The organism is Flavobacterium sp., from assembly GCF_028689845.1.
GTDB lineage: Bacteria > Bacteroidota > Bacteroidia > Flavobacteriales > Flavobacteriaceae > Flavobacterium.
The window spans coordinates 1-57,041 of the sequence record NZ_JAQVCH010000011.1 but is presented as its reverse complement, the minus strand read 5'-3'; the positions used below and the strand labels follow the sequence as shown (position 1 = coordinate 57,041).

Annotated in this window: 64 protein-coding genes and 1 pseudogene (1 of these 65 running past the window's edge); 5 read left to right on the top strand and 60 right to left on the bottom strand. The window is 34.4% G+C overall.

Annotated elements, in window-relative coordinates:
* The 20 genes from PHR76_RS06195 to recR all read right to left on the bottom strand — a co-directional run.
* A protein-coding gene (locus tag PHR76_RS06195) for a sugar transferase (RefSeq protein ID WP_300059638.1) crosses the window boundary here: on the bottom strand, window positions 1-11 show its beginning. 592 nt of this gene lie to the left of the window's left edge; only the first 11 of its 603 coding nucleotides appear in the window; the start codon lies at window positions 9-11; the stop codon falls past the left edge of the window.
* A 1,068-nt stretch (window positions 12-1,079) separates the two neighbouring features.
* Window positions 1,080-2,237, bottom strand: a complete 1,158-nt coding sequence (locus PHR76_RS06190; RefSeq protein WP_300059635.1) for a glycosyltransferase family 4 protein — start codon at window positions 2,235-2,237, stop codon at window positions 1,080-1,082.
* A gap of 1 nt (window position 2,238) precedes the next feature.
* Window positions 2,239-3,372 (bottom strand): hypothetical protein, encoded by a 1,134-nt coding sequence (locus PHR76_RS06185; RefSeq protein ID WP_300059633.1) that lies wholly within the window; start codon window positions 3,370-3,372, stop codon window positions 2,239-2,241.
* 4 nt (window positions 3,373-3,376) lie between these two features.
* A complete protein-coding gene (locus PHR76_RS06180; protein WP_300059631.1) occupies window positions 3,377-4,330 on the bottom strand; it encodes a polysaccharide deacetylase family protein in 954 nt (317 codons plus the stop codon).
* On the bottom strand, window positions 4,323-5,507 hold the full coding sequence (locus PHR76_RS06175; RefSeq protein WP_300059628.1) for a hypothetical protein: 1,185 nt from the start codon (window positions 5,505-5,507) through the stop codon (window positions 4,323-4,325). The genes PHR76_RS06180 and PHR76_RS06175 overlap by 8 nt, the downstream gene beginning before the upstream one ends.
* A gap of 3 nt (window positions 5,508-5,510) precedes the next feature.
* Window positions 5,511-6,452 (bottom strand): GNAT family N-acetyltransferase, encoded by a 942-nt coding sequence (locus tag PHR76_RS06170; protein ID WP_300059626.1) that lies wholly within the window; start codon window positions 6,450-6,452, stop codon window positions 5,511-5,513.
* Complete coding sequence (locus PHR76_RS06165; protein ID WP_300059625.1) at window positions 6,449-7,564, bottom strand: glycosyltransferase; 1,116 nt, start codon at window positions 7,562-7,564, stop codon at window positions 6,449-6,451. Before PHR76_RS06165 ends, PHR76_RS06170 begins: the two co-directional genes overlap by 4 nt.
* Window positions 7,551-8,642, bottom strand: coding sequence for a glycosyltransferase (locus PHR76_RS06160; protein ID WP_300059623.1), 1,092 nt, complete (start codon window positions 8,640-8,642; stop codon window positions 7,551-7,553). The genes PHR76_RS06165 and PHR76_RS06160 overlap by 14 nt, the downstream gene beginning before the upstream one ends.
* Entirely contained in the window at window positions 8,639-9,790 is a 1,152-nt protein-coding gene (locus PHR76_RS06155) for a glycosyltransferase family 4 protein (RefSeq protein WP_300059621.1), read from the bottom strand. Before PHR76_RS06155 ends, PHR76_RS06160 begins: the two co-directional genes overlap by 4 nt.
* Before the next feature lie 8 nt (window positions 9,791-9,798).
* Entirely contained in the window at window positions 9,799-10,959 is a 1,161-nt protein-coding gene (locus PHR76_RS06150) for a polysaccharide pyruvyl transferase family protein (protein WP_300059619.1), read from the bottom strand.
* A 5-nt stretch (window positions 10,960-10,964) separates the two neighbouring features.
* Window positions 10,965-12,149: a PQQ-binding-like beta-propeller repeat protein gene (locus tag PHR76_RS06145; RefSeq protein ID WP_300059617.1), complete on the bottom strand. Its 1,185-nt coding sequence runs from the start codon at window positions 12,147-12,149 to the stop codon at window positions 10,965-10,967.
* 1 nt (window position 12,150) lies between these two features.
* A complete protein-coding gene (locus PHR76_RS06140) occupies window positions 12,151-13,455 on the bottom strand; it encodes a flippase (RefSeq protein ID WP_300059615.1) in 1,305 nt (434 codons plus the stop codon).
* A gap of 1 nt (window position 13,456) precedes the next feature.
* Window positions 13,457-14,479, bottom strand: coding sequence for an NAD-dependent epimerase (locus PHR76_RS06135; protein ID WP_300059613.1), 1,023 nt, complete (start codon window positions 14,477-14,479; stop codon window positions 13,457-13,459).
* A gap of 9 nt (window positions 14,480-14,488) precedes the next feature.
* The gene (rfbB, locus tag PHR76_RS06130) at window positions 14,489-15,535 is read right to left on the bottom strand and encodes a dTDP-glucose 4,6-dehydratase (RefSeq protein ID WP_300059611.1); all 1,047 of its coding nucleotides are present in this window, start codon (window positions 15,533-15,535) and stop codon (window positions 14,489-14,491) included.
* Between the two features lie 55 nt (window positions 15,536-15,590).
* On the bottom strand, window positions 15,591-16,868 hold the full coding sequence (locus tag PHR76_RS06125; RefSeq protein WP_300059609.1) for a nucleotide sugar dehydrogenase: 1,278 nt from the start codon (window positions 16,866-16,868) through the stop codon (window positions 15,591-15,593).
* A 12-nt stretch (window positions 16,869-16,880) separates the two neighbouring features.
* Window positions 16,881-18,272: a UDP-glucose 6-dehydrogenase gene (locus tag PHR76_RS06120; RefSeq protein WP_300059607.1), complete on the bottom strand. Its 1,392-nt coding sequence runs from the start codon at window positions 18,270-18,272 to the stop codon at window positions 16,881-16,883.
* 16 nt (window positions 18,273-18,288) lie between these two features.
* On the bottom strand, window positions 18,289-19,266 hold the full coding sequence (locus PHR76_RS06115) for an SDR family oxidoreductase (protein WP_300059605.1): 978 nt from the start codon (window positions 19,264-19,266) through the stop codon (window positions 18,289-18,291).
* The gene (locus PHR76_RS06110; RefSeq protein WP_300059603.1) at window positions 19,266-21,740 is read right to left on the bottom strand and encodes a tyrosine-protein kinase family protein; all 2,475 of its coding nucleotides are present in this window, start codon (window positions 21,738-21,740) and stop codon (window positions 19,266-19,268) included. The genes PHR76_RS06115 and PHR76_RS06110 overlap by 1 nt, the downstream gene beginning before the upstream one ends.
* 9 nt (window positions 21,741-21,749) lie before the next feature.
* A complete protein-coding gene (locus PHR76_RS06105; protein ID WP_300059601.1) occupies window positions 21,750-22,538 on the bottom strand; it encodes a polysaccharide biosynthesis/export family protein in 789 nt (262 codons plus the stop codon).
* Window positions 22,539-22,604: 66 nt separating this feature from the next.
* Window positions 22,605-23,225 carry a recombination mediator RecR gene (recR, locus tag PHR76_RS06100; RefSeq protein ID WP_300059681.1) on the bottom strand — a complete coding sequence of 207 codons (621 nt, stop codon included), beginning with the start codon at window positions 23,223-23,225 and terminating at the stop codon, window positions 22,605-22,607.
* A gap of 129 nt (window positions 23,226-23,354) precedes the next feature.
* Between recR and PHR76_RS06095 the strand changes: the two genes are divergently transcribed.
* The gene (locus tag PHR76_RS06095) at window positions 23,355-24,794 is read left to right on the top strand and encodes a sodium:solute symporter (RefSeq protein WP_300059599.1); all 1,440 of its coding nucleotides are present in this window, start codon (window positions 23,355-23,357) and stop codon (window positions 24,792-24,794) included.
* On the opposite strand, the gene PHR76_RS06090 is transcribed toward PHR76_RS06095, so the two are convergent.
* On the bottom strand, window positions 24,771-25,130 hold the full coding sequence (locus PHR76_RS06090; RefSeq protein ID WP_300059597.1) for a CoA-binding protein: 360 nt from the start codon (window positions 25,128-25,130) through the stop codon (window positions 24,771-24,773). The genes PHR76_RS06095 and PHR76_RS06090 overlap by 24 nt on opposite strands.
* Window positions 25,131-25,263: 133 nt before the next feature.
* Between PHR76_RS06090 and PHR76_RS06085 the strand changes: the two genes are divergently transcribed.
* The 3 genes from PHR76_RS06085 to PHR76_RS06075 are packed head-to-tail and all read left to right on the top strand — an operon-like array spanning window position 25,264 to window position 27,856.
* On the top strand, window positions 25,264-25,695 hold the full coding sequence (locus PHR76_RS06085; protein ID WP_300059595.1) for a hypothetical protein: 432 nt from the start codon (window positions 25,264-25,266) through the stop codon (window positions 25,693-25,695).
* Window positions 25,696-25,754: 59 nt separating this feature from the next.
* A complete protein-coding gene (locus tag PHR76_RS06080) occupies window positions 25,755-26,378 on the top strand; it encodes a MarC family NAAT transporter (RefSeq protein WP_300059593.1) in 624 nt (207 codons plus the stop codon).
* A gap of 47 nt (window positions 26,379-26,425) precedes the next feature.
* Window positions 26,426-27,856 (top strand): SDR family oxidoreductase, encoded by a 1,431-nt coding sequence (locus PHR76_RS06075; protein WP_300059591.1) that lies wholly within the window; start codon window positions 26,426-26,428, stop codon window positions 27,854-27,856.
* A gap of 73 nt (window positions 27,857-27,929) precedes the next feature.
* Here the strand turns inward: PHR76_RS06075 and PHR76_RS06070 are convergent, their stop codons facing one another.
* From PHR76_RS06070 to PHR76_RS06035, 8 genes are all read right to left on the bottom strand, one after another.
* Window positions 27,930-29,489 carry a T9SS type A sorting domain-containing protein gene (locus PHR76_RS06070; protein WP_300059589.1) on the bottom strand — a complete coding sequence of 520 codons (1,560 nt, stop codon included), beginning with the start codon at window positions 29,487-29,489 and terminating at the stop codon, window positions 27,930-27,932.
* 40 nt (window positions 29,490-29,529) lie between these two features.
* Complete coding sequence (ctlX, locus tag PHR76_RS06065; RefSeq protein ID WP_300059587.1) at window positions 29,530-30,465, bottom strand: citrulline utilization hydrolase CtlX; 936 nt, start codon at window positions 30,463-30,465, stop codon at window positions 29,530-29,532.
* A 54-nt stretch (window positions 30,466-30,519) separates the two neighbouring features.
* Complete coding sequence (locus PHR76_RS06060; RefSeq protein ID WP_300059585.1) at window positions 30,520-30,888, bottom strand: four helix bundle protein; 369 nt, start codon at window positions 30,886-30,888, stop codon at window positions 30,520-30,522.
* Between the two features lie 63 nt (window positions 30,889-30,951).
* Entirely contained in the window at window positions 30,952-31,866 is a 915-nt protein-coding gene (locus tag PHR76_RS06055; RefSeq protein WP_300059583.1) for an arginine deiminase family protein, read from the bottom strand.
* A gap of 219 nt (window positions 31,867-32,085) precedes the next feature.
* On the bottom strand, window positions 32,086-33,369 hold the full coding sequence (locus tag PHR76_RS06050) for a citrate synthase (protein ID WP_300059581.1): 1,284 nt from the start codon (window positions 33,367-33,369) through the stop codon (window positions 32,086-32,088).
* A gap of 195 nt (window positions 33,370-33,564) precedes the next feature.
* Window positions 33,565-35,736 (bottom strand): T9SS type A sorting domain-containing protein, encoded by a 2,172-nt coding sequence (locus tag PHR76_RS06045; RefSeq protein WP_300059579.1) that lies wholly within the window; start codon window positions 35,734-35,736, stop codon window positions 33,565-33,567.
* 78 nt (window positions 35,737-35,814) lie between these two features.
* Entirely contained in the window at window positions 35,815-36,576 is a 762-nt protein-coding gene (locus PHR76_RS06040; protein WP_300059577.1) for a LytTR family DNA-binding domain-containing protein, read from the bottom strand.
* A 2-nt stretch (window positions 36,577-36,578) separates the two neighbouring features.
* Window positions 36,579-38,573, bottom strand: a complete 1,995-nt coding sequence (locus tag PHR76_RS06035) for a tetratricopeptide repeat protein (protein WP_300059576.1) — start codon at window positions 38,571-38,573, stop codon at window positions 36,579-36,581.
* A gap of 220 nt (window positions 38,574-38,793) precedes the next feature.
* Between PHR76_RS06035 and PHR76_RS06030 the strand changes: the two genes are divergently transcribed.
* Window positions 38,794-39,597 carry a helix-turn-helix transcriptional regulator gene (locus PHR76_RS06030; protein WP_300059574.1) on the top strand — a complete coding sequence of 268 codons (804 nt, stop codon included), beginning with the start codon at window positions 38,794-38,796 and terminating at the stop codon, window positions 39,595-39,597.
* Between the two features lie 323 nt (window positions 39,598-39,920).
* On the opposite strand, the gene eno is transcribed toward PHR76_RS06030, so the two are convergent.
* From eno to rplC, 31 genes and pseudogenes are all read right to left on the bottom strand, one after another.
* A complete protein-coding gene (gene eno / locus PHR76_RS06025) occupies window positions 39,921-41,213 on the bottom strand; it encodes a phosphopyruvate hydratase (protein ID WP_300059572.1) in 1,293 nt (430 codons plus the stop codon).
* A 150-nt stretch (window positions 41,214-41,363) separates the two neighbouring features.
* Window positions 41,364-42,467 (bottom strand): glutamine-hydrolyzing carbamoyl-phosphate synthase small subunit, encoded by a 1,104-nt coding sequence (gene carA / locus PHR76_RS06020; protein ID WP_300059570.1) that lies wholly within the window; start codon window positions 42,465-42,467, stop codon window positions 41,364-41,366.
* Between the two features lie 64 nt (window positions 42,468-42,531).
* On the bottom strand, window positions 42,532-43,200 hold the full coding sequence (locus tag PHR76_RS06015) for a hypothetical protein (RefSeq protein ID WP_300059568.1): 669 nt from the start codon (window positions 43,198-43,200) through the stop codon (window positions 42,532-42,534).
* A 138-nt stretch (window positions 43,201-43,338) separates the two neighbouring features.
* Window positions 43,339-43,845, bottom strand: a complete 507-nt coding sequence (rplQ, locus tag PHR76_RS06010; protein ID WP_300059566.1) for a 50S ribosomal protein L17 — start codon at window positions 43,843-43,845, stop codon at window positions 43,339-43,341.
* Window positions 43,846-43,883: 38 nt separating this feature from the next.
* Window positions 43,884-44,876 (bottom strand): DNA-directed RNA polymerase subunit alpha, encoded by a 993-nt coding sequence (locus PHR76_RS06005; protein WP_300059564.1) that lies wholly within the window; start codon window positions 44,874-44,876, stop codon window positions 43,884-43,886.
* A gap of 21 nt (window positions 44,877-44,897) precedes the next feature.
* A complete protein-coding gene (rpsD, locus tag PHR76_RS06000; protein ID WP_300059562.1) occupies window positions 44,898-45,503 on the bottom strand; it encodes a 30S ribosomal protein S4 in 606 nt (201 codons plus the stop codon).
* Between the two features lie 122 nt (window positions 45,504-45,625).
* Window positions 45,626-46,009: a 30S ribosomal protein S11 gene (gene rpsK / locus PHR76_RS05995; protein ID WP_300059560.1), complete on the bottom strand. Its 384-nt coding sequence runs from the start codon at window positions 46,007-46,009 to the stop codon at window positions 45,626-45,628.
* A gap of 11 nt (window positions 46,010-46,020) precedes the next feature.
* Window positions 46,021-46,395 carry a 30S ribosomal protein S13 gene (gene rpsM / locus PHR76_RS05990; RefSeq protein WP_300059558.1) on the bottom strand — a complete coding sequence of 125 codons (375 nt, stop codon included), beginning with the start codon at window positions 46,393-46,395 and terminating at the stop codon, window positions 46,021-46,023.
* Window positions 46,396-46,397: 2 nt separating this feature from the next.
* Entirely contained in the window at window positions 46,398-46,514 is a 117-nt protein-coding gene (ykgO, locus tag PHR76_RS05985; protein ID WP_073370549.1) for a type B 50S ribosomal protein L36, read from the bottom strand.
* A gap of 11 nt (window positions 46,515-46,525) precedes the next feature.
* Window positions 46,526-46,741: a translation initiation factor IF-1 gene (gene infA, locus PHR76_RS05980; RefSeq protein WP_112086714.1), complete on the bottom strand. Its 216-nt coding sequence runs from the start codon at window positions 46,739-46,741 to the stop codon at window positions 46,526-46,528.
* A 5-nt stretch (window positions 46,742-46,746) separates the two neighbouring features.
* Window positions 46,747-48,093 (bottom strand): preprotein translocase subunit SecY, encoded by a 1,347-nt coding sequence (gene secY / locus PHR76_RS05975; protein WP_300059556.1) that lies wholly within the window; start codon window positions 48,091-48,093, stop codon window positions 46,747-46,749.
* Window positions 48,094-48,105: 12 nt separating this feature from the next.
* A complete protein-coding gene (gene rplO / locus PHR76_RS05970) occupies window positions 48,106-48,558 on the bottom strand; it encodes a 50S ribosomal protein L15 (RefSeq protein ID WP_290858806.1) in 453 nt (150 codons plus the stop codon).
* Window positions 48,559-48,570: 12 nt separating this feature from the next.
* The gene (rpmD, locus tag PHR76_RS05965; RefSeq protein ID WP_300059553.1) at window positions 48,571-48,753 is read right to left on the bottom strand and encodes a 50S ribosomal protein L30; all 183 of its coding nucleotides are present in this window, start codon (window positions 48,751-48,753) and stop codon (window positions 48,571-48,573) included.
* A 14-nt stretch (window positions 48,754-48,767) separates the two neighbouring features.
* On the bottom strand, window positions 48,768-49,292 hold the full coding sequence (rpsE, locus tag PHR76_RS05960) for a 30S ribosomal protein S5 (RefSeq protein WP_300059551.1): 525 nt from the start codon (window positions 49,290-49,292) through the stop codon (window positions 48,768-48,770).
* A 6-nt stretch (window positions 49,293-49,298) separates the two neighbouring features.
* Entirely contained in the window at window positions 49,299-49,652 is a 354-nt protein-coding gene (rplR, locus tag PHR76_RS05955; RefSeq protein WP_300059549.1) for a 50S ribosomal protein L18, read from the bottom strand.
* 11 nt (window positions 49,653-49,663) lie between these two features.
* On the bottom strand, window positions 49,664-50,206 hold the full coding sequence (gene rplF, locus PHR76_RS05950) for a 50S ribosomal protein L6 (protein WP_300059547.1): 543 nt from the start codon (window positions 50,204-50,206) through the stop codon (window positions 49,664-49,666).
* Between the two features lie 18 nt (window positions 50,207-50,224).
* Complete coding sequence (rpsH, locus tag PHR76_RS05945) at window positions 50,225-50,623, bottom strand: 30S ribosomal protein S8 (RefSeq protein WP_300059545.1); 399 nt, start codon at window positions 50,621-50,623, stop codon at window positions 50,225-50,227.
* 74 nt (window positions 50,624-50,697) lie between these two features.
* On the bottom strand, window positions 50,698-50,967 hold the full coding sequence (rpsN, locus tag PHR76_RS05940) for a 30S ribosomal protein S14 (protein WP_300059544.1): 270 nt from the start codon (window positions 50,965-50,967) through the stop codon (window positions 50,698-50,700).
* 3 nt (window positions 50,968-50,970) lie between these two features.
* Entirely contained in the window at window positions 50,971-51,522 is a 552-nt protein-coding gene (rplE, locus tag PHR76_RS05935; RefSeq protein WP_300059542.1) for a 50S ribosomal protein L5, read from the bottom strand.
* A gap of 2 nt (window positions 51,523-51,524) precedes the next feature.
* Window positions 51,525-51,839, bottom strand: a complete 315-nt coding sequence (gene rplX / locus PHR76_RS05930; RefSeq protein WP_300059540.1) for a 50S ribosomal protein L24 — start codon at window positions 51,837-51,839, stop codon at window positions 51,525-51,527.
* A gap of 11 nt (window positions 51,840-51,850) precedes the next feature.
* Complete coding sequence (gene rplN, locus PHR76_RS05925) at window positions 51,851-52,219, bottom strand: 50S ribosomal protein L14 (RefSeq protein ID WP_007803649.1); 369 nt, start codon at window positions 52,217-52,219, stop codon at window positions 51,851-51,853.
* Window positions 52,220-52,221: 2 nt separating this feature from the next.
* Window positions 52,222-52,479: a 30S ribosomal protein S17 gene (gene rpsQ, locus PHR76_RS05920; protein ID WP_300059538.1), complete on the bottom strand. Its 258-nt coding sequence runs from the start codon at window positions 52,477-52,479 to the stop codon at window positions 52,222-52,224.
* Between the two features lie 17 nt (window positions 52,480-52,496).
* Window positions 52,497-52,688, bottom strand: coding sequence for a 50S ribosomal protein L29 (gene rpmC / locus PHR76_RS05915; protein ID WP_300059536.1), 192 nt, complete (start codon window positions 52,686-52,688; stop codon window positions 52,497-52,499).
* 11 nt (window positions 52,689-52,699) lie between these two features.
* Window positions 52,700-53,125, bottom strand: coding sequence for a 50S ribosomal protein L16 (gene rplP, locus PHR76_RS05910; RefSeq protein ID WP_300059534.1), 426 nt, complete (start codon window positions 53,123-53,125; stop codon window positions 52,700-52,702).
* A 19-nt stretch (window positions 53,126-53,144) separates the two neighbouring features.
* A complete protein-coding gene (gene rpsC, locus PHR76_RS05905; protein ID WP_300059533.1) occupies window positions 53,145-53,891 on the bottom strand; it encodes a 30S ribosomal protein S3 in 747 nt (248 codons plus the stop codon).
* Window positions 53,892-53,899: 8 nt separating this feature from the next.
* Entirely contained in the window at window positions 53,900-54,310 is a 411-nt protein-coding gene (gene rplV, locus PHR76_RS05900; RefSeq protein ID WP_300059531.1) for a 50S ribosomal protein L22, read from the bottom strand.
* Window positions 54,311-54,316: 6 nt separating this feature from the next.
* Window positions 54,317-54,595, bottom strand: coding sequence for a 30S ribosomal protein S19 (rpsS, locus tag PHR76_RS05895; RefSeq protein ID WP_300059529.1), 279 nt, complete (start codon window positions 54,593-54,595; stop codon window positions 54,317-54,319).
* 10 nt (window positions 54,596-54,605) lie between these two features.
* Window positions 54,606-55,430 (bottom strand): 50S ribosomal protein L2, encoded by an 825-nt coding sequence (gene rplB / locus PHR76_RS05890; RefSeq protein ID WP_300059527.1) that lies wholly within the window; start codon window positions 55,428-55,430, stop codon window positions 54,606-54,608.
* 3 nt (window positions 55,431-55,433) lie between these two features.
* Window positions 55,434-55,724 carry a 50S ribosomal protein L23 gene (gene rplW, locus PHR76_RS05885; protein WP_300059525.1) on the bottom strand — a complete coding sequence of 97 codons (291 nt, stop codon included), beginning with the start codon at window positions 55,722-55,724 and terminating at the stop codon, window positions 55,434-55,436.
* A 6-nt stretch (window positions 55,725-55,730) separates the two neighbouring features.
* Window positions 55,731-56,360: a 50S ribosomal protein L4 gene (gene rplD, locus PHR76_RS05880; protein WP_300059523.1), complete on the bottom strand. Its 630-nt coding sequence runs from the start codon at window positions 56,358-56,360 to the stop codon at window positions 55,731-55,733.
* Window positions 56,360-56,976, bottom strand: a pseudogene (gene rplC / locus PHR76_RS05875) (50S ribosomal protein L3). The gene rplD and the pseudogene rplC overlap by 1 nt, the downstream one beginning before the upstream one ends.
* Window positions 56,977-57,041: the final 65 nt, after the last annotated feature.

The window sequence follows — 57,041 nt, the reverse complement described above, 5'->3', positions numbered from 1 at the left end:
TTTTGGTACATATTAATCGCTCGTTTGAAGCTACAAAAGTAAGGATATTTTTTTTGGAATGAAAAAACAGGACTTATTTCTCATTATTAATTGTGGTTGCAAATCGCTTATTGCTCTTTAGATTAAGCTAATTAGAACCCGTTTTGGATGTCATAAAATGATTTGTTCCAAAATAATCAACAATCAGCAATCGTTAATCATCAATTCACTGTTACTCATTTTTTGCATTAAAATGACAAATAAGCGAAGATTCCTCCTGCGTCGGAATGACAAGAACGTGAGCGTATTTCTTCTCCTATTATACTATTTTTCTTTTTTTTGTCATTCCGACGAAGGAGGAATCTCCGCAATCAATTCCGCAAACCTTTTCCTCCTCGTTTTGTCATTCTTTTTTTTGTCATTCCGACGAAGGAGGAATCTCCGCATTAATTCGCAATCAATTTCTCAAACTTTGAGATTCCTCCTGCGTCGGAATGACAGACGAGTGGTAAGGGAGTTTTAATTAAAGCAAAAGAAACCCCTATAATAAAAATCCGTGAAAATCCGTTTCATCAATTAAATCCGTGTTCCATCCTCCAAAATAATCAAAAATCAGCAATCGTTAATCATTCTGCTTGTTAGTACGTTTTGTGGAGATTGCTCCTGCGACGGAATTATAAGTGAGTGGAAAGGTTATTCGATTTATTATTACTCGTTTTATTATTTATCATTATGGAAATAAGCGAAGATTCCTCCTGCGTCGGAATGACAAGAACGTGAGCGTATTTCTTCTCCTATTATACTATTTTTCCTTTTTTTGTCATTCCGACGAAGGAGGAATCTCCGCAATCAATTCCGCAAACCTTTTCCTCCTCGTTTTGTCATTCTTTTTTTTGTCATTCCGACAAAGGAGGAATCTCCGCATTAATTCTCAATCAATTTCTCAAACTTTGAGATCCCTACTGCGTCGGAATGACAGACGAGTGGTAAGGGAGTTTTAATTAAAGCAAAAGAAACCCCTATAATAAAAATCCGTGAAAATCCGTTTCATCAATTAAATCCGTGTTCCATCCTCCAAAATAATCAAAAATCAGCAATCGTTAATCCACCCCTTCATATTCCTTCAACAACGCTTCCCAAACCACTTTCTGCTCATACCGATTAACAATCATAGGGCGAGCATTTAGTTGCAATTTTTCATAATAAGCCTTGTTTTCCTTCAAGGCAATCATCGCTTCCAATAGTTTTTTTTCATCCTTAGAGGGAATAATTACACCATTTTCATGTGGAATAATAATTTCATTACACCCATTAATATCCGAAACAATCGAAGGCAAACCCATCGCTCCGGCTTGCATCACCACATTCGGAAAACCTTCACGATAACTCGGAAAAACCAAACAATTGGCAATGGCAAAAAACAAGCGAACATCTTGTTGATAACCAACGGAAATAATTTCTTTTACATTTTCAATCGCTTCCAGTGTTGTGGAAAGCAAAGGGTCTAATGCGGTTTCTAGCGGCCCAACTAAAAGCAATTTTGCATTGGCATGATTTAGCTTTAGCTTTTTAAAAGCAGCGACTAATTCATTAATCCCTTTATCGGTGACTAAACGCCCCACAAAAATATAGACAAAATCGGTCTCTTTAATGCCCCATTGCTCTTTTAAGGCTTCTTTTTGAGCAAAAGTAAAATGGTTTGGAGAAAAATAATTTGTGTTTATACCATTAGTACTGCCATTAGCTAAAACTTTCAATTTTGTTGGTTTACAATAGCCATTCGCTAAAATAATTTCTTTTAATCCGTTTGAATTGGGATAAACTTTGGTTGCAAAGAAATAGGTTAGTTTTTCAACAAAATCTAAAATTTTTCTTTTTTTTCCTTTTTCTTCAAGTAGCGGCAAACCTGCCACAGTATGGAAACGATTAGGCACTCGAACTAAAAAAGCAGCCATCATGCCAACAATTCCAGCTTTAGGAGTGTGCGAATGAACAATTTCTGGTTTGGTTTGAATCAGAAACCAGGTTAGTTTTAAAAGAGCCAACAAATCTTTTAGTGGTGTAATTTGACGAGTCATTTCTAAATGATGCGTTTTTACACCTTCTCTTTTTCCGATTTTTTCCAAATAGTCTTTTTCAGATGAAATCGCAATCACGTTATAGTGATTTTGCATATACTTTAATTGCCCTTCTAACAATTTATCCAATGATAAAGGAACGGTGGTAATTCGAATGAGTTTTTTTTGAGTTGCTTCCAAGCTAGCTTTTATTTACGTTTTTTATTTCCCGCATGATCCACAGCAAAGCTACGGCCATAAAAGGAGCATACATTATTTTTGTTCGCATAAAAATACCCAAATTGGCATAGCGAAAAATAAAAATGAATCCGCAAAGTAACGTAAAAATTACGGCAGTATAAAACCACATTGGGAGTTGCAGTGCTTTTAATTTTGAAAAATTGCAAATAAGCAGCCCAATGGCCACAGCGTGAAAGAGTAAATAAATCAAATTATCGACACCAACTAATAGGGTTTTAAAATCATAGGCTTCCCATAAAAAAGGACGGAAGAAAAAAGAAACAACACGATAAAAAACGGTATAGGTTTCCATCGGAACATAGGAACCCGAATCATCAAAAGAGACTAATGACCCGCGATTAAAACGCAGTATGCGATCCCAATTAAAATAACGAATTTTACTAAGTTGTAACACCATATAAAATAACAAGAGGCCAATTGGAATCAACAAAAAAGCTTTTTTAGCTTTAGAAAAAAGTGATTCCTTTCCGGTTATTAAATAGGCCGTTGTTCCGGCTACTAACAACAATAAACCAACGTGTGGACGAATAGCAAACAAGACTAAAACAGCAATCCAAAAGGAAAAATTTCGAAATTGTTGTTTGGTGATTCCTAAAAAAAGAACGACTAAGCTCCAAAAAACAAGGGGTTCTTTTCCTAAAACAGCGGTCCAATAATGCAAATTAGGCCAAAAAAAAAGCAAAAGTAATATATTGAATGAACCCACTTGAAATCTAGTGCCAAAAAGCAAGCTAATCCATTCTACAAACTTCAAAATTGCAAAATAGCCCAGGATTCCATAGAGAAGAAATCCCCACCAAAAAGGCACTCCCAATTTAATAAAAGGATAATTGAAGAAAACTAATAAATCAGAACCATAATAAAAAAAGGAAAACCAAGATTTATCTGCAATAGTGTGGTTTTCTGCCCAATAAAAATGAGCATCTGAAATCCCTCTTTTAACCCGGTCATTCCAAGCTACCAAGACAAAAAGCAAATGCCAACACAACAACACCCCTTTAAAAACCAAACTTTGCGGATTTTGTAAAGAAATCCAAAAGGTGGAAAAGAAATTTTTGATAGCAGAATTTGTCAAGGGATTAAAGTTGTAAAGGCAAATTGGCCATACTGACCGATTGCATTCCGTATTGTTCGTTTAAAACTTGATATAAGAGGGCTATTTCCGTTAAGGCTTGCATCGATGCTTCGGGATAATCACCAAAATTATGCGGGTGCCACCACAAATGATAAACTTTATCTTGTTGAGCTGCGATAGTCATTTCGTTTTTTATCCGTTGTAAACGGAGTGTATTGGCTATCGAAAAACGATGATGTGGTCGCAAGAATCGGCTAGCAGGCTGAGCTGTTACCGTGGTTGTTTTTACGTGTTCTGTTCCATAAACCATGGAACTTAAAGGTAAATAGGCATCGCCTGTACGGAATAATTTGGTAACCAAAGACGCTTGATTAGGATTGTTCCAAAACCAAACAGCCGGATTGGAACGCACTTGTGTCAAACCCGATTGTAAACAGCTTTCTAAATAGGCTTGATTCCATTGGTTTCTAGGAAAAACAAGCGATTGCATACTTGTCTTTGCTTTTTTTGCCATTTTAATGACTAAATCTAAATCTTGTTCAAATTGCTCTTTCGTTTGTCCTTCTTCCAAACAATAGTAATGGGAATAGGTGTGCGAAGCTAGTTCTTGACCTGGTGTTTGTTGGATTGCTCTAATTAACTCAGGTGCAAAAAAGAATCGGTCTAAACCGCTTTTTTGATGATTTATACCGTAGGCATACGCATCTAAATTTAAATTAGAATAAGTGGGTTTTTGCTCAGGCACATGGGTCATCCATTCCTCCCAGTTTTCATTAAAAAGCATTCCTACTGTTGCCCAAGTCACTTCCATCTTATATTTCTCAAAACAGGCAAGCATTTTGGGTAATACGTTTCGTGTATTGTCAAAATAAGTCACTTTATCTGAAAGTGTAATATGGTCAAACACACCCCAAACCAATTCAAAATCAAGTGAAATAACTAATTTTCCTTTATTCATTTGCGGTTTGATTTAAAATTATAAGTTGTTGTTGTTTATCATATTGCTCTTGAGCTAAAAAGTAATAAATGACAAAAAAAGCAAAATACATCACCATCGATTTTTGTCGCATGATAATTCCTAAGTTAGACATTACAAAGGTCATGGCAAAGGAAGTCAGTAAAAACGCAATGGCAGACATCTTGACCATATACACCGATTTTCTGAAAAAGCGTAAAAATCGTTTGTTGCAAATTTTAGCGAATAAAATTAAATAGAGTAAATTTTCAAAGGAACTAAAAATTCCTAAAAATCCAGGTGAATCCACAAAAAGTGGCCGAAACCAAAACGTAAATAATTTGACAGGTAATGGATAATTTGTCATCCCCACACCAGAACCTGCACTTTCGGACAAACCAATAGAACGAGCATCTGCAAAAACCTCAAAATCAGTGATTACGTTTTCTGAATTCTCCAAATTAGCTACTGCTAAAATAGAATTACTTGCGGCGGCTAAAAAACCAATAGAAGCAACAATCATTAAAAATTTTAATCCAGAACTCATTTTAGCTTTTCCAAACCACAACCCAGCCATCACAGCAACCAACATAAAAAGCATCACGTGTGGCCGAACCATGTACACAAAAAAACCACCAATGATTAACAACGGCATGCGTTTAAAAGGCAATTTTACCGCATAGGTAAAAATCATTAACCCCATAAAAATAACGGATCCTTTTCCTAAAGAAACCGTCCAGAAATGCATATTGGGCAAAAACAATAAGACCGTAAGTAAATCATATTTGCCAAAAATTTTCACGTCGACAGGAATGTTTTCACGCATAAAAAGGTACGCATAAACAAATCCTACATAGCCAAACCAAGAAAAAATAAGCATTAACGATTCATACGAGAGTCCCGCTTGCACAAATGGAGAAGCTAAAAAATTAATAAAATTAGTCCCACTTTCAAACAATTCAGGCCAATCATTTCCAATTTTACTTGCTACATAATAATACTGTTTTGAATCGGAAGGACTAAATAATGTGTAGGTATAATAGACCAAAAAGAATAACAAATGATAAAAATATAAGTAGTTCAACATTTTCGTGTTCATAAACGGGTGTTTACGAGCTAAACTACCAAGCAGTACTTGTGTTAAGATGAATAAAACGATAAAAACAAGTAAAATATCCATGGCTTAAAACAATTCTAAATCGCCCATGGCATAATGCCAAGTTTGGGCTTGTTTTGATTTAGTTAAAATTTCTTTTTCTGCAGTTAAATCTCTACAAGTTAAAATTGGACCAATAGCTCCAAAATACTTCAAGGAGAACAAATTCTTCTCGGTTGTAGAAATAAGCAGGCATTTATTCTTCAAAGCTAAATGCGTGACTACGGCTTTTATTTCTTTTCGAGTTGCTTTAGTGTTACCACCAATCACTTCTGCAATTCGTAATTCTGTAAAATAACGATGTTTTTTTTGATAAACAGCCACATACCAATTATTTCCTGTCAAAATTTGATAGGGTTGCATTGGATTATTTTCATATCGCCAAGCCAAATAGGCAGGTGATTTTGGAGTAAACAGTTGACCCGTACCTTCTAATTCTTTATTATGTTTTTCACAAATTTTATCTAGTTCAGAAACAGACAAAGGTTGTAAATACTTCTTCCCATTATTCAAAAAACTGCCTAAGGTATAAACCAACGAAGGAACTAAAGCAATCGAAATTTTACCCAAAGACTCCCAGCCCATTTTCAAATAACCGGGTCTGCTTTTTTCGTTGGGTGTATTAAAAATAAAACAATCTTGTTTGGCACCCACATCAGCTAATGCTTGTAAAGTCAATTTTTTAAAAATCCCTTTTCCTTGGTGATTAGGATGTGTGGCCGTATCCACGGCACGATAAGCTTGCCAAACTTGCTTTCCAATTTGCCATTTCCATGACATAAATGCTCGAACGCCAATAAATTCTCCATTTTCTTCAGCAAGAAGAACATACGATTCGCCAAATGGATTATCCACATGTTTATAATCCCAAATAGTTGTAGATTTTTTAAGCAATGATTCGCCCAAACTCTCTTTCAATAGTTCAACAATAGCTGGTTTGTCTTCTATATTGGCTTGACGAATGATCATTTTGCGTAGTTGGTATATAAATTCTCTAAGGTTAAAATCATCGCATCCATACTAAACGAGGCAATCGCTCTTTCGCGAGCTGCTTTTTGTAAAGTGGTACATTTTGTAGTATCATTTTTTATCTCAATTACTTTTTCTGTCAACCGTTGCCATTGTTCAACTCCTACTACTACTCCATCTTGATTATCGCGAATTACTTCTTTAATTCCTCCTGCATCCGTAGTGATAATGGCACATTCCATACTCATCGCTTCCAACAAGGCAATCGGCAATCCTTCAAAAGACGAACACATCATAAAGCTATTCATCGCCTCATAATACGGTTTTACTTCGGTTTGTAATCCTGCGAAAAACACTTTTCCTTCTAAACCTAATTCTTTATGTTTTTGTTCAATTTCAGGTTGCAGCGGTCCAGCACCTACAATTATCCCATAGATATTGGCGTCTTTTTCAATCGCTTTTTGCATAATTTCTAACCACAAATCCAATCGTTTTTGAAATCGAAAAACAGCTACTGTTCCCACCACAAAAGCATCCAACGGAATGCCAAATTGGTTTCGTATCATCGAATTTTGAGTAGTTCCAACTCGTTTAAAACTATCCGTATTAACACCATTTAAAACCGTTTGCACTGGAATCGATGGGTTAATATTTCGAGTAATAGAATTGGTTACATCGTCCGAAACGCCTATTCCAAGAGATTGACTAGTAAAAGTCAATTTATTGATAAATTTAGTCAAAAAATGATAGCGTTCTTGCATATTATGCTCCGTATATAAAACTGGGATTCCACTCATCTTATGTACTAACCGACTCACAAAACCAGCCCAGGGCAAATGAGCATGAATCAATTGAATTTGGTGTTCTTTGCAATAGCGTATAATATTTTTGTATTGCAAAAGTAATTGCAAATTATTCTTGGCAGAGAAACAACTTACTTTTCCTCCTGCGTCTTCTAGTGCTTGCACCATTTGATTTTTCCAAGGCAAAAAGTAAATATAATGAAATTCAAAAACATCTTGGTCATGTTTTTTAAGCGTTTCGGGCAACAACATTTCTGCTCCGCCACGACCTAAGGATTTGATGATATGAAGAACTTTAATTTTTGTCATGTAAAACAGATTTATAAACTTGTTCAAACCGCATAGCAAGGTAGCTATTATTAAATTTTTCTACAACGAGTTCTTTGGCATTTTTAACAATAACCGAGGTGTTCGCTGTTTGTACCGCATCTAAAATTGCCTTGACAAAGCCGGCTTCATCTCCCTTTTCAAGTAGATAACCCGTTTCATTTGGGAAAACAATTTCTGAAATACCGCCTACATTATACGCCACAACGGGTGTTTCAGCGTACATGGCTTCCAACAAAACACCGGGCAACCCTTCAATAATGCTGGGCAGAAGCAGAACATCCGCTTGATGAATATAATCCATCACTTGGGAAGTAAAGCCATAAAATGTTACCGCATTTTGCAAACCCAATTGCGTGATTTTTTCCTCCATTTCTTTGCGAAGTGGGCCATCTCCTAACAAATGAAGGTGCGAATTCGGTTTTTCCTTTAAAAATTTTTGAAAAATAGAAAATAATCCCACATGGTTTTTTTCAAAGGAGAATCCGCCCACGTGAATTAGATTAATTTCGCTTTTAGGACTGTTTTGCCAAGACACCGGTTGTAAATTCGGTAGATTAATTCCTACAGGAATCACACTGGTTTTGGATTTAGTTTCTGGGAAAAGTTGGTTAATATCTTGAGCAGAAAGTTGCGACACCGAAATAATTGCTTTGGTTTTACGATACAAAAACCGATTAATCCATTTGGTGATTGGATTAGTAATGTAGGCACTCACCATACTCGCATTTCTAGCGATAATAGGGGTTTTCCATCTGTTTGTCAATTTAGACAACACGGCAAACTTTAAGGTATCTCCGGCATTGCACTGAATCACGTCCGGTTGGTATTGCTCAATTAATTTAGCCAAATTTCTCCATCCCTCTAAATCATTCCACCGTTTGTGTTGTGGTCGATTGAGTAGAATATGTTGTCCTAGAAAGGGCAACTGTGAATCGCCTGGAAAAAGTGATATCAAAAGAACATGATGTCCTTTAGCAGTCAATTCTGTAGCCAATTGAGCGGCAAACATTTCGGCCCCACGCATTTGCGGTTTTTGAATGAGTTGGAAAATCGTCATTTAGTAAAATTTTTAATGACTTGCGAATAACATTCGTTGTATTGTTCGACAACTTTTTCGATGCTAAATTTTTGAAAAGCTTGCTCTTTTGCTTTTTTACCTAAGTTGATAAAAGCAGTAGGATTTTCAAGTACTACTTTCATTTTCTCAACCAAATCAACAGGATTGCCTTTTGCAAAGAAAAGTACTTCTGAAGCAGTAGCACATTCTTTATTTTCATCAATATCCGAACAAATAATAGTACATTCACTCATCATGGCTTCAATTAATGCCCCTGGTAATCCTTCATAATGCGTTGGAAAAACGAAAGCATCTGCTAATTTTAAAAGGTTTGGAATATCATTTCTATTTCCCAATAATGAAATCGTATTTTCTAATTTGCTTTGTTTAATTGCAGCTTCTAATTGCAGACGAAATGGTCCTTCGCCAGCTATTAAAACGCGAAGATTTGGAAAACTAGGTTTGATTTTAGCAACGGCTTCAATTAAATCCAATTGTCCTTTCCTGTCTAACAAGCGACTCACATTTAAAAACACTTTATTTTCATCCGTTAAGTCAAATTCTGCTTTTAATGAATCAATTGCTGTTTTATCAACTGATTGAAACTTTGAAAATTCTCTACCTCTAAAAATAACTTTTATTTTATTCAAATTCAAACCTAAAACTTTCGCATTCGATTGTTTGATGGTTTCTGAGTTAGAAATAAAAAAATCTACTTTTTTGGCTGTCATTGCATCATAATACTGAATTCCATACAATTTTAATTTTCCAACAAAACCTAATTTTGAATAGCGTTCCGCTACATAGGAATTATTGACTAAGCTTGAAACTAACGGAATTGCAAAGTGATTTTTAAGTTTTCTGGAGATGATATCGGAACGAAAAAGTGTGGCGTGAATTAAATCAGGTTTCTCTTCTTCAATAATTGGGTTGAGTAATTGAGCTGCTTTAGAAAAACTATATTTATCTTTTAAATTGAGCTGATATACTTTGATACCTGCGTCTTCTGCAACAGTTGCGAGCGTATTACCTTCATAAATAGTAACAAAGACCGACTCGACAGCTTGGTTATGACGAGCGACATCGAGCAGGCTTTTTTCAGCTCCTCCTGTCTCAAAAGTATCGAGTATGTAGAGAATTTTTTTCAAAACATTTTTTATGATTCAATTGCTTTCATCAAGTGATTTCTGAATTGACTTTTCATTTCGTTCACTTTTTCTTTTAATGCGGATGCTTCAAAATCTGATAATAATTTAATGATTTTATTTTCAAAATCCACTTCTTTTGCATAAAATTGATGGTGTTCTATTATATCCATTTTAGTTAATAAATCAAAAATTTTACCTTTGTGAGCAGTAGGATATTTTTTGGTAGACTCTATAACTAAAAAAGGAATATTATTCTTCACACTAAAAATAGTTGAATGAAAACGGTCAGTCACACAAAAATCAAAATATTGATAACACGTTGCCCATTCTAACGAATTCAGTACATCAGAAAAATTAATTTCACAATATTTATTGTATTGACCAATTCCTACTAATTGTATATTATTCTTTTGGGCATAATTAAATATTTGCTCAGATGCTTTGTCAAATTCAAGACTATTAGAACTTAAATTCATGGCGAAGCGTTTTCTTTTAAAATCAACACCTACTTTAACAAGCTTTTCTTTGACTCCTTTTGCTTCCCATTCTACTCCGAAAGTTGGATCTGGAACCTGATAAACATCTATATTTTCATCAATTCCTTTTATCAAATTATAGGTATATTGATCTCTAGTTGCAATCTTATGAAAACCAGAAACAATGTCTTTTATTTCTTCTCTAGTTTTAGAGTCTTCTAATAACGAAGGCTTGGAGCCATTAGCGGAAGCGGCTGATGCTATTCGTTTTGCTTTTATTTCTTTTGGTAACCAATAAATATTTGGAAAATGTCTCGCAAATTTTCTGTCCAAAATCTTCCAAACTTCATCACTTCCAACAATAACGAAATCATAATTTTGCTTGTTGATAAAATCAGTAGCTTCTTTAAGATTATCTGATGTTAAATAATCTTTTGAAAGAGGAAGTAATTCTGAAACAAATTTTTTAAAACTATAATATTTTTTAATTTTAGAAAACCCATCTTTTTTTAATTTTAAAAGTGATTTAAAGGCCTCTCTTTTTTCAATTTTTTCAATCGATTTATGGCGATAATCAATTACCTCAACAATAGCATTTGGAAACAATTCATTCAGCGTATAAACATGCCCAAGTGTTTGTAAAACAGCTCCATCATTTATGACGTGGTGATACGTTAAAATTCCAATTTTCATTTTCCTTATTTTTTAAATTTATAAAAGTCGCCTGCCCAAGTTGCCGTATATAAGTTGCCATTTGCATCAATCACAGGAACCGATAAGGCTTTCGCATAATTTATTTCCCAAACTGTTTCTGCTTTTTCAGACAAACAAATAAGTGACCCTTTTTGAACCGTTTTTTTGGTATTGATTAGGATGTGGTCATTGGCCATTAATGACGGCGAAGTCCACAAACCTCTATCTTTAGAGGCAATAGGTTGCGAAAACAATTCGGCTCCAGTTGCCTTGTCCAATAGATAAACCGTTCCATTAAGTCCTAAAAAAACTACATAATTCTTTCGACTAATCGCGATGGAAGCTCTGCAACCAAATGGAAATTGTTGCTTCCAAAGTATCTTTCCGTTTAAATCGGTTTTATAGACGACACTTTTTTTATTATAGAAACTTTCTGAATGATAAATGCATTGTTCTTCTGGGTCTATAGAAGGATTTGCCCACGCATTGCTTCCTGAAAAAGCCTTGTTATTCCAAAGTAATTTTCCGTTTTCATCAAATAAATGCAAGCCACTATTTTGACCACAAACCGCAATTTTATCCATTCCGTTATCCGTTGTTACAGCAACTCCCGCCAAATGAAAAGAGGGACTACCAAGATCTTTTTGCCAACGAACAGCTCCAGAATTCTTATCTAACAAAACCAAACCTAATCCATAAAACACAAAAGCGATAGCATCTTTCCCTACTAAATTCGGGGAAGTCCACGTATTGATTTTCATGAATTTTTTAAATTCATAATCGTATTTCAAATAATTGAAACCATTGATGAACAATCGTTTCAATTTAGATTGTTTGGCAAAAGCCAAATAACCATCGTATTTCCAAACCAATTCTCCTTCTAAATTTAAAGATAATAAGGTTGACATGTTGCAGCCAATATATAACTTGTCATCAACTAACAGCGGACTAGAATACACTTTATATTCGGTCACAAATTGCCATTTGATTTCTCCTTCTGGACTCATGCAATAAATAGAACCATTATGCGAACCAAAATACAAATTACCTTTTTTATCAATAACAGGCGTAGACTCGGCACATCGAATAGGTTCTTGTTTAAAAGTAATTTTCCATTCTTCTGTTGGCTTTTCAGCGAAAATATGCTGAGAAGGAATTCGTCCAGTTTTTTCTTTATCGAATAAAAACATATTACTTTTTTATTTTGGATGTGATTTTATTCACAATTTGTATTACTGGTTCAAAATCTGCTTTTTTATAATTGAAAATCGCTTTTATAGGTATACCTGTCTCTTTACTGTAAAAATGTAAAAAGAACAAAGAAGCCAAGGAATAGGAAATCGTTGATGAAATCGCCGCTCCATCTGAACCATAACGAGGGATGAAATAAAAGTTTAACCCAATATTAAATACTAATGGCACTATCATAGCCTTCATGGCAATAAAAGGCTTTCCTTTGCCTGCCAAATCCATATTCATTACTTTAAAAACGGTTAGTAAAACAACACCTGGCAACAAAATTTGCATGGCAGAAACACTTTCTAGAAATTGATTTCCGTATAATAATAAAATAATTGGTTTTGACAAAATCATCAAAAATAAGGCGATCAATCCGACTGCAATTAAAGAAAGTCGTAATAAGTGAGCTACCTTTACAGAAAATGCATTTCCGTCTTTAGAAATAGCACTACGTGCAAAAACGATTGAACTAAATATCAATGGAATTTGCCATAAATATTGTACGATGCTTGCTCCTTTAGAATAAATTCCAAGTTCGTAAGAGGTACTTAAGTTTTCTAATAAAACGACGTCAATTTTATAATTCAAATTGATAATAAGTAATGCAAAAGCATAGACCAATCCAAGGGAAAGCATCTTTTTGATTACTTCGGTCTCAAAAGAAAAACTTTTAAGATGAAGATTATCTTTTTTTACGATTAGGGCAATAAAGATGGCTAAATGACCAAATAGATAAGCCAACATGGCTCCAAGAATTTCTAAATCTAAAAAATAGATTAACGAAATAGTGGTTATAAATGTGATGAGATTTGGAATCCAATTGATCTTATTAAATTCTTTAATTTCATTTTTCCCTAAGAAAATTCCAGAGCAATATGTATTATGTAAACTAAATGGAATACATGAAATAGACACAAAAACCAACGTATAATCCGGAATGTTTTTAGATAAAAAGACGAATAAAAAATAACAAATAACCATACTCACCAATGAAGTAATCAGCCAAATTTGGGTCACTGCATTTTTAATTCGGTCTAACGAATAAATTTCTTTTCCAACAAAATAGGTTGTCGACTGCCTGATTCCCATAGAACCCAAAACCATAAACAAGGAAGGATATACTAATAAAGTGGCTATAATTCCGTTTTGTTCAGGTGTAAGTAAACGTGCCGTGGCAATAGAAGTGCCTACTCCAAAAATAATTATATTCAATTTGGAAAATCCAACCCGCACTAAATCACTTAAAAAAGTTGCCATTTTATTTTACGTTGTAATATCCTTTATACCAATTTACAAAAGCGGCTACTCCTTCTTCTACAGAAGTAATGGGTGTGTAATTAAAGTCTTGAATTAAACCTGTAACATCAGCCCAAGTGCGTTCAACATCTCCGGGTTGCATCGGCAACATTTCTTTGATAGCTGTTTTTCCTGTGGCTTTTTCAATGGCTTGGATAAACGAAAGTAATGGAACAGGTTTGCTGTTTCCGATGTTATACAAGCTATAGGGAGCTGAAATTTTATTATTTTCGAAAGCTTCCGTAATAGTCATCATTCCGCCAACAATATCATTTACATACGTAAAATCACGGGAAAGGTTTCCTTCATTAAATACTTGAATCGGACGATTATTTAAAATGGCATCGGTAAACAAAAACATGGCCATATCAGGTCTTCCCCAAGGGCCATAAACCGTAAAAAATCGAAGTCCAACCATTTGTATTTCAAACAAATGACTGTATGTATAAGCCATTAATTCATTCGTTTTTTTCGTAGCTGCATACAAACTAATCGGATGATCTACATTGTCATGCACCGAAAAAGGAATTTTTTCGTTCAAGCCGTAAACACTTGAACTACTAGCATAAATTAATTTTTTAACGCCAAAATGACGACAGCTTTCTAGAATCGATAAAAACCCAGTGACGTTGCTGTCTACATATTGAAAAGGCTGCTCTAAACTGTAACGCACACCTGCTTGTGCGGCTAAATTGCAAACTAAATCAAATTTTTCAATTGAAAATAAATGGGCAATACCTTCTTTATCTTCTAAATCTAATTGGATAAAAGTACATTGATTGCCATGTAGCCTACTTTCAACCAGTACTTTTGGTTTAATCTCCGATTGGTTAAAACCCAGTTGCGTTAATCGTCCATATTTTAAATTGACATCATAATAGTCGTTAAGGTTGTCCAACCCCACTACATGATATCCTTGTGCGAGATACTGCTCGCATAAGTGGTACCCGATAAAACCGGCTGCTCCTGTAACTAATATTTTCATCTTTTTTATTTACGAATATTGTCGTTCATAGTACTGTTGGTATTCACCCGAAGTGACATTAGCCAACCACGCTTCATTGGCTAAATACCAATCAATGGTTTGCTCAAGACCTTCTTCAAAAGTAACCGAAGGCCGCCATCCTAAGGTGCTTTCAATTTTGGTTGCGTCAATAGCATACCGCAAATCGTGTCCGGGTCTGTCTTTTACATACGTAATCAATTGGACCGAGGTACCGGGTGACCGATTCAATTTGACATCCATTTTTTGGCATAACAACTTCACCAAATCAATATTTTGCCATTCGTTAAAACCACCAATATTATAGGTTTCGTGATTTATTCCTTCATGAAATACCAAATCAATGGCTCTGGCATGGTCTAAAACAAACAACCAATCACGTGTATATTTTCCATCTCCATAAACAGGCAAAGGTTTATTTGAAATGATGTTGTGTATAAAAAGCGGAATCAATTTTTCTGGAAAATGATTGGGGCCATAATTATTAGAACAATTGCTAATCACATAGGGCAAACCATAGGTTTCGCCATACGCTCGCACAAAATGGTCAGAACTGGCTTTGGAGGCTGAATAAGGCGAATTCGGATCATAAGCGGTGCTTTCGGTAAACAAACCCGTTGCACCCAACGAACCATACACCTCATCGGTAGAAATATGATAAAAACGTTTGCCAGCAAAATTATTTTTCCAACTTTCTCGAGCCGCATTCAACAAATTCATGGTGCCAATGACATTTGTTTTTACAAAAGCTAACGGGTCTGTAATTGAACGGTCTACATGCGATTCGGCCGCTAGATGAATAACGCCATCAAATTGGTGATGCTGAAAAAGAGCCTCAATAAAAGCAGCTTCGGTAATATCCCCTTTGATAAAGGTGTAATTCGGAGCCTGCTCAATATCAGCAATATTTTCTAAATTACCGGCATAGGTCAACGCGTCCAAATTAAAAATTTGGTAGTTCGGATAGTTCATCACAAAACGCCTCACCACATGTGAACCAATAAAACCTGCCCCTCCAGTAATTAAAATTTTACTCATCAACTTCTGTTTTTTATTTCTCAAAAACTACTCATAATTCAAAACTCATAACTAATTAAAGTTTCCCATCCACTCCGGACTTCAAAATGCCTTTTACATCATATACCACCGCATTTTCATTTTTTAAATTTTGTAAATCGAGCGATAAAAATTCTTTATGAGAAACGCCTAAAACAATTGCATCATACTTTTCAGTAGGCAATGTTCTTGAAGTGGTTAAATTATATTCATGTTTTACTTCGGCAGGATTGGCCCAAGGATCATATAGAGACACATCGATACCGTAATCCATTAAGGCAGCAATGACATCCACAATTTTGGTATTGCGAACGTCGGGACAATTTTCTTTAAAAGTAATTCCCAACATCAATAATTTGGCTTTATTAACAGTGATTCCTTTTTTAATCATCAACTTCACCACTTGCGAAGCGACATATTCGCCCATGCTATCGTTTAAACGTCTTCCTGCTAAAATAATTTCAGGATGATATCCTGCTTCTTGAGCTTTTTGAGCTAAATAATAGGGGTCAACGCCAATGCAATGTCCGCCTACTAATCCGGGTTTAAAAGGAAGAAAATTCCATTTTGTTCCCGCAGCTTCTAGCACATCATGCGTATCTATGTTTAAGATATTAAAAATTTTGGCTAATTCATTCACAAAGGCAATGTTGATGTCGCGTTGTGAATTCTCAATGACTTTGGCCGCTTCTGCTACTTTAATGGTAGGAGCCAAATGTGTTCCGGCTGTGATAACCGATTTATATAAATCATTCACAACTATTCCAATTTCTGGAGTAGAACCAGCGGTAACTTTTAAAATTTTTTCTACCGTATGTTCTTTATCGCCTGGATTAATTCGCTCTGGTGAGTAACCTGCAAAAAAATCAACATTAAATTTCAAACCGCTAAATTTTTCAAGTACAGGAATACATTCCTCTTCCGTGGCTCCAGGATATACTGTAGATTCATATACCACTATATCTCCAATTTTAAGTACTTTTCCAACCGTTTCACTCGATTTATACAAAGGCGTTAAATCGGGACGATTATTCTTATCAACAGGCGTTGGAACGGTAACAATATAATAATTGCAATTCTTTATGTCTTCTAAATTAGTAGAACAAAATAATCCATTGGATTGTAGCGGCTCCTTTACTAAAACAGATTTTAGCAAATCTTCTTCAATTTCTAACGTATTATCTAACCCTGAATTGAGTTCTTCTACCCTTTTTTGATTAATATCAAATCCTACAACAGGATACTTGGTGGCAAATAATCTCGCTAAAGGCAAGCCCACATATCCCAAACCAATTACTCCAATTTTTATACTCATTTTAATCTTGTTTTATGAACCAATTGCTTGGTATTTAAATCCAATTTGGGTTAGCATTTCTTTATCCAACAAATTTCTACCATCAAAAACAAAGGCTGGCTTATTCATATTTTCATAAATTTTTTGCCAATCGTAGTTTTTAAACTCGTCCCATTCGGTGAGTATTGCGATGGCATGAGCTCCTTCACAAGCTTGATAAGGATCTTGATACGCTTTGACTAATTTTTTATTCTCTTCTGGGATTCTGGTTTGAAGGTAGTCTAAATCAACTAACATTTGCTTTTCAGATACTTTCGGGTCATAAACCGCCAGTTTTGCTTGTTCAAACAATAAATCATTTGCTACATAAATAGCGGCAGATTCTCGGGTATCATTGGTATCTTTTTTGAAAGCCCAACCTAAAAAAGCAATTTTTTTATCGGCTACCGTATTGTATAAGGTCGTAACAATGTTTTTTGCAAAACGTGCTTTTTGATGATCATTCATGATGATGACTTGCTCCCAATAATCGGCAACTTCATGTAAGCCATATGATTTAGCAATATAAACCAAGTTCAAAATATCCTTTTGAAAACACGAACCTCCAAAACCAACCGAGGATTTCAAAAATTTTGGGCCAATACGGCTATCCATTCCGATAGCTTTAGAGACTTCATTGACATTCGCTCCTGTTTTTTCACATAATTCAGATATAGCATTGATCGAAGAAACGCGTTGAGCTAAAAAGGCATTAGCGACTAACTTTGACAATTCCGAAGACCACACATTAGTGGTTAATATCCGTTCTCTTGGAACCCAATTAGCATAAATAGACACTAATTGTTGAATTGCTTTTTCTCCTTCTTCCGAAGAATCTCCTCCAATTAACACCCGGTCTGGATTGAATAAATCATCTACCGCGGTACCTTCTGCTAAAAATTCAGGATTCGATAAAATTTGATATTTAACACCATTTCCAGTATTGTGTAAAATACTTTTTATCGCTTCGGCAGTACGAACGGGTAAAGTGGATTTTTCAACTACGATTTTATTAGTTTTTGATACACGTGCAATTTGACGAGCACACAATTCAATATATTTTAAATCGGCTGCTAATCCTTTTCCAGAGCCATAGGTTTTAGTAGGCGTATTCACGGAGATAAAAATCATTTCGGCTTCATCTATGGCTTTATCTACTTCCGTAGAGAAAAATAAATTTCGTCCACGAGCTTCTTTCACCACCTCACTTAGACCAGGCTCATAAATAGGAATATTTTCTACATTGGGATCATTCCATTTAGCTATTCTTTCTTCATTTAAATCGACCACAGTTACTTGAATATGTGGACATTTTTGAGCAATCACTGCCATAGTAGGGCCTCCTACATAACCTGCTCCAATACAACAAATCTTTGTAATACTCATTTTATTCTAATTGAAATTATTGTAAATTATGCCAATACCAATCAACTGCTTCTTTAAGTCCGTCTCCGAACGAAAATTGAGGATGGTAGTGTAATAATTCTTTTGCTTTTTCTATACTGGCCAACGAGTGCGGAATATCTCCTGCTCGATTTGGTCCATAAATAACATTAACTTCTGCAATCTTAGGGTTATAGTTTGCCAAATAGGTTTTTAACAAATTAACCATTTGATTTAAAGTTGTTCTGTCGCCATACGCAGTGTTAAACACGGTATTAATGGCTTGGGGGTTCAAAGTTAACATCGCCAATTCATTCATTTGAACCACGTTGTCAATATACGTAAAATCCCTAGAAAAAAGACCATCTCCGTTAATAACAGGGCTATCTTCTTTCATTAATTGCATAACAAATTTAGGAATTACTGCGGCATACGCACCATTAGGGTCTTGCCGACGACCGAATACGTTAAAATAACGTAGGCCAATCGTTTCTAAGCCATAGGTTCTACTAAATATTTCCGCATATAATTCATTGACATATTTGGTAATAGCATATGGAGATAAGGGTTTACCAATAACGTCTTCCACTTTGGGCAAGGCTTCAGAATCTCCATAAGTAGAAGAACTCGCCGCATAAACAAACCGTTTTACGTTTGCATCTCTAGCGGCTACCAACATGTTTAAAAAACCCGAAACATTGACATCATTTGTCGTAATTGGGTCGTTTATAGAACGAGGAACCGAGCCTAAAGCAGCTTGATGTAACACAAAATCTATTCCTTTAACCGCATCGTGACAAGTAGCCAAATTGCGAATATCACCTTCGATTAATTTAAAATTTGTATTTTTTAAAAAGGGCTCGACATTATGCCGATGTCCTGTAGCAAAATTATCTAAACAAGTTACTTGATATCCTTTAGTCAAAAAATGGTCACATAAATTGGAACCAATAAAACCGGCACCACCTGTAACTAATATGGAATATTGCTCTTTCATTATCTTTTCTTTTTAAAGTAATATTTAATTTTTTCCAGTACCGTTTTAGGCTTATAATCCTCATTATAGCCGTTGGAGTAATTGCCATAAACATAACTATAGCCATAGCCATAACCGTAGCCGTAACCATAGCCCGTTCCATATCTCGCTCTATTTTCAAAACCATTAAAAACAATACTAATGTTTTTCAACTCACCCCGTTGTAAACGATTATTCATTAAATTAATCATTTCCTTTTTAGTGTAATTTTGTCGAATGATATAAAGTGTTGCATCCACATAGGGAGCTAGCTCAACCGCATCGGCTACTAAGCCAACAGGTGGCGTATCGAGAATAATATAATCATACCTGCTTTTTAACTCTTTCATAAACTCTTCCATCGCTTCACCAATTAATAACTCTGATGGATTTGGCGGAACCGGTCCAGAAGATATAACATCTAAATAAGGAATGTGCGTATGCTGCACTACTTCATCGAAGGTATTTTGACCAATAAGGTAGTTGACAGCACCTAAATTATTTGTCATATTAAAATCGTCAAAAATTTTGGGTTTGCGTAAATCCAAACCTACAATTATAGTTTTTTTCTCACTCAATGCGAATACGGTAGCCATATTAATAGAACAAAAAGTCTTTCCTTCTCCACTAATTGAGGAGGTTAACATTAATGTTTTTGCTCCTTCAACTTTATTTTTCTTGTACATAAATTGGAGGGAAGAACGAATGGCCCTAAACGATTCTGACAGAGATGATTTTTGTTTTTCAAAAACGGCTAGATTTGAAGTTGTTTGTTTTATTCCAACAATTCCGATAACGGGAATTGTGGTTAGTTTACTAATATCGTCAATATTCAAAATAGTATTTTCTAAAAAGAAAATAGTTAAAATAGCAATCAAAGGAATAAATAATCCTAAGAAAAACGCCAAGACATAATTGACTTTAGTGTTCGGTCCAATTTGTCCAGCACCAATATCTTTTGCTGGGTCAATAAATTTAATATCGGCTAAATTTGCTGCTTTAACAATATTAGCTTCATTTCTTTTTTCGAGAAAACTGGTGAAAATTGAATTATTTAAATCGTATTTTCTTGTTATTTTCAGTAGCTCCTGTTCTTCTTCTGGCAATTTACTTATCGCCAATTCAGCCTCTTTGATTTTGTCTGTCACTAATTTCAAATCATAATCTAAAGTTGTTTTGACAGAAGCAATATTCTCTAGCAAAACTTTCTTTAATGCTTCAATTTCATTATCTAAATCTTTAAACATTTTTGGGTTTTTAATGGTATATTCCATTTCAGACCTTTGTGTAGAAAGCACAATTAATTTTGATACATTTTGAACTATATTTGGTTCTTTAATTCCCGCCACAGTTGGAGCTGGTAGCTTTGAAAAATCAACACTTTTTACCAAATAATTATTCAAAGAACTATAATAGGCCATTTGTCTTAACACCTCATCTTTTTGAATTTCAAAATCCAACAACCGTGTTGAAATTTGATGTCCTCCTGAGTTAATGCTATAATAGTCTTTGTTTTTACTAAATTGTTTTACTTCATCTTCATTTTCTTTTAACATTTTTTCCATGGCCAACAAGGTACTGTCAATAAAAGCAATCGTATTTGTGGCAAATTGGTTTTTCCGTTCTAATTGCAAGTTAATAGTAGAATTAACCGTTTCATTTAAATAGGCTACCAATCTATTTTTATTAGTCCCTTCTAAACTTAACTCAATAATAGACGGTGCATTTTTATTTACATTTGTAATAATCTGTCTATATTTTTGAACCGTTTCATCAAAATTATTAAATTTAAAAAAATAAGATCTTCCAACAAAATCACCCGCTGTGGGTGTTTTAATAATTTTTAAATTTAAAAATGGTAAATTAATTTCTTCATTAAACTTAAATATCTTTTTAAATTCACCCACATTAACTTGGGTAAAAGATTTTTTATTGGCTTCATAATTAAAGACTGCCACATCTGGATTTTCAAAATTTGAAGACAACTCAAATTCAGTTGCTGAAATAAATTTTATTCCAATAAGAGAACTTAACAGTTGCGGTTTAGATTTGTCAATTTTTACTTCAAAAGGCACTTGTCCATAAACATCTTTTAAATAATATTCGTCTTTTGCTAAGTAGTCTATATAAAAATCTAGTTTATTAACTACCATCTCATTATGCGAACGAGATTTTAAAGAAGCAGCAAGGTTTTGAATTTGGTCTGAAGTCCCTCCCCAATTAAAAACCAAACTCGTATTAGACGTAAAAAAAGGATTGTTCTCTTCTTTTAACGCAATTGTGGTTTCAAGTTTGTAAATTTTTTCTTTTCGAATATTTACATTATAAGCGATTATGAAGGCAACAATCCAACTGATAACAAACCATTTCCAGTAGCCAATAGTTTTAATTAAAAACCCTTTAAAATCAAATTTAATTTGATTTTCAAATATCGAAAAATCTTTAGATTCAAGCATGTTAGTAAACTATAAACGCGTTAAAACGATAATCGTAGTCGCTAATGAAAGTACAGAAATAATGGTGGTTAAAGATTGTAGCCCGGTAGTTCCTGTTCCCCAAGATTTTTGTTTGAGTGGATTAACCAATATGAAATCATTGGGTTGCAAATAATAATATGGTGATTCCAATGCTTTTTTATCTAATAAATTAATGGAATGCATCTCCACGCCATGTGGGTAACGCCGCACAACCATCACATTTTTTCTATCTCCAATTATAGTAATATCACCAGAATTAGAAATAGCATCCATAATTGTAGCATTCTCTACAAAAAGTGTATTTGTGCCCGGAATTTTAACTTCTCCATTAATGGTATATCGCAATCCTGCTAGCTTAACATTGACAAAAATATTTGCTTCCTTTTTAAAGTAATCTTCACCTAATTTTTTTTCTATATCAATCCTGATTTCTTCTGTTGTTTTTCCAATTACAGGTATTTCACCTAAAACAGGTATTCTGATGAGACCATGGTCATCTACCGTAAAACCTTCAAAAAACAAAACTTGTTCATTGCTAACATTTTGAGTCCTATCCGATGGTTTAAACATCGTATTCAACACAGGATCACTCGTTTTTATATTAACCATTAAGATATCATTACTTTGCACCCGATATGGTTTTTTTACTGATTGATTGACCATAATAGAATCATACACCTTTCCGCCATCTTGCAAATAGGTCAAATCTTTCGTGGGCACACAAGACGTGAACACCATAGTAATGATTACTAGTATGAACAGTACAGATTTATTCATTTTAAAAAATTTAGCAAACAAAGATAGTTTTTCAAATCTAATTTCAAAAAATTACTCAAAATATAATTAGTAATTCTTCATTGTGTTTTCAAAAGGAATCCGATTTAGAATACTTCTGCCAAGGGTAATTTCGTCGGCGTATTCTAATTCGTCACCCACTGCAATTCCTCTAGCAATGGTAGATGTTTTAACTTCATGCCCTTTGAGTTGTTTATAAATATAGAAATTAGTGGTATCGCCCTCCATGGTTGAACTCAACGCAAAGATAATTTCATTCACTTTTCCTTTTTTCACTTTTTCAACAAGCGATATTACATTTAACTGACTGGGACCAATGCCATCTATCGGAGAAATCTTTCCTCCTAAAACATGATAAACTCCTTTAAACTGCCCTGTATTCTCGATTGCCATGACATCTCGAATATCTTCTACCACACATATCAAGGCGTGATTACGACTTTCATTAGCACAAATTTCGCAAACGGAATGATCCGAGATATTATGACAAACGGTACAGAATTTTATTTCTGTTCGCATGCATGATATCGCTTCTGCCAAAAACTGGGTTTGTTCCTTAGGCTGTTTTAATAAATGTAAGACTAATCGCAGGGCTGTTCGCTTACCAATTCCTGGTAATTGAGCCATTTCGTTCACTGCTTTTTCTAATAATTTTGAAGAGAATTCCATTGGGTACAAAAATACATTTTTCAAAAGCAACTTTTTAGCATTTTTACACCATTTTTTTTTTGATGTTTGAAAAAACAATCAATTTTAGTTCACTTTTTGTAAATTGCAACCCAAATTCAATTTTTGCCCATGCAACCCATTCCGATTTTATTGCTCATCCTCGGTTATTTTAGTTTATTGATTTTAATTTCCTATTTCATCAGTAAAAAAGACGAAGGCAATGATGCTTTTTTTAAAGCCAATAAAAATTCACCTTGGTATTTAGTCGCTTTTGGCATGATAGGAGCCTCACTCTCTGGTGTTACTTTTATCTCTGTTCCCGGAAAAGTGGAAGCGTCGCAATTTGTTTATTTTCAACTGGTTTTAGGCTATATTGTGGGTTATTTTGTCATTGGAACCGTCTTATTACCACTTTACTATCGTTTAAATTTAACCTCAATTTACACCTATTTAGGTGATCGATTTGGTCGTAATTCCTATAAAACAGGGGCTTGGTTTTTTATACTCTCAAGAACGGTTGGGTCAAACTTGCGGTTAATGCTAGTAGCAGATGTATTGCAAACGCTCGTCTTTGACAAATTAAATGTGCCGTATTGGGTAACCGTAACTGTAACCATTTTATTAATTTGGGTATATACCAAAAAATCAGGTATCAAAACGATTATTTGGACAGATACATTGCAAACTTTATTTATGCTGATTTCTGTAGTGGTTTGTATTGTGATTGTATCCGAAGATTTAGGGTTGAATATTTCAACACTCTCTGGTTTTATTGCAGAAAGTGATTTCTCTAAAACTTTCTTTTTTGAAGATGCCAGTTTGCCTTCTTATTTTTGGAAGCAATTTCTGTCAGGGGCATTTATTGCTATTGTTATGACTGGATTAGACCAAGACATGATGCAAAAAAACCTAACGTGTCGCAGTTTAAAAGATGCTCAAAAAAACATGTTTTGGTTTACCATTGTACTTACGTTTGTCAATTTTTTATTCTTAGTCTTAGGTTTATTATTCACCGAATATACTTTAAAATATGACATTGACGCTCATAAAGATCAACTTTTTCCAATTTTAGCCAATGAATACCTTGGGTTAAGTGTTGCCTTCTTTTTTATCTTAGGATTGATTGCAGCGGCCTATTCTAGTGCCGATAGTGCCTTAACTTCCTTAACTACTTCGTTTAGCATTGATATTCTAGAAATTGAAAAAAAATATGATGCCGTTAAACAAATTGCAGTTCGAAAAAAAATTCACTTGCTGTTTGTTTTTATCTCCATTTTTGTCATTATCGGATTTAAATACTTTGTAGCCGACGTCAGTATTATTGATAAAGTCTTAAAATTTGCGGGATTTACTTATGGTCCGCTTCTTGGACTTTATAGTTTTGGTTTGTTTACTAAATGGCAAGTTCGCGACAATTGGGTACCATTTGTTGCCATAACCGCAGTTCTTACTTCAATTATATTAAATTTATACAGTGAAACTTGGTTTGGGTTTGCCTTTGGTTTTGAGATTTTAATTGTGAATGGTATGCTGACTTTCCTCGGTTTAATATTGATTCGTAGAAAGTAAAACTAAGGTACAAGCCTCTTCTACTTTTATATTATTGATTTTTAATAACGCGTAAAATTCAGGATTTTCAGTTCCTGGATTAAAAATTACTCGTTGTGGATTTAGTCCAACGATGTAATTATAATAATCGCGTTGTGCAATTGGATTCAGGTACAACGTAACGGTATGAATATTTTTAAACGGAATTTGCTTTGTTTGAATTTTAACACCTGCTACTTCTCCTTCGCGTTGGCCAATTGCCACAACGGGTTGTTCATGAGAAACTAAACGATTCATTGCCATATTAGAATAGCGTTCTGTATTGACAGAAGCTCCGATAACCAATGTTTTTTTCATCTTTTTTACTTTTATAGACTTCAAAAATACTGAATTTTTAGCAAGTTTCTTGTTTCTATATTAATTGAACAAGTCTTAATCCTTTATTAAACCTTCAAAAAAATAGAAATTGTTTTTTAATTTTATAAAAAAAATGCTAGTTAACACTTCTTACAACGAAAAAAAAGTAAAGGAAGCTATCAATGATTTAGTTGGAAAACCTTTTGGTTTTTTTGAAAACATTAAATTAAAAGGAATTGGTTCTCCTCGATTAGATATCCTGAAAACGAGTCATGAAATCGACCTATTACTTTCCTATGATAACAACCGAAACTTTTGCAATATCGAGCTTCGTCCGAAAGGAATAATTATTCGATTCCGGTCGTTATTAGAAACTTATTCCTTAGTGATTCCCTTTTATAAATTGGTGGTTTTTAAACCTGGAAATACCTATACTTTTCATATAGACAACCATTTTATTACGATTGATTATCCGCAAAGCAAAAAAGACATTGTCGCTTTCATTAATAAAATTAATCGATTAAAAATTGAAAATTCTCCACAATATATAGACGATTTATACTAACTTTGTTTTTTACAAAAACAGCTTCGGAATTTCCGAATTACATTTGTTAAAATAAATACATGGAATTATTTGTTTATGTTTTTGCCGCACTTTTTTCTGTACTTAATCCGTTAGGTGCTGTCCCTATTTTTGTTGGACTAACAATGGATTATTCAAAAACAGAACGTTCTCGTGTTTCACTTTGGACGGCATTGAATGTATTTATCATCTTAATCATTTCTTTTTTTATTGGAGAGTATGTTTTAAAATTCTTCGGCATTAGTATTGATGCGTTGCGAATTGCGGGTGGATTAATTATCGTAAGTTCCGGATTTTCTTTACTTACAGGAGAATTCAACAAAACGAGAGGAGTAAACAAAAAGGTTGAATCAGATGCACAAACTCGAAATCAAATTGCTTTAACGCCTTTGGCAATCCCAATGCTGGCTGGCCCTGGCTCAATTTCGTTACTTATTGCTTTTTATCAAGATTATACAAAACTTAGTGAAAAAATAACTGCTGTTTTCGCAATCTTAGCCGTCGCCATTGTTATTTACTTCGTACTAAAAAGTGCTCATTATCTGTCAAGAATTTTAGGAGCTTCAGGAATTGTTGCAATTTCTAGAATTATCGGATTTATCGTTATTGCAATTGGTGTTCAATACATTAGTAGTGCCGTGGTGAATATCTTCAAAATGATTTAACGATTGTTTAATCGTATTTCTACTTATCTTTAAGAAAATTTCTAAGTATGAGAATTCTTTTAACAGGAGCCAATGGTTACGTGGGCAGACGTTTATTACCTGAACTTTTAGCTCAAGGTCACCAAGTAATTTGTTGCGTTCGAGACCAATCTCGTTTAGGATTAGACAAAGCTACTTTAGACTTAATTTCTATCTGGGAAGTCGATTTTTTAAACGAGCTAACATTTGAAAACTTGCCTGAACCGATTGACGTGGCTTATTACTTAATTCATTCCATGAGCTCTTCTACCACTGAATTTGATGTGATGGAAGCCAAAGCAGCCGAAAATTTCAACCTTTACATGGGAAAAATTGGCGTTAAACAAGTTGTTTATTTAAGCGGAATTGTCAATGACACGAAACTATCCAAACATTTAAGTTCACGAAGTAATGTTGAAACCATTTTGTATCAAGGCCCTTTTAATTTAACCGTTTTACGAGCGGGAATTATTGTAGGTTCTGGGAGCTCATCTTTTGAAATTATCCGCGATTTATGCGAAAAACTCCCTATTATGATTACACCAAAATGGGTTTTAACCAAAACACAGCCCATTGCCATTCGAGATGTGATTCATTATTTAAGAGGCGTCTTATTGCGGGAAGACTGTTTCAATCAATCTTTTGATATCGGAGGACCTGATATTTTGACCTACAAACAAATGATGCAATTATATGCCAAAACGCGTGGTTTTAAAAATTGGATTTACACTGTTCCGATTATGACACCCAAATTATCATCTTATTGGTTATACTTCGTGACCTCAACTTCTTATAAACTGGCAATTAATTTGGTTGACAGCATGAAAATGGAAATTATTTGTAAGGATAACCGGTTACAAAAAATGTTAGATATTAAACCGATAACATATACAGAAGCGATTAAATTAGCTTTTATAAAAATTGAACAAAACTTAGTCATTTCCAGTTGGAAAGACAGTTTAATTAGCAGTGAATTCAAACAAAATTTAGCTGAATATATTCAAGTTCCAACTTTCGGTTGTTTAAAAGATGAGCAATCCGTTCAATTAAAAAACCCAGAGAAAACCATGGAAAACATCTGGTCAATTGGAGGTGAAAAAGGTTGGTATTACGGCAATTGGATGTGGCGAATTCGCGGAGTTTTAGACAAATTTTTTGGTGGTGTTGGTTTACGTCGAGGTCGCACGCACCCTACTCAGTTAGACAATGGCGATTCGTTAGATTTTTGGCGAGTGATTTTAGCCGATAAAGAACAGCGTCGTTTATTGTTATTTGCTGAAATGAAAATGCCTGGTGAAGCTTGGCTTGAATTCCGAATAGACAACGACAACACTTTACATCAAATTGCCACCTTTCGACCAAGAGGACTTTGGGGAAGATTGTATTGGTATTCTTTGGTGCCGTTTCATTTTTTCATCTTTGGCGGAATGATTCGCAATATTGCAAAAGAACTAAACTGATTGGACAAATAAGATTAATGCGTACTAAAAGTTGGATGTGTTTTTGAGAAAGTGAAGAGTAAAAGCTCAGCGTTTATCGCTTGACAATTTTTACTGTTTTTTCTATATTGTCGACTGATTTTATTTTCAAAATGTAGTTGCCTTTTGCCAAAGTACTTAAATTTAGCGGTGTGCCATTTTGTTGCAATACTAAAGAACTCATAATTAATTTTCTGCCAGCATAATCGAAAAGAGAAATGCCGACCATTGTTTCGCTAGAAGCGGTTATGGTAATTGCATCAGAAAAAATAGTTGGATAAACTACATACTCTTCATCAGCAGAAAAATTGATTGTATTTAGCAAACTTTCATCGATGATGCGTGCCATTGCAAAAAATTGCTTAGTTGGATTGGTGCTAACTGTTGCCGTACCCGCTACGAGAATTTTATTATTCTCAATAAAAAAACTAAACGGAAAATCACCTGAACCCGCAAAATCTGTGAAGAAATAACCGTTAGAACCAAAATCAGTGATTAGTTCGCCATTTGCGTTGCACTTTGAAATCGCAAAATCTTCACCACTAACTCCAACCACAGCCGAAGCTCCTACGGCATAAATATTTTGGTTATCATCTAAAACAAGTTTGTTAATAGCTCCGCTTCTTCCAAGAAAAAAATTAACTGCCACACCATTATTAGCAAAAGTAGTATCAATAGCTCCAAAAGCATCTAATTTCACAAGTGTAAAATTATTGATAACACCACTATTATTTGGTGTGTACGATGATCCGCCCAATAAAACACTACCATCATTAAATGTGATATGTGAATTAACTGTTGAGCCACCTTGTGTTCCTGGATTAAAATATCGGTACCCTACTGTAGCAAAAGTTGTATCTAAAGATCCGTTAGGCAAAAGTCGCAAAACGCACATTCTACCTTGATTGGAACCAGTGGTCAAAGTAACAGAGCCACTACAAACAATTTTCCCATCATCCATCAAATCAACCGTTCGTAAACTTTGCCGATGAGTAACCATTTCAAGTGTAAAAATCCCATCTGTATTAAAACTTGTATCATACTCGCCGTTTGGCAATAACCGAATCACCACATGTTGCGTAAGTGAATTAGGGCCAAAGGTCGTATTGCCAACCACAATAATTTTTCCGTCGGATTGTAAGGTTATACCACTTGCATTATCATCACTTTGATAACCAAAACCGAGTTGTTTGATTCCATTGGTTCCAAAGGTCGAATCTAAGTTTCCATCACTATCTATCTTACCCACAATAAAATCAGTGTTACCTCCAAATGCAACAATAGAACCTGCAAAAAAAAGCTCATTATCCGATTTCTTTGCAAAAGCAACTATTGTTGTAAAAGGCAATAGGATATGCCCTTCATCTTGAAAGCTAGTGTCAAGTGTTCCATCCTGATTATAACGCAACACATAGGCGTTCGTATTATCTGAACCTCCAACTAGTATTTTTTGATTGGGAACTTGAAGTATTGCATTGATTCTATGGAAATTAGCATTTTGATTAATGTTGGTTGTAACTTTTCCAGAAACACCGAAATTTTCATCTAATACTTGGGCATTCAACGGAATAGTCATCGCAAACAACGATAAAAAAACAATCACTACGTTCTTCATTTTAACCAACTTATTATTTAAATAAAAGTATCTAATTTTTCTATTCTCGAGGCAAGAAAACCTCTGCCATCATACAACGAGCACTTCCGCCACCACAGGCTTCGATGGTGTCAAGACTAGAAGAAATAATTTCACAGTGTTGTTCAATTTTTTGAAGTTGAGCTTTAGTCAAACTTTGGTGAGCCGAATTACTCATCACCAAATACCGTTTGTCATCTTTTCCTTTTACTTGCAACATATTGCCTGCAAAATTATTCATTTGGTCTTCGGTAATCAAGATAATATCTTTTTCATCTGCTTTTAGGTTATCTAAAACCATTTTTCGTTCTTTCTTATCATCGATACATTCAGCACAAATAACGGCAAAGGTTTCGCCCAAACACATCATGACATTCGTATGATAAATCAATTTTCGTTCACCATTTACGGTTTGAAAGGCTTCAAAAATAACTGGAGCCAAATCATAATCTTCACAAAATTCGATGAATAATTCTTCATCCGCACGAGGGGAAAGAGCACAATAGGCTTTCGCATTATCGCGGTCTAATAAAATACTTCCGGTTCCTTCTAAGAAAAAACCATCTTCTTCGGCCGAAGTATAATCCATGATTTCATTGATAATAAATCCTTCTTCTTCTAGTTTTTCCAAAATATCTTCACGACGTTCTAAGCGTCGGTTTTCGGCAAACATAGGATACAAAGTGACATCGCCATTTTCATGAAACGAAATCCAATTGTTAGGAAAAATACTATCTGGTGTATCCGGTTCTAACGTATCGTCAACCACAATGACATTAACGCCTACTTTTCGCAATTTATCAACAAAAGCGTCAAATTCTTGTTGGGCTTTTGCATTTACGGTAGCTGGCGTAGTGTTTTCTAACACTTTTTGATAATAATTATTTACGGCAGTTTGCTCATTCATTCGAAAGGCAACTGGTCGAATCATTAAGATGGAGTTGGTGGTTTGGTTCATTGTTGTTAGAATTTTTAAGTTGTGGGTTGTGGGTTGTGGGTTGTGGGTTAAAAATTACGCTTTCCAATTTTCATCTACAAATTTTATAAAATTAAATAGTTTTGCACTTAACTCATTATACCTTTCAATTAGTAAATCGTTACCATCATAACAATCTGGATACAATTTAGTTATTTTTTCAACATGAAAAACAGTTTCCAAACAGCTAGCCCGAGAATAAGTAAGAAACTTTACGAAATCTGCTTTATATCTTTTTCTACCATATCCTTCAACAATATTTGTTGGAATTGAATCAGCTGATCTTCTTAATTGGCCTCCTAATTCATACAATTCGTCTTTCGGGAGTTTTAAAGAAAACCCGTGAGCTAAATAAAATAACTCTACGCTTAAATTGTAAACTTCTAAATCTTTATAACTTTTCATAAACCGTTATTTTTAAATGTATGAACGGAAAAACCTACAACATATAACACATAACAAATATAATTACAATCTGATTAATGGTAAAGTTGAACAACGTAATAATCCTTCTTGTTTAGCAATTTCAGCATACGGAATTTCTTCAACCGTAAAGCCTTGACTACGCAACCAATTGTTTAATCTTGTGAAATTCTGTTCAGAAACAACAACGTCTGGAGCAATAGAAAACACATTGGAATTCATGTGATACATTTCGTCACGGGTGATGTGAAATAGATTTTCTTTTCCAAATAAGTTAACTAAATAAACATAATCCGCTTCTTCGCGAAAACCACTTTTATAAATAATTCCTTTATTGTTTCCTACCGGTTGAAAGCAACAATCAAGGTGCAACGCATTGTCTCTTGCTTCTATCTTTGATTTGACTAAATCGAATTCTTTTACGATTTTGTTTGGAAATAAATCTCGAATATATTGAACGCCTTGCATGTTGGTTCGGGCTGTTATGTAGTCTTTATAATCAGACCCTTTGTATGTTCCTATAAAAATATAGTCATTCCAAAGCATCACGTCGCCGCCTTCAATATGGACTTCTTCAGGAGGACGAACTATTTTTTTTGGATTAATTAAATCCAAAACATATTGAATTGCATCTAATTCTCTTTCTCGTTCGGGAAGAATATTTGCTTTAATAAAGATATCCTCAATAACAAAACCAATATCACGCGTGAAAATTTGATTATAATTTTCTATAATTTCTGGACGATAGACTTTGACATCATATTTTTGAAAAACACGATGAAAAGCTTCCATTTCGCTAATCATATCCGATTCAACTGGATAGGTTCCCGCCAAAATATGCTCTAATGATTTGGGATCATAGGCTTCCTCTTTCGTTGGTGTTGGACCGCTGCTAATTGCAGTGCCTAATACAACTGCCCTTAATCGGGAAGTTTCATTTTGTACGTGAATGGGTAGCATAGTATTGTTTTTATGGCTTTTGACAAAGATAAAAAAAGGGGTTCCAAAAGCAAGAGTAAATGTTGTATTAAAAATGCATTCCGAAACAGTAACGAATTACTCCACTTTATCATAAAATAGAACAATTAAAAAGGTTTAATTTCATCAATATACCGTTTAAATATCGATTTTTTTTAACTTAAAAGCCTTCTTTTTAGAAGGCTTTTTGTTTAAAATGTTTTATCTTTTTTCTACTGGTTTAAAATCCCGTAATGGCGAACCGATATACACTTGACGTGGTCTTCCGATAGGTTCTTTATTTTCTCGCATTTCTTTCCATTGAGCAATCCAACCTGGTAAACGGCCAATGGCGAACATTACGGTAAACATTTCCGTTGGAATTCCTAATGCTCGGTAAATAATACCTGAATAAAAATCAACATTTGGATATAAATTTCTTTCTTTGAAGTATTCGTCTTCTAACGCTACTTTTTCTAATTGTTTGGCAATATCCAATAATGGATCTTCTACTCCTAAGGCTTCAAGCACATCGTCTGCAGCTTTTTTAATAATAGTTGCTCTTGGGTCAAAGTTTTTATAAACCCGATGACCAAATCCCATTAAACGGAAGGAATCATCCTTGTCTTTTGCTTTTAACACATATTTTGCTACATCTCCTCCGTTTTTGTGAATTTCTTCTAACATTTCTAAAACCGCTTGATTGGCTCCACCATGCAAAGGTCCCCAAAGTGCTGAAACTCCAGCAGCAATAGAAGCAAACAATCCCGCATGAGAAGAACCTACAATACGAACAGTAGAGGTAGAACAGTTTTGTTCATGGTCTGCATGTAGAATAAATAATTTATCTAAAGCATTAACAACAACCGAATCAATTTTATAGGGTCCAGTTGGCAATTCATACATCAAATGCATAAAATTTGCGACATATCCTTTGGTGTTGTCATAATAATTTAAAGGATAGCCCATTGATTTTCGATAGGTCCAAGTAGCAATGACTAAAAACTTAGCCATAATTTTACATACCGCTTCGTACATTTCTTTTTCATTGTGCGGATTAACCGATTTTGGATTAAATGCCGTTAACGCACTAGTTAAAGAAGCCAAAACGCCCATTGGGTGAGCGGTTTTTGGAAAACCATCAATGATGCTTTTCATTTCTTCATTCACTAACGAATATTTTTGGATGTCGATTTCGAATTTTATTAGCTGCTGTTTCGTTGGTAATTCTCCAAAAATCAACAAATAAGAAACTTCTAAGAAGTTAGCTTTATCTGCTAATTCTTCTATAGAATACCCGCGGTAACGTAGAATTCCTTCTTCCCCATCTAAGAACGTAATAGCACTTTGGCAAGAGCCTGAATTTTTAAATCCGGGATCTAAGGTAACAGCACCTGTTAAGGCACGAAGTTGTTCAATGTCGATGGCGGCTTCATTTTCGGTTCCTACGATGATAGGAAACTCATATTCTTTACCTTCGTACTTTAATATGGCAGTTTTTGACATGTTTTATAAAAATTTAATAGGTATATACTTTGTTTGTTGCGAATTTACAAAATATAATAGGAATGTTAAAATTTAATACCACACGTTTTCGTTAAATTTTGTATAAAATTATAATTATTATATACATGCCAAAATATAAAAAAACACACGCTAACTAAACGTGTGTTTCCAACTTTAAAAATAAGCTTAACTTTCTTATTTTATGATCAATTTTTCTATTTTAAATCCTTTTTCAGTTTTGATTTTTAAGAAATAAATTCCACTGGATTGAGCCGAGATATCAATAGAAATAGAATTTTCATTTCTGATTTTTGTCCACAACAACCTTCCTTGCACATCATAAAGTTCAATAGATTGAAGCAACGAATCACCTTTTATTGTCACTTCATTTTGGGCAGGATTTGGATATACCGTAACTAAATTATCAACTGGAAAGACATTTACGGACAAATTTTCAAAAGTAGTATTGGCTATTCCAGTATCAACCGGAAAGTTGTAATCAAAGTAAATATCAGCTCTTTTAGAAACGGAATCGCCAGATGCTAAACTATTTTTTGTTTTAATTTTTAATAAGATATTACCGTGTCCACCGGTGTCTAACGCTATATTTTGAAAAATAAATTCCATTATATTTCCGTTTTTTCGAATAGCTACCGAATGGGAAGCTTTTATTATTTTAATACTCGAAACATCAAATTCGACTGAATTGACGTCAATTTTAACGACTACATTTTCAGCTTCAAAAGTTCCGGTGTTTTCAAAACGAACGTTATAATGCAAATAATCACCAATGGTACTGGGCGAAACTACATCGCCTTGCAAACAAGTAATATCATTTGGATCATAAGACCCAACTACGGTTTGATTGAAAATAAACAAATTATTCATTGTGTTTTCATCGCCATTTTGCGGTAAAATAGAAGTGGTAAAGGTTAAAACATCACCAATATTGACAGGGAAAGTTAAATCTGTGGGCGGATTAATGTTAAATGTTAGTGAAAAAGCCCTGCTTTCAAAAGGTTTTAGATTGGCATAATCCCAAGATAATGAGCCTTCGCCAGCGGAAGAAGTTGGTTCTGAGGCAGCAACAAAATTCATTAAATTTTCATTATAGAAAAAGTTTATCCCGTATTGTTGCGAAAGGGTTTGATTTCCGATGTTGCGGTATACAATCTGATAAGTGGCCTCAAAACCAGGACGAGCGGGAATAATTGGAGCAATAACAATTTCTAAATCGGGATGCACGCCATTCGCTGTCACGCAAAAGTTTTGGGTAAGAACTGAATTATCAATGACCGTAATAGGAACAACTGCTGGATTAGGAGAAACCGTAAAATAGGTCGGATTTTCTATATCTGGCACTAATTCATACGTTCCGGTTTGGTTGGTGTAAATTTGATAATTGCCCATTTCATCAGCAAAAACAGATGAATTTGTTGAAACTGCATCGAGGTTGATATCAATTTTTAAATAAGGAAAACTAAAATCCGAGCTTTCACAACCATTATTATTTTCATCAAACTGTGTTTGTCCAGCAATCGTATTATAGTCGCCGCCAGGCGTAAAAGAACAATACGTATTTACCTGACAGCCGAATAGTTGAGCCTGTTCAATTCGTTCTAACACACTTTCATATTGCATTTCATCACAGCAGACATATTCCAAATTTGGGCTACAACAAAATAATTCAAACCAACTTCCATTATCCATGGTTGTGCTTTCATCTACACCATTTTTGATGAATAAATATTTTAAAATGGGCGATTGAATAGAAACATATTCTAAATTGGGATTGTTATTACAGTTTAATGTTTCCATTTGGTTGCCCCCACAATCCAAAAATCGCAATTGAATTAAATTATCTAGCGTTAATTCCGTTAGGTTATTTGAACTTAAACTGAGTTCTTCTATCAAATTATTTTGTGATAAGTCAATCGTTGTCAACAAATTCGAATAGGCTTGGAGTTTTTTCAAATTCGCAGCTGTTGAAACATTCAACCCTGAAATTTGATTTGATGCAAAGTTTAAATCACTAAGTTGATTCAAGGCATTCAAATCTAAATTACCTGAAAGTGAATTTGATTGACATTGTAATTTTTTTAGGTTTGAAAAAGATTGAATTCCCATTAAATCTGAAATATTTGCAAAGGAAACATTTAGCGAATCTATAAGTAACGCTTCACTTTCTTGAATATTTCCATCTAAATTTGTGTCGATTTTAACCATCGAACCGCCAGCAAATGCAATGGAATTCCCACTATCTGCTTGCAATAATTTTGCTTTAAAAGCAATATCTGGAATGTTAATGATTTGTGCCTGTCCAAAAAAGGACCAACAGAGAGCGAGTAGTAGTATACTTTTTTTCATGGTTTTTTTTTATAAAATTAGGTACTTCATTGTAAACACAAATGCTAAAATGAGCATTCGCTGTTTTTCAATTAGAATTTACAGTGTTTTTAATATTTCTTGTAAGCGTTCTTTTTTTCGTTGTGAAATGGGTAAATGTGAATTATCACTCATCACCACATAACCGCCGTCTTTTTTGATATAGGATTTTAGATACGCTAAATTGATTAAATGTGATTGATGAATCCGTTCAAAACCGTGCTCAGTCAGTAATTCCTCATATTCTTTTAAAGTTTTAGAGATTAAAACGGGTTTGTTATTTTTGATAAAAAACTTGGTGTAATTATCTTCGCTTTCACACCGAATGATATCACTCACCTCAAACAAATGAATGCCATCTGAATTAGATAAGGCAATTCGTTTAAATTTGTCGACTTTTTTTCGAATGTTTTCTAAAAGCAAATCAATATGACCAAAATCATCATTTTTGACGACAATATTTTTAATTTTTTCAATCACTTTTTGCAATTCGTCTGGATCAACTGGTTTGAGCAAAAAATCTAACGCACTAAACCGGAAAGCTTTAATGGCATATTGTTCGTGAGCTGTAATAAAAACAATATGGGCGGTCGATTTTCCATTTCGCAACGCAATTTCTTCTAGCACGTCGAAGCCAGTTCCATCTGTCATTTGAATGTCTAAAAAAACCACTTGCGGCTGTAGTCTTTCCATCGTTTCTACACCCGTTTTGACACTATTCGCTTCTCCCACAATTTTAATATCAGGAGCATATCTAGCCAACAAACTTTTCATGCCTTGTCGCAAATTATCGTCGTCGTCGATTAATAGGGCTGTAATCATCTTTATTTACTGTATTGTATGGGCAAATTCAAAAAAACTTTCGTTCCTTGAGTTTCACCTTTTTCGTTTTTTACTTCTTTTATTTCCACTTTCGCTTTTTGCGAAGTAGAAGCTTCCATCATTTCCAATCGCTTTTTGGTAATATCCAACGCCATCGATTTATGAACTGACACCAAATTTTGTTTGAATTCTTTTGAATTTTCTACACCAATTCCCGTGTCCTCAATTGTACAAGACAAGCTGTTTTTTTCAATAGAAAAATGAATCGATATTTTTCCTTTTTCTGCTTTCGGAATCAAACCATGTATAATTGAATTTTCCACAAAAGGTTGTAACAATAAAGGAGGAAGTGCCATATCGTCTTCTATATCTTTACTTTTAGTGATAATAAAGTCAAATTTCTGATTAAACCGAAGCTGTTCTAATTCTAAATAATTTTGAAGACTTTCAATTTCTTTATCGATGGGAATGAGTGGTTCTTTAGAATATTCTAATGTTAAACGCATCAGCTTTGAAAATTTGGCTAAATATTTTAAAGCAGAATCGGTTCCGTTCTGTACGATAAAACTAGATATCGAGCCTAAACAGTTGAATACAAAATGAGGATTCATCTGCAAATGCAACGCTTTTTGTTCATATTCTGCTAATTCTTTTTGTAAGGTCAGTGTTTTTTTCAACTGCATCCGACTATAGAGTAGAAATACAATTCCGAAAACAAATAGGAGTACTAATACTACGAAAAAAGTGATTAAATGTTGCCGTTTTGATTTTTCGTTGGCTAGTAATTCTCTTTTTTCAATTTCTTTCTTTTGAATTGCTTCTTTTTTATCGTATTCATAATTTAATTCGACTTGTAAACTTTTTCGAATACGTTCATAATTCATCAAGCTATCTTGAGCAATTTTAAATTGTTTAAAATGAAAAAAAGCTGCTTTTTCATCTCCGAGCTTTTCAAAAATAGTACTCAACTGTTTTTCCGCTAAAGTCAATCCTTCTAAATTGCCGATTTCTTTTGTTAATGCGGCTGCTTTTTGAGCAAAAGGTAAGGCTTTTTGATATTCTGCTTGTTCTTCATAGAATTGAGAAAGGTATAAATTGGTGTCTGCTTTACCAAATTGGTCTCCGATTTTATCAAAGTTTGACAAAGCTAAATTCCAAGTAGTAACCGCAAGTTCATTTTGATTGGTTGCTTTATAATACAAACCAAGATTATTGTATAACTCGCCTAAGCCCCTGTAATTTGGATGTTTTTTAAACAGTTGCTCCGCTTCTTGATAAATAGCAAATGCTTTCTCATAATTTTTCTGTTTTAAATATAAATTCCCAATATTGGTGGTGGTGATTCCGACTGTTTTATCTTGAATTTGTTCTTGAATTTTTTGTGCTTTACTAAAATAATCCAACGCTTTAAAATCCTGATTTTGTGCCCGAAAAACTACCCCAATGTTATTATAAATGCGAGCCATTTTTTCTTTATCCTGTAAATCTTCATAAAGCTGAAGAGCTTTTAAATGATTTTGGAGTGCTTTTGCGTAATTATTTTGTTCTGAAAAAACAATTCCGATACTTCCATACGTTCGAGCCAAACCACTTTTTATAGCTGTATTTGTTGAAGTAACTAGTTCATTTTCAAAAATAACGCTCGCTTGGTCAAAGAAAATGAGGGCCGCATTGTAATCGCCCAAAATAATTTTAGAAGTCCCAAGATTAACAAAGGCATTGGCGGCTTGGACGTTATCTTCAATTTTCTGAGAAAGTTGTAACGCTTGTTTAGCATAATCGGCCATTTTATTTGGATCGATGGCTTTGTATTGCTCGGCTATTGCGTTCAATAAAATTGTTTTATCATGGTCACTTTTTGCTTTTTGAAGAAGCGATTGCAAACTATCCACTGCTTTATTTTGCGAAAAAAGAAACAGTGAACTCAAAAGAAAAATAAACGTAATGGAAGAAAATTTCATTCGAATTAAATTGAAAACCAAATATAGTATTTCCATTTAGTATAATTTTACTGAATTAGAATTTGCTAGATTTGATTTAGAATTTGCAAATTTTCAAAAGCAGCATTTTTATTAATCAGTAAATAAAATGCTCAAGCAAAAGCATTATTATTTTACTCTTGCTCAATGTCGGGTAAATGTCGGGTCAATTGTCTTAAAAATAATTGGTCTAAAAAAAGAAGGTTTGTAGTATTGCCTTAAAATTAATAATCATTGTATGAGACAACCAGAACTCGGTAAGATTTTAAGTAACTTACGCAATTCAAAAGGACTAACTCAGGAAGAGTTAGTAGAAAAATGTAACATCAGCGTTCGAACCATTCAACGGATTGAAGCTGGAGAAGTGACCCCCAGAAGCTATACTATTAAAACTATTTTAGCAGCTTTAGGTGAGAATTTAGAAAATTTCAAAGATATTTTCGTCCTTGTGGAAACCCCTTCTTTATCCGTTTCCAAAAAGCAAATGCAGTTTCTTAACGCAGCATTTTTTGTTGGTATCATTTATTTCTGTATTGGTTTTGTAGAATTTTATCTTGATGCTGATTTGGAATTTGAACGGAATTTGGTTATTTCCACACCATTTTATGTAAGTGTAAAAGTAATTTCTTTCGTTTCAATGCTCTTTTTTTATGGCGGCTTTATTGTCTGTGGCCAACTTTTTAAAAATTATTTGCTTCGAATAAGTTCGCTACTCCTGATGATTTTATTTGGAATGGCGACTATTTTTGCTATTTACACGTGGTTTTCTCCTACTGCGTCAGATGATTTTCTGTGGGTTACGTTGTGCATTTTTATAGGCTGTGTTTTGGTTGTGCATGGCATTAGCTTATTACGACTCAAAAAGCATCTTGGTTCAACACTTTCAACCATTACAGCAGTGTTTGTGATTACAACTGGAGCAACTTTTATAAGCGTTTTACTCTTTTTATTGGGTTTGATTTTTTTAATTCCAGTCAGTATTTTACAATTGTTGTTACTCTACAAAACACGAGAACTGGCAAAGCAGTCTGATTCAAAATAAAGTAATTGCTACTTTAAAACCCTAGCCTATTTGGTGGTTGCTCGATACAAACGAATTCTATTTCCATAACGTTGATGACAACCTCTTTTTCTTTTAAAACTCATCAATTTGTTAGCGTTGCTCTTTTTGCGTGAGGGATTGTAGTGGAGCTCTTTTTGAGAAAAACATTTCGTTTTTCTCAAAAAAGCGGGAACGAAAAGCCCGACCTTGTTGCCACTACGATTACTAATGGAACGGATAAAGTTGTGCAACAAGGGCACGCCCCATTAAAAAACCCTGCTAATACATGAAATAGTAGCAGGGTTTAAAATTAAAAAAATCAATTATTTTTGTTTAAACGCTTTTTCTCCTGGAAAATAGGCTGTAGCTCCCAATTCTTCTTCAATACGAAGCAATTGGTTGTATTTTGCCATACGGTCTGAACGAGAAGCCGAACCGGTTTTGATTTGTCCGCAATTTAATGCTACCGCTAAATCGGCGATGGTATTATCTTCTGTTTCGCCCGAGCGGTGACTCATTACCGAAGTATAGCCTGCATTGTGAGCCATGTTTACGGCTGCAATGGTTTCTGTTAAGGTTCCGATTTGGTTTACTTTTACTAAAATGGAGTTTGCAATTCCTTTGTCAATTCCTTTTTTTAGTCGTTCTACATTGGTTACAAATAAATCATCACCGACTAATTGTACTTTATCACCAATTAAATTAGTTAAATATTTCCATCCATCCCAATCGTTTTCATCCATCCCATCTTCAATAGAAATAATAGGATATTTTTTAGACAATTCGGCTAAATATTCAGCTTGCTCGGCAGAAGAGCGAATCTTGCCTGTATCTCCTTCAAATTTTTTGTAATCGTAGTTGCCATCCACATAAAATTCGGCAGCGGCACAGTCTAGGGCAATCATCACATCACCTCCAAAAGTATAACCCGCATTTTCAACTGCTAATTTAATTGAGTCAAGTGCGTCTTCGGTACCTCCTGCTAAATTTGGAGCAAATCCACCTTCATCGCCTACCGCAGTGGACAACTTACGATCGTGTAATACTTTTTTCAAATTGTGAAAAATCTCTGTACCCATTTGCATAGCATGGGTGAAACTAGTTGCTTTAACTGGCATAATCATGAACTCTTGAAAAGCAATCGGAGCATCAGAATGCGAACCACCATTGATGATATTCATCATTGGCACCGGAAGCGTGTTGGCAGAAACGCCACCTACGTAACGGTATAAAGGCATCCCTAATTCATTTGCAGCTGCTTTGGCTACAGCTAATGAAACACCCAAAATTGCATTTGCTCCCAAATTTGATTTGTTTGGAGTTCCATCCAATTCAATCATCGTTTTATCGATTTGATTTTGCTCAAACACGGAAGTTCCAACAATTTCATTTGCAATAGTGATATTGACATTTTCAATTGCTTTTAAAACTCCTTTACCCATATATGATTTTCCGCCATCACGAAGTTCAACCGCTTCATGTTCACCCGTAGAAGCTCCAGAAGGAACGGCTGCTCTACCTAAAATTCCATTTTCTGTAATCACATCCACTTCAATGGTTGGGTTTCCTCTTGAATCTAAGATTTGTCTTGCATGTACTTTAATAATAATACTCATGGTCTATTTTTTTATTGAATGATATACAAATTTAAGGATTCTATAAGTGCTTTTTATAAAATCTAGTCAAAGTTATAAACGCAATCGATTTAGTTATTTTATTAAAAAATTCAGAAAAGAATGGATAACTTTTAAATTCTATGCTGTTTTTTAAGCATTTTTAATATTATTGATAAACTCGTCAAATAAATAGGAAGAATCGTGAGGTCCTGGGCTAGCTTCTGGATGGTATTGAACTGAAAAACAATTTTTATTTTTCATTCGCATTCCGGCAACGGTTCCGTCATTTAAATGTTCGTGTGTAATTTCAAAATCCGAATTTTTCTCCAAATCTTCTTTAACTACTGCAAAACCATGATTTTGAGAAGTAATTTCACCTTTTCCGGTCAATACGTTTTTAACAGGATGATTTATTCCACGGTGACCATTAAACATTTTATAAGTAGAAATGCCATTGGCCAAACCGATAATTTGATGTCCCAGACAAATGCCGAACAACGGTTTATTTTGAGCAATAATTTCTTGAGCCACTTTAATTGCACTTGCTAATGGTTCTGGATCACCTGGTCCGTTAGAAAGAAAATAACCGTCCGGATTAAAAGAGCTTAATTCTTCAAACGTGGCATTATATGGAAATACTTTAATATAACAATCTCTTTTTACCAAATTACGGAGTATGTTCTTTTTAATTCCTAAATCGAGTGCCGCAATTTTATAAGTTGCCGATTCATCTCCAACAAAATAAGGCTCTTTAGTTGACACTTTCGAGGCCAATTCAAGTCCTTTCATACCAGGCACTTGAGCCAATTGTGTTTTTAAGGTTTCGATTGGTGTATCATCGGTACAAATCACAGCATTTTGTGCACCGTGATCGCGTATGTAGCTCACTAATGCTCTAGTATCAACATCGGAAATACCGATTAGCTTTTCTTCGTTAAAATAATCGAATAAACTAGCAGAAGCATCAGGTCTTGAATAGTTAAAACTAAAGTTTTTACAAACAAGTCCAGCAATTTTAATTGAATCAGATTCTACTTCATCCTTATGCACGCCATAATTTCCAATGTGGGCATTGGTAGCCACCATGATTTGACCAAAATAAGAAGGGTCTGTAAAAATTTCTTGGTATCCTGTCATTCCAGTATTAAAGCAAACTTCACCAAAAGTAATTCCTTCTATTCCGATTGATTTGCCGTGAAAAATAGCTCCATCGGCAAGAAGTAGAAGAGCGGGTTTTCGAGTAATGTATTTCATTGTGTTGTGTTGTTTTGCAAATTTAAAACAAAAAAAAAGATAAGCAATGCTTATCTTTCTAATCTTATAATGTATTGTAATGCCTAAACATAGTCATGACATCTGTTTCTTCTCCAAAAGACAATTTATTTTCTTTAGCATAAATTTTAATTTGCTCCGCTTTATCACCAAAAGCACTTAATACATCTTTCTTTTTTAATTTAATTTCAAGAAATTGCTCTCCTTTTAAATAATAATATTTATTTTTTTGAGCATAGCGATTTGGTGTAGTATACTGTTGTGTTAATGGGCTAATTACACCATCAATAACTGTAACATAAAAACCTTTCAATAGCGATATTTTAGCACCATAAATTAGCTCTTGATAAAGCTCATTATTGATTACTTTATAATTTCTATTAAAATTTTTAATGTAATCAATTTTAGAAATATCATATTGAAACACAGAATCTTTACTCATGACTGTTTCTAATTTTTTTGAACTTAAATTATAATTTAAATTATATAATTTATATTTATTTCCTTCTTTAGAAGTAATTTGAAAATTACCTTCCCAAACGGGAAACAAATAAGGTGTTCCTTGAATAGAATTATCTAAAGGCTTCGAAACTGTCCACATACCAGCACCAGCATATGCACTTGAAGCTGATTGCATTGAATTTGTGTTATCAACGGTATCTTGTGCAAATGATGAAAAGCTAATTAGAACTAATAAAAGGTTGAAAATTCTCATAAATATATTTTTTTGCGAATATATTGAAAGATATACATAGACAAGAAATTTCGTCTGTTAAAAAAAATATAAATAATCTAAAAAAAAAGGATAAACACAATAATGTTTATCCTTTTTATATTAGTTTGAAGTGGTTGCTTATTCTGCAGCTTCTGTATTTTCAGAAGAATCAGCGGCTGGAGCTTCAGGTGCTTTAGCTTCAGGAGCAGTTGTTTCTGCTTTTTTAGCTTTACCACCACGACGGCTTTTTGCTTTTTTCTCTTCTTTTTTACCACCGTTGTAAATTTCGTTGAAATCTACTAATTCAATCATCGCCATATCAGCGTTATCTCCTAAACGATTTCCTACTTTAATAATACGCGTATAACCGCCTGGACGATCACCCACTTTTGCAGCAACATCTCTAAAAAGTTCTGTTACGGCATATTTATTTCTAAGGTAAGCAAATACTACACGTCTGTTGTGTGTTGTATCTTCTTTTGATTTGGTTACCAATGGTTCAACGAATTGTTTTAAAGCTTTTGCTTTAGCAACTGTTGTATTGATTCGCTTGTGCTCAATTAAAGAACAAGCCATATTAGCCAACATCGATTTTCTGTGACCTTGTTGTCTACTTAAATGATTTACTTTTTTTCCGTGTCTCATCGCTATCTTTCCTTTAATTTCAATTTAATGAAATTAGATTATTCTTTATCTAGTTTATATTTTGACAAATCCATTCCGAAATGTAAGTTTTTAATTGCCACAAGCTCATCAAGCTCGGTCAATGATTTCTTACCAAAATTACGGAATTTCATCAAGTCATTTTTATTGAATGATACTAAATCACCTAATGTATCTACTTCAGCCGCTTTCAAGCAATTTAACGCTCTTACAGAAAGATCCATATCCACAAGCTTAGTTTTAAGCAATTGTCGCATGTGTAATGATTCTTCATCATAAGATTCTGTTTGTGCAATTTCGTCAGCTTCAAGTGTAATTCTCTCATCAGAGAACAACATAAAGTGGTGAATTAAAACTTTTGCAGCTTCTGTTAAAGCATCTTTCGGATTAATTGAACCATCAGTTTTAATTTCGAAAACTAATTTTTCATAATCTGTTTTTTGCTCAACACGGAAATTTTCGATTGCATATTTTACATTCTTAATAGGTGTAAAAATAGAATCAGTAAAAATAGTACCGATAGCTGCGTTTTGTTTTTTGTTTTCTTCAGCTGGAACATAACCTCTTCCTTTTTCAATTGTTAACTCCATATTGAGGTTAACTTTTGCATCCAAGTTACAGATTACTAATTCAGGATTCAAAACTTGAAAACCTGAAATAAATTTTTGGAAATCGCCAGCAGTTATTTGTTCTTTTCCGGAAAGGGAAATAGTTACCGTTTCATTGTCAACATCTTCGATTTGACGTTTGAATCGAACTTGTTTTAAGTTCAATATGATTTCAGTTACATCTTCTACTACTCCAGAGATGGTTGAAAACTCATGATCTACACCTTCAATACGTACAGATGTAATTGCATATCCTTCAAGAGCGGATAACAAAACTCTTCTAAGTGCATTACCAACGGTCAATCCGTAACCAGGTTCTAAAGGTCTGAATTCAAACTTACCTTCAAAATCGGTGGAATCGATCATGATAACTTTATCGGGCTTCTGAAAATTAAATATTGCCATAATTACGACTTCTGTCAATTATTATTTGTTGTATAACTCAACGATTAGTTGTTCTTTGATGTTTTCTGGGATTTGTAAACGTTGTGGAACGGTTACAAAAGTACCTTCTTTAGTATCATTATTCCAAGTAATCCATTCGTATACTCTACTAGCGTTTGCTAAAGAACTATTGATAGCTTCAACTGATTTTGATTTTTCACGAACAGCTACTTTATCGCCTGGTTTTAAATGGTAAGAAGGAACGTTTACAATTTCACCATTTACGGTAATGTGACGGTGTCCTACAATTTGACGAGCTGCTCTTCGAGAAGGTGCAACTCCCATTCTGTAAACTACGTTATCTAAACGAGCTTCACATAATTGCAAAATAATTTCACCAGTTACCCCAGAGGCTGCTGCTGCTTTTTTGTATAAATTTCTGAATTGTTTTTCAAGAATTCCGTAAGTGTACTTCGCTTTTTGCTTTTCCATTAACTGAATTGCATATTCAGATTTTTTTCCTCTTCTTTTAGCCATACCGTGTTGGCCTGGAGGATAATTTCTTTTTTCGAAGGCTTTGTCTTCTCCGAATATAGCTTCACCAAATTTTCGAGCTATTTTAGTTTGTGGACCAGTATATCTTGCCATTTTACATTGTTTGAAGATAGTGATTATGAATTCAGGTCAAATCCTTCGATAATCAGTTTCTATCTTGGTTATACTTAATTAAATAAAAAAGGGCATATCCCGATGAATCGGGATAGCCATAATTAAACTCTTCTTCTTTTTGGAGGTCTACATCCGTTGTGAGGCATTGGAGTAACGTCAATAATTTCAGTTACTTCAATTCCGCTGTTATGAATCGAACGGATAGCAGACTCACGTCCGTTTCCTGGTCCTTTTACATACACTTTAACTTTCTTTAAACCTGCTTCTAGTGCTACTTTAGAACAATCTTCTGCTGCCATTTGAGCTGCATAAGGGGTGTTCTTTTTAGATCCTCTGAATCCCATTTTACCGGCAGACGACCATGAAATCACTTCTCCTTTTTTGTTGGTAAGAGAAATAATAATATTGTTAAAAGTTGCACTAACATGAGCCTCGCCCGTTGATTCAACGATAACTTTACGTTTTTTTGTTGTTGCCTTAGCCATATTATTACTTATTATTTAGTTGCTTTTTTCTTATTAGCAACAGTTTTTCTTTTACCTTTTCTAGTTCTAGAATTGTTTTTCGTTCTTTGTCCTCTTAATGGAAGACCTGATCTATGACGAATTCCTCTATAACAACCAATGTCCATTAAACGTTTAATGTGAAGTGATACTTCTGAACGAAGTTCACCTTCAATCTTATAATAAGATACGGCGTCACGAATTGCTCCGATTTCCTCGTCATTCCATTCTTGAACTTTCTTGTCTTGACTAACTTGAGCTTTTTCTAAAACCTCAATAGCTCTACTTCTTCCTACTCCGAAGATATAAGTTAAAGCGATAACTCCTCTTTTGTGTTTAGGTATATCTACCCCTGCGATTCTTGCCATAATTATCCTTGTCTTTGTTTAAATCTAGGATTCTTTTTGTTAATAACGTACAATCTGCCTTTTCTGCGAACAATTTTGCATTCGGCACTTCTTTTCTTTACTGATGCTCTTACTTTCATTGTGAATAGCTTTAATATCTATAAGTAATTCTTGCTTTTGTTAAGTCGTATGGGCTCATTTCTAGTTTCACTTTATCACCAGGTAATAACTTGATATAATGCATTCGCATTTTTCCAGAAATATGAGCGATCACCACATGACCATTTTCTAATTCTACGCGGAACATCGCATTTGATAATGCTTCAATTATTGATCCGTCTTGTTCTATTGCTGATTGTTTTGCCATAAAAATTAAGCTACTGCTTTTCTATTTTTACCACTTTTCATCAAACCATCATAATGTCTATTTAACAAATACGAATTGACTTGTTGAATAGTATCAATTGCCACCCCAACCATAATTAGTAATGAGGTTCCTCCAAAAAACATCCCCCAACTTTGTTGAACGCCCATTAAATTAACTACTACTGCAGGAAAAACGGCAATAAGAGCTAAGAATACAGAACCTGGCAATGTAACTAAGGACATAATTTTGTCTAAAAAGTCGGAAGTTTCAACACCTGGTCTAATACCAGGAATGAATCCACCACTACGTTTTAAATCATCTGCCATTTTGTTGGTTGGTACTGTAATCGCTGTATAAAAATAAGTGAATACTATAATTAACAAAGCGAAAACTAAGTTATACCAAAAACCGAACATATCACTAAAAGCACCGGTTACAGATTGAGCTGTTTCTGTTTTAGAAAGCCCTGCAACGGCAGCTGGAATAAACATGATTGCTTGAGCAAAGATAATTGGCATTACACCCGAAGCATTAAGCTTCAAAGGAATGAACTGTCTGTTTCCGCCCATCATATCTTGTTCAAAATCTCCACCTGCAGTTCTTCTTGCATACTGAACTGGTATTTTTCGTACGGCCATTACTAGTAAGATACTTGCTATGATTACTAATAACCAAAGTATAATTTCAAATACTAATAATACTAATCCACCATTATCTTGTGTTACAGTTGAAACAAACTCTTGCAAGAATGCTTGTGGTAAGCGGGCGATAATTCCGACCATGATTAAAAGAGAGATTCCATTTCCGATACCTTTATCGGTAATTTTTTCTCCTAACCACATGGCAAAAATAGTACCTGTTACTAAGATCACTACTGCTGAGAACAAGAATGAGAAAGAGTTGAAACCTAATAAAAATGCTTCTGATGGTAAAGTTCTGTATAAGTTATAGATATAACCAGGACCTTGAACTAAAGTGATTGCAATGGTTAACCAACGTGTAATTTGATTGATTTTTTTCCGACCACTCTCACCATCTTTTTGCAGTTTTTGAAGGTATGGAACCGCAATTCCCATTAATTGTACCACAATAGAGGCTGAAATGTAAGGCATAATACCTAAAGCGAATACCGATGCTTGAGAAAAGGCTCCACCTGTAAACATATCTAAGATTGAACCAATCCCTTGATCTGTTTGAGAGGCTAACCCACTCAATTTTGTAGCATCAATACCTGGTAAAGTAACCTGTGCTCCAAAACGATATACTAAAAGTAAACCTAAAGTAACTAAAATTCTATTTTTTAGTTCTTCTATTTTCCAAACGTTTGTGAGTGCTTCAAAAAATTTCTTCATACAGTTAGTTCATTATAAAGTTACGGCTTCTCCACCTGCAGCTTCGATAGCAGCTTTCGCTGTTGCTGTAAATTTGTGAGCAGTTACTTTTAATTTGGCTTTTAATTCACCTCTTCCTAAAATTTTTACCAATTCGTTTTTAGTTGCCAAACGTGTATCTACAAATACTGAAAAATCTACAGTATCGGTAACCACTCCGTTATCTACTAAAGCTTGTAAAGAATCAAGATTTACACCTTGATAATCCACTCTATTGATATTTTTAAATCCAAACTTAGGTACACGTCTTTGAAGTGGCATTTGCCCTCCTTCAAAACCAATCTTTTTTGAATAACCAGAACGAGATTTTGCTCCTTTGTGACCACGTGATGCAGTACCACCTTTTCCAGAACCTTCTCCTCTACCTAAACGCTTATTTTGATTGTGCGTTGACCCTTCAGCTGGTTGTAAGTTACTTAAATTCATTTTTGAATAGTGTTATTTAGTTTCTTCTACAGAAACTAAGTGTTTAACTTTATTTACCATTCCAAGGATAGCAGATGAGTTATCATGCTCTACAACTTGTCCTAATCTTTTAAGACCTAAAGAAACCAATGTTCTCTTTTGTGTTTGAGGACAGTTAATTTGACTTCTTACTTGTTTTACTAAAATCTTTGCCATAATTTCCTTGAATATTAACCTTTAAATACTTTCTCTAAAGAAATTCCTCTTTGTTTAGCTACTGTATATGCACTTCTCATTTGAAGTAATGCATCAAAAGTTGCTTTTACCACGTTATGTGGATTTGAAGAACCTTGAGATTTTGATAATACATCGTGAATCCCTACTGATTCAAGTACTGAACGAACAGCACCACCAGCAATTACTCCCGTACCATGCGATGCTGGCATAAGAAATACACGTGCACCACCAAATTTTCCTTTTTGTTCGTGAGGAACAGAATGACCACTTAAAGGAATTCTAACTAAGTTTTTCTTTGCATCTTCTACTGCTTTTGCAATAGCTTCAGAAACATCTTTAGATTTTCCTAATCCGTGTCCAACTACTCCGTTTTCATCACCTACAACAACAATAGCAGAAAAACCAAATGCTCTACCACCTTTTGTTACTTTGGTAACACGATTTACACTCACCAAACGATCTTTTAATTCAAGACCACTAGGTTTTACTAACTCTACATTTTTGTATTGACTATACATAATTTCTTAGAATTTAAGTCCGGCAGCTCTCGCTCCTTCTGCTAATGATTTAATACGACCGTGGTATAAGTATCCTCCTCTATCGAAAGTTACTGTTTCAATACCCGCTTTCAATGCTTTTTCAGCAACTAATTTACCTACTGCATTAGCAACTTCAACGTTTGTTCCTGTAACATCTACTCCTTTATCTCTAGAGGAAGCGGCTAAAAGGGTTACTCCGTTCAAGTCATCTATTAATTGTGCATAGATTTCTTTGTTACTTCTGAATACAGAAAGTCTTGGTTTTGCAGCACTACCGCTTACAATCTTTCTAATTCTGAACTTAATTCTCTGTCTTCTATCAGATTTTGTTAATGACATAATCTTAAATTTTAAGCTGATTTACCTGCTTTTCTTCTTAATACTTCACCTACGAATTTAACTCCTTTTCCTTTGTAAGGTTCTGGTTTACGGAAGCCTCTAATTTTAGCGGCTACTTGACCTAAAAGTTGTCTATCGTGAGAGGTTAACTTGATGATTGGGTTTTTTCCTTTTTCAGAAACTGTTTCTAATTTTACTTCTGGAGCAATATCTAAAACAATATTATGAGAGAATCCTAATGCTAGGTCTAATCGTTGACCTTGATTAGATGCTCTATAACCAACACCTACTAACTCTAATTCTTTTGTAAAACCTGTTGATACACCATTAACCATATTATTGATTAAGGCTCTGTATAAACCATGTTTAGCTCTGTGATCTTTATGGTCAGAAGAACGTTCTACTAACACCTGACCGTCTTCAACTTTCACTGTTACGTCCGAAAACTCTTGTGATAATTGACCTAATTTTCCTTTTGCTGTGATAACACCATCGTTAACTTCTAAAGTTACTCCTGCAGGAATCACAACTGGATTTTTACCTATTCTTGACATCGTTCAGTATTATTTTAATTAGTATACGTAGCAAATTACTTCTCCACCTACATTTAATTGTTTAGCTTGCTTTCCGGTCATTAAACCTTTAGAAGTTGAAACAATTGCAATACCTAGTCCGTTAAGGATTCTTGGCAAGTTTGAAGAACCAGCATATTTACGTAAACCTGGTTTACTAATTCTTTGGATATCTCTAATGACAGGCTCTTTCGTAACTTTGTCATATTTAAGTGCAATCTTGATGGTACCCTGAACGGATGTGTCATCAAACTTGTAACTTAAAATATATCCTTGATCAAATAAAATCTTTGTGATTTCTTTTTTAAGGTTAGAAGCAGGGATTTCAACCACTTTGTGATTTGCAGCCACTGCATTTCTAACTCTTGTTAGATAATCGGCAATAGGATCTGTATACATATGTATAAATTTGCGGTAACGGTTTTCAATAGAAACGCTTTCTTTTGAACCTGAAACCAGTTAAAAATTGTTTTTTACCAACTTGCTTTTCTAACACCTGGAATTAATCCTTGGTTAGCCATTTCACGGAATGTAACCCGAGAAAGACCAAATTGTCTCATATACCCTCTTGGTCTACCAGTTAATTTACAACGATTGTGTAAACGTACTGGAGAAGCATTTCGTGGTAATTTTTGTAGGCCTTCATAATCTCCAGCTTCTAATAAAGCTTTTCTTTTTTCAGCATACTTGTCTACCGCTTTTTGTCTTTTTACCTCACGGGCTTTCATTGATTCTTTAGCCATAACTTAGTTCTTTTTAAAAGGTAAACCTAATTCAGTTAATAATGATTTTGCTTCCTTATCTGTTTTGGCATTAGTTACAAAAGTAATGTCCATTCCAGCAATTTTGTTTACTTTATCAATATCAATTTCTGGGAAAATAATTTGTTCCAAAACGCCAAGGTTATAATTACCTCTTCCGTCAAAACCAGTTGCTTTAATTCCACCGAAATCTCTTACACGTGGTAAAGAAGATGTAATCAATCGATCTAAGAACTCATACATTTTCTCTCCGCGTAAAGTAACTTTAGCACCAATTGGCATACCTTTTCTTAATTTAAAAGACGCAACGTCTTTTTTAGAAATAGTCGCTAAAGCTTTTTGTCCGGTGATTTTTGATAATTCGTCTACTGCATAATCAACCAATTTCTTGTCTGATACAGCAGCTCCGACACCACGGCTAAGTACAATTTTTTCCAATTTTGGAACTTGCATTACATTTTTGTAGCCGAACTCTTCTTTCAAAGCAGGAATAACTCTGCTTCTATATTCTTCTTTTAATCTAGGGATATAAGCCATTACTATAGTACTTGATTAGATTTTTTTGAAAATCTTACTTTCTTATCTCCTTCAATTTTATAACCAACTTTAGTTGCTTTTTTCGACTTAGGGTCGATTAATGCTAAGTTAGATATTTGAATAGGAGCTTCTTTCTTTACGATTCCACCTTGAGGGCTTTTTGCACTTGGTTTTGTGTGAACAGAAACCATGTTTGTGCCTTCAACAATCGCTTTGTTTGCATCAATAAAAACGCGTAATACCTTACCTTCAGTGCCTTTATGGTCACCTGCAATAACTTTTACGACGTCTCCTGATTTAATTTTTAATTTTGTCATCATCAATCGATTTAAAGCACCTCTGGTGCTAATGATACAATTTTCATGAATTGTTTTTCACGAAGTTCTCTTGCGACAGGACCAAAAACACGAGTTCCTCTCATCTCACCTGCAGCATTCAAAAGAACACATGCATTGTCATCAAATCGGATATAAGAACCATCGGCTCTTCTCACTTCTTTTTTGGTTCGTACAACAACTGCAGTTGACACCGCTCCTTTTTTAACGTTACCGTTAGGAGTTGCATCTTTAATTGAAACTACAATTTTATCTCCAACAGAGGCATAACGACGTTTCGTTCCCCCTAAAACACGGATAGTCAAAACTTCTTTTGCTCCTGTGTTATCTGCTACTTTTAATCTAGATTCTTGTTGTACCATAATTACTTCGCTCTTTCAATGATTTCAACTAATCTCCAACATTTTGTTTTACTTAAAGGTCGTGTTTCCATGATCTTTACAGTATCACCAATGTTGCAATCGTTTGTTTCGTCGTGTGCATGATATTTTTTTGTCTTTAACACGAACTTACCGTATAATGGGTGTTTTACTCTTCTTGTTTCAGAAACAACGATAGATTTCTCCATTTTGTTGCTAGTAACAACACCAATTCTCTCTTTTCTTAAATTTCTTTTTTCCATCTTTCAGCAGTATACAATTATTGTAACTCTCTTTTACTTAGCTCAGTTTCTATTCTCGCAATTGTTCTACGCGTTGCTCTAATTTGCAATGGGTTTTGAATTGGAGAAATAGTATGAGTGGTTTTTAGGTCGGCATACGTTTTTCTTGACTCACTAAGTTTCTCTTGTAACTCAGCTGCAGATAGACTTATAATTTCTGATTGTTTCATAATAAATAGGATTATGCTTCGAAATCTCTAGCAACAACAAATTTAGTTTTAACAGGAAGCTTTTGAGCTGCTAAGCGTAATGCTTCTTTTGCAACTGCCAAAGGAACTCCTCCTACTTCAAACATAATTTTTCCGGGTTTAACAACAGCAGCCCAATATTCAACGGCTCCTTTACCTTTACCCATACGTACCTCAAGAGGTTTCTTAGTTATAGGTTTGTCTGGAAATACATTAATCCATAATTGTCCCTCTCTTTTCATAAAACGAGTTGCAGCAATACGAGCTGCTTCTATTTGACGAGAAGTTAAAAACATTCCTGTTTCATGTACAGATTTAATTCCAAACATTCCACTTGAAAGTACATGCCCTCTTTGGGAATTACCTTTCATTTTACCTTTTTGTACCTTACGGTATTTTGTTCTTTTAGGCTGTAACATTTTTCTTTAATTTAAAAAATTACTTTCTTTTACGTGGGTTTGATTTTCCGTTTGGTTTTCCTCCTCTAGGAGCATCACCACCTTTGTTTCCTCCACCGGATTGTTTTTTATCCATTCCAACAAGTGGAGAAAGATCTCTCTTTCCGTAAACTTCACCTTTCATGATCCATACTTTGATACCCATTCTACCATAAGTAGTATGAGCTTCAGCTAAAGCATAATCGATGTCGGCTCTGAAAGTCGATAGAGGAATTCTTCCTTCTTTGAAACCTTCTGAACGTGCCATTTCAGCACCATTCAAACGACCAGAAATCAAAACCTTAATACCTTCTGCATTCATACGCATTGCTGCTGCGATAGCCATTTTAATAGCTCTTCTGTATGAAATACGGCTTTCGATTTGACGTGCGATACTTGTTGCAACTAAATAAGCATCAATCTCAGGTCTTTTAATTTCAAAGATGTTAATTTGAACCTCTTTGTCCGTAATTTTCTTAAGTTCTTCTTTTAACTTGTCTACCTCTTGTCCGCCTTTTCCGATAATAATACCAGGTCTAGCAGTAGTGATAGTAACGGTTACAAGTTTTAAAGTTCTCTCGATGATTACTTTTGATACACTAGCTTTTGATAAACGAGCATGAATATACTTTCTGATTTTATAATCTTCGGCGATTTTATCACCGTAATCATTTCCACCATACCAGTTTGAATCCCATCCTCTGATGATCCCAAGTCTGTTTCCAATTGGATTTGTCTTTTGTCCCATCTTAATTATTAATTGCTTTGTGTGTTATTACTAGCTCCAAGCACGATTGTAACGTGATTAGAACGTTTTCTGATTCTGTGTGCACGACCTTGAGGTGCTGGACGAAGTCTTTTTAACATCATTCCACCATCTACTCTAATCTCTTTTACAAATAAAGCAGCTTCTTCAATACTTGCTTCTGCATTTTTTGCTTGCCAGTTGGCAATTGCAGATAACAACAATTTTTCTAATTTTCTTGAAGCTTCTTTTTGACTAAATCTTAAGATATTTAGTGCTCTTTCCACTTTCTGACCTCTTACCAAGTCTGCAACCAAGCGCATTTTTCTAGGTGAAGTAGGGCAGTTATTTAACTTTGCGAAAGCAATTTGCTTGTTAGCTTCTTTTCTCGCGTCTGCTGTTTCTCTTTTACGAACTCCCATTGCTTCTTATTTTTTACCTTTATTTTTAGCACCGGCATGACCTCTAAATGATCGTGTTGGTGAAAATTCTCCTAATTTGTGTCCTACCATGTTTTCTGTTACATAAACTGGTACAAACTGACGACCATTGTGTACTGCGATAGTTTGTCCTACGAAATCTGGAGTAATCATAGAAGCTCTTGACCAAGTTTTGATCACTGCTTTATTACCTTTCTCAATGTTTTCGAGTACCTTCTTATCTAATTTATAGTGTACGAATGGTCCTTTTTTTAATGAACGTGCCATGTCTATCTAATTATTTCTTTCTGCGTTCAACAATATACTTATTACTCGGGCTCACTTTAGAACGGGTTCTATATCCTTTAGCAGGAATACCGTTTCTAGAGCGTGGGTGTCCTCCAGAAGAACGTCCTTCTCCACCACCCATTGGGTGATCAACAGGGTTCATTGCAACTGGTCTTGTTCTTGGTCTTCTACCTAACCATCTAGATCTACCCGCTTTACCGGAAACAATTAATTGGTGGTCAGAATTTGACACAGCCCCAATTGTAGCCATACAGGTCAACAAGATTAATCTTGTTTCACCAGAAGGCATTTTGATAGTGGCATATTTTCCATCTCTTGCCATTAATTGAGCGAATGTTCCAGCTGAACGAGCAATAATAGCTCCTTGACCTGGTCTTAATTCGATACAAGAAATAACAGTTCCTAATGGAATTTTACTTAAAGGAAGTGCATTTCCAATTTCTGGACCTGCTTCTTCTCCTGAAACTACGGATTGACCAACGTTTAAACCGTTTTGAGCAATGATATAGGTTTTTGCACCATCCACATAGCTTAACAAAGCAATAAACGCAGTTCTGTTTGGATCATATTCAATTGATTTCACAGTAGCTGGAATTCCAGCTTTTGTTCTTTTAAAATCAATCACACGATACTTTTGTTTGTGACCACCGCCTGTATAACGCATGGTCATTTTTCCTTGACTATTTCTACCTCCAGAGTTTTTTTTCGGTGCCAATAATGACTTTTCCGGCTTATCAGTTGTAATGGCGTCAAAACCATTAACAACTCTAAAACGCTGACCCGGGGTAATAGGTTTTAATTTTCTAACTGACATTTTCTAGATATTATTATAAAAATCAATTGTTTCTCCTTCTTGTACTTCTACAATTGCCTTTTTAAACGCATTTGTTTTTGCACTAATCATTCCACTTTTAGTGAATTTTACTGATCGGTCTGGTCTAACGTTCATAGTGTTGATAGCAACAATTTTTACACCATAAGCAGCTTCAACTGCATTTCTGATTTGAATTTTGTTTGCTCTCTTATCCACTACAAAACCATAACGATTAAATAATTCACCTTGCTTAGTGATTTTTTCAGTTATGATAGGTTTAATTATGATACTCATGGCCTATTATTTACTTAAATTTTCTTCAATTCCTTCTAAAGAACCTTCTGTTAAGATTAACTTATTTGTATTTAAAATAGAATAAGTGCTTAATTCAGAGCTAGTTACGACTTTAGAACCCTTTAAATTGCGTGACGACAAATATACATTTTTATTTGAATCACCCAACACAAATAGCGATTTTTTATTTTCTAACCCTAAGGCATTCAGAATTGTAATAAATTTCTTAGTGCTTGGAGTGTCAAAATTAAAATCTTCTACCACTATCAATTCAGACTCTTTTACTTTTTGAGAGAAAGCAGATTTACGAGCTAATCGCTTTAATGCTTTATTCAATTTGAATGAGTAACTTCTAGGTCTTGGTCCGAAGATTGTTCCACCACCTTTAAACAATGGATTCTTGATACTACCCGCACGAGCTGTACCAGTTCCTTTTTGTTTCTTTATTTTTCGAGTACTTCCTGTTACTTCAGCTCTTTCTTTAGCCTTGTGAGTACCTTGTCTTTGATTAGCAAGATATTGTTTCACATCTAAATAAATAGCATGGTTATTAGGCTCGATTGCGAAAACAGCGTCAGAAAGTTGAACTTTACGACCTGTATCTTTTCCATTGATATCTAAAACTTTTACTTCCATTACTTCTGAATGATTACATAAGAGTTTTTGTGTCCTGGCACACAACCTTTTACTACTAAAAGATTTTTCTCACCAACAACTTTTAAAACTCTAAGGTTTTGAATTGTTACATTTACTCCTCCCATTCTTCCGCCCATACGCATTCCTTTGAATACTCTAGATGGATAAGAAGAAGCTCCAACCGAACCTGGTGCTCTTAATCGGTTATGTTGTCCATGAGTTGCTTGTCCAACACCACCAAAACCGTGACGTTTAACAACACCTTGGAAACCTTTACCTTTTGATACACCTTGTACATCAACAAATTCTCCTTCGCTGAAAAGATCTACAGTGATTAAATCACCTAAATTATACGTTGTTTCAAATTCTTGGAATTCAATGACTTTTCTTTTTGCAGAAGTTCCCGCTTTTTTAAAGTGACCTAAGTCAGCTTTTGTAGCGTGTTTTTCTGTTTTGTCATCGAAACCAAGCTGAAACGCTTCATACCCGTCAACCGCTTTGGTTCTGACTTGGGTAACGACACATGGACCTGCCTCAATAACGGTACAAGGAATATTTTTCCCGTTTTCGTCAAAAATACTAGTCATGCCGATTTTTTTCCAATTAACCCAGACATATTAAACTATTTATAAATGATTAAAAAATTCTTTTTTTGTTTTGCATGAAGACATAAGTATTAAG

What these genes read in the sequence shown, in the direction of transcription:
- rpsM (WP_300059558.1), bottom strand. Translation starts at nt 46,395, where the DNA reads ATGGCAAGAATCGCAGGGGTAGATATACCTAAACACAAAAGAGGAGTT.
- rpsK (WP_300059560.1), bottom strand. Translation starts at nt 46,009, where the DNA reads ATGGCTAAGGCAACAACAAAAAAACGTAAAGTTATCGTTGAATCAACG.
- PHR76_RS06170 (WP_300059626.1), bottom strand. Translation starts at nt 6,452, where the DNA reads ATGATCATTCGTCAAGCCAATATAGAAGACAAACCAGCTATTGTTGAA.
- PHR76_RS06040 (WP_300059577.1), bottom strand. Translation starts at nt 36,576, where the DNA reads ATGATTACAGCCCTATTAATCGACGACGACGATAATTTGCGACAAGGC.
- PHR76_RS06085 (WP_300059595.1), top strand. Translation starts at nt 25,264, where the DNA reads ATGCTAGTTAACACTTCTTACAACGAAAAAAAAGTAAAGGAAGCTATC.
- ctlX (WP_300059587.1), bottom strand. Translation starts at nt 30,465, where the DNA reads ATGAACCAAACCACCAACTCCATCTTAATGATTCGACCAGTTGCCTTT.
- infA (WP_112086714.1), bottom strand. Translation starts at nt 46,741, where the DNA reads ATGGCAAAACAATCAGCAATAGAACAAGACGGATCAATAATTGAAGCA.
- PHR76_RS06175 (WP_300059628.1), bottom strand. Translation starts at nt 5,507, where the DNA reads ATGGATATTTTACTTGTTTTTATCGTTTTATTCATCTTAACACAAGTA.
- PHR76_RS06090 (WP_300059597.1), bottom strand. Translation starts at nt 25,130, where the DNA reads ATGAAAAAAACATTGGTTATCGGAGCTTCTGTCAATACAGAACGCTAT.
- rpmC (WP_300059536.1), bottom strand. Translation starts at nt 52,688, where the DNA reads ATGAAACAATCAGAAATTATAAGTCTATCTGCAGCTGAGTTACAAGAG.
- PHR76_RS06145 (WP_300059617.1), bottom strand. Translation starts at nt 12,149, where the DNA reads ATGTTTTTATTCGATAAAGAAAAAACTGGACGAATTCCTTCTCAGCAT.
- PHR76_RS06115 (WP_300059605.1), bottom strand. Translation starts at nt 19,266, where the DNA reads ATGAAAGAGCAATATTCCATATTAGTTACAGGTGGTGCCGGTTTTATT.
- PHR76_RS06095 (WP_300059599.1), top strand. Translation starts at nt 23,355, where the DNA reads ATGCAACCCATTCCGATTTTATTGCTCATCCTCGGTTATTTTAGTTTA.
- rplW (WP_300059525.1), bottom strand. Translation starts at nt 55,724, where the DNA reads ATGAGTATCATAATTAAACCTATCATAACTGAAAAAATCACTAAGCAA.
- secY (WP_300059556.1), bottom strand. Translation starts at nt 48,093, where the DNA reads ATGAAGAAATTTTTTGAAGCACTCACAAACGTTTGGAAAATAGAAGAA.
- rplQ (WP_300059566.1), bottom strand. Translation starts at nt 43,845, where the DNA reads ATGAGACACGGAAAAAAAGTAAATCATTTAAGTAGACAACAAGGTCAC.
- PHR76_RS06125 (WP_300059609.1), bottom strand. Translation starts at nt 16,868, where the DNA reads ATGAGTATAAAAATTGGAGTAATTGGTTTGGGATATGTGGGCTTGCCT.
- PHR76_RS06120 (WP_300059607.1), bottom strand. Translation starts at nt 18,272, where the DNA reads ATGAGTATTACAAAGATTTGTTGTATTGGAGCAGGTTATGTAGGAGGC.
- recR (WP_300059681.1), bottom strand. Translation starts at nt 23,225, where the DNA reads ATGGAATTCTCTTCAAAATTATTAGAAAAAGCAGTGAACGAAATGGCT.
- PHR76_RS06150 (WP_300059619.1), bottom strand. Translation starts at nt 10,959, where the DNA reads ATGAAAATTGGAATTTTAACGTATCACCACGTCATAAATGATGGAGCT.
- rplX (WP_300059540.1), bottom strand. Translation starts at nt 51,839, where the DNA reads ATGACAAAATTAAAAATTAAATCAGGAGACGTCGTAAAAGTTATTGCA.
- PHR76_RS06180 (WP_300059631.1), bottom strand. Translation starts at nt 4,330, where the DNA reads ATGAATAAAGGAAAATTAGTTATTTCACTTGATTTTGAATTGGTTTGG.
- rpsH (WP_300059545.1), bottom strand. Translation starts at nt 50,623, where the DNA reads ATGTATACAGATCCTATTGCCGATTATCTAACAAGAGTTAGAAATGCA.
- PHR76_RS06070 (WP_300059589.1), bottom strand. Translation starts at nt 29,489, where the DNA reads ATGAAGAACGTAGTGATTGTTTTTTTATCGTTGTTTGCGATGACTATT.
- PHR76_RS06135 (WP_300059613.1), bottom strand. Translation starts at nt 14,479, where the DNA reads ATGAAAATATTAGTTACAGGAGCAGCCGGTTTTATCGGGTACCACTTA.
- PHR76_RS06060 (WP_300059585.1), bottom strand. Translation starts at nt 30,888, where the DNA reads ATGAAAAGTTATAAAGATTTAGAAGTTTACAATTTAAGCGTAGAGTTA.
- rpsQ (WP_300059538.1), bottom strand. Translation starts at nt 52,479, where the DNA reads ATGGAAAAAAGAAATTTAAGAAAAGAGAGAATTGGTGTTGTTACTAGC.
- rpsN (WP_300059544.1), bottom strand. Translation starts at nt 50,967, where the DNA reads ATGGCTAAAGAATCAATGAAAGCCCGTGAGGTAAAAAGACAAAAAGCG.
- PHR76_RS06035 (WP_300059576.1), bottom strand. Translation starts at nt 38,573, where the DNA reads ATGGAAATACTATATTTGGTTTTCAATTTAATTCGAATGAAATTTTCT.
- rplN (WP_007803649.1), bottom strand. Translation starts at nt 52,219, where the DNA reads ATGGTACAACAAGAATCTAGATTAAAAGTAGCAGATAACACAGGAGCA.
- PHR76_RS06105 (WP_300059601.1), bottom strand. Translation starts at nt 22,538, where the DNA reads ATGAATAAATCTGTACTGTTCATACTAGTAATCATTACTATGGTGTTC.
- carA (WP_300059570.1), bottom strand. Translation starts at nt 42,467, where the DNA reads ATGAAATACATTACTCGAAAACCCGCTCTTCTACTTCTTGCCGATGGA.
- rplE (WP_300059542.1), bottom strand. Translation starts at nt 51,522, where the DNA reads ATGGCTTATATCCCTAGATTAAAAGAAGAATATAGAAGCAGAGTTATT.
- eno (WP_300059572.1), bottom strand. Translation starts at nt 41,213, where the DNA reads ATGAGTATTATTATTAAAGTACATGCAAGACAAATCTTAGATTCAAGA.
- PHR76_RS06075 (WP_300059591.1), top strand. Translation starts at nt 26,426, where the DNA reads ATGAGAATTCTTTTAACAGGAGCCAATGGTTACGTGGGCAGACGTTTA.
- rplB (WP_300059527.1), bottom strand. Translation starts at nt 55,430, where the DNA reads ATGTCAGTTAGAAAATTAAAACCTATTACCCCGGGTCAGCGTTTTAGA.
- PHR76_RS06030 (WP_300059574.1), top strand. Translation starts at nt 38,794, where the DNA reads ATGAGACAACCAGAACTCGGTAAGATTTTAAGTAACTTACGCAATTCA.
- PHR76_RS06110 (WP_300059603.1), bottom strand. Translation starts at nt 21,740, where the DNA reads ATGCTTGAATCTAAAGATTTTTCGATATTTGAAAATCAAATTAAATTT.
- rplP (WP_300059534.1), bottom strand. Translation starts at nt 53,125, where the DNA reads ATGTTACAGCCTAAAAGAACAAAATACCGTAAGGTACAAAAAGGTAAA.
- rplD (WP_300059523.1), bottom strand. Translation starts at nt 56,360, where the DNA reads ATGGAAGTAAAAGTTTTAGATATCAATGGAAAAGATACAGGTCGTAAA.
- PHR76_RS06055 (WP_300059583.1), bottom strand. Translation starts at nt 31,866, where the DNA reads ATGCTACCCATTCACGTACAAAATGAAACTTCCCGATTAAGGGCAGTT.
- rplO (WP_290858806.1), bottom strand. Translation starts at nt 48,558, where the DNA reads ATGAATTTAAGTAACTTACAACCAGCTGAAGGGTCAACGCACAATCAA.
- rpsS (WP_300059529.1), bottom strand. Translation starts at nt 54,595, where the DNA reads ATGGCACGTTCATTAAAAAAAGGACCATTCGTACACTATAAATTAGAT.
- PHR76_RS06080 (WP_300059593.1), top strand. Translation starts at nt 25,755, where the DNA reads ATGGAATTATTTGTTTATGTTTTTGCCGCACTTTTTTCTGTACTTAAT.
- rplR (WP_300059549.1), bottom strand. Translation starts at nt 49,652, where the DNA reads ATGTCATTAACAAAATCTGATAGAAGACAGAGAATTAAGTTCAGAATT.
- PHR76_RS06160 (WP_300059623.1), bottom strand. Translation starts at nt 8,642, where the DNA reads ATGACGATTTTCCAACTCATTCAAAAACCGCAAATGCGTGGGGCCGAA.
- rpsC (WP_300059533.1), bottom strand. Translation starts at nt 53,891, where the DNA reads ATGGGACAAAAGACAAATCCAATTGGAAACAGACTTGGGATCATCAGA.
- rfbB (WP_300059611.1), bottom strand. Translation starts at nt 15,535, where the DNA reads ATGAGTAAAATTTTAATTACTGGAGGGGCAGGTTTTATTGGTTCACAT.
- PHR76_RS06045 (WP_300059579.1), bottom strand. Translation starts at nt 35,736, where the DNA reads ATGAAAAAAAGTATACTACTACTCGCTCTCTGTTGGTCCTTTTTTGGA.
- PHR76_RS06140 (WP_300059615.1), bottom strand. Translation starts at nt 13,455, where the DNA reads ATGGCAACTTTTTTAAGTGATTTAGTGCGGGTTGGATTTTCCAAATTG.
- rplV (WP_300059531.1), bottom strand. Translation starts at nt 54,310, where the DNA reads ATGGGAGTTCGTAAAAGAGAAACAGCAGACGCGAGAAAAGAAGCTAAC.
- rpsD (WP_300059562.1), bottom strand. Translation starts at nt 45,503, where the DNA reads ATGGCAAGATATACTGGTCCACAAACTAAAATAGCTCGAAAATTTGGT.
- PHR76_RS06165 (WP_300059625.1), bottom strand. Translation starts at nt 7,564, where the DNA reads ATGACAAAAATTAAAGTTCTTCATATCATCAAATCCTTAGGTCGTGGC.
- rplF (WP_300059547.1), bottom strand. Translation starts at nt 50,206, where the DNA reads ATGTCAAGAATAGGTAAAAATCCAGTTGTGATTCCTGCAGGAGTAACT.
- rpmD (WP_300059553.1), bottom strand. Translation starts at nt 48,753, where the DNA reads ATGGCAAAGATTTTAGTAAAACAAGTAAGAAGTCAAATTAACTGTCCT.
- PHR76_RS06015 (WP_300059568.1), bottom strand. Translation starts at nt 43,200, where the DNA reads ATGAGAATTTTCAACCTTTTATTAGTTCTAATTAGCTTTTCATCATTT.
- PHR76_RS06050 (WP_300059581.1), bottom strand. Translation starts at nt 33,369, where the DNA reads ATGTCAAAAACTGCCATATTAAAGTACGAAGGTAAAGAATATGAGTTT.
- ykgO (WP_073370549.1), bottom strand. Translation starts at nt 46,514, where the DNA reads ATGAAAGTAAGAGCATCAGTAAAGAAAAGAAGTGCCGAATGCAAAATT.
- rpsE (WP_300059551.1), bottom strand. Translation starts at nt 49,292, where the DNA reads ATGTATAGTCAATACAAAAATGTAGAGTTAGTAAAACCTAGTGGTCTT.
- PHR76_RS06005 (WP_300059564.1), bottom strand. Translation starts at nt 44,876, where the DNA reads ATGGCAATATTTAATTTTCAGAAGCCCGATAAAGTTATCATGATCGAT.